The following is a 57,253-nucleotide window of genomic DNA, read 5'->3' on the forward strand; positions in this document are numbered from 1 at the left end:
TCTTCGGGCCGTAGAACGCGGCTTCGCCGTCCACCGCGTCGTAACGCAGGCCGCGCTCGTCCAAGGCGGCGGTGAGCACGGCAATCGACCGCTCCCACAAACCCGGAGCGGCAACGTATTTCCCGCCGCGACCGGGCAGCGACAACCGGTAGCGGGCGGCGCGGATGTCCAGTGCGGCATAGGCGTCGGCGATCATCGCCAGCGCTGCGGCGACCTCGTCGGCGGCTTGATCGAGGGTGCAGAAGATATGCGCGTCGTTGAGCTGGATCCCGCGCACCCGGGTCAATCCGCCCAGCACGCCAGAGAGCTCGGAGCGATACATGCCACCCAATTCCGCTATGCGCAGGGGTAATTCGCCATAGCTGTGCGCACGGGAGCGGAACAGCAGCGCGTGATGGGGACACAGGCTCGGGCGCAGCACCACCTGCTCACCGCCGAGATCCATCGGCGGGAACATCTCGTCGCGGTAATGCTCCCAGTGTCCGGACAATTCGTAGAGTTCACGTTTGCCGAGCACCGGCGAATACACGTGGTGGTAGCCCGCGCGGCGTTCGGCGGCGCGGATGTAATCCTCGAGGGCGTGGCGCACGGCCGCGCCGTCCGGCAGCCAGAACGGCAGTCCCGCGCCGATGAGCGGGTCGGTATCGAATAGATGCAGCGCACGGCCGAGGCCGCGGTGGTCGGGCATGATGGTCTCCTCGTCGATACAGGGCGAGTGACCACGAGACGAAACCCCGGGGCACTCGCCCCGGAGCTGGAATGAACGTGGATCAGCGCGCCGGGACGAATTCCGGCGTCGTCGTCACAGCCGCGCGCTCCATGCCGGTGACGCTAGCAGAGGCGTCCGCGCCCGCGCACGAGAGTTTTCAAAGCGGCCACCGGCGCGACGGCTCTGACGCATAATCGAGTTCGACTGGCACGCAATGACATCGGGGGTCGATGGGGACGCGCAGAGCGGTGCTGCAAGCGGGAATGGTCCTCCCGCTGGCTGCCGCGTGCGCGCCGGAGGTGCTGCTGGGCGGCTCGGACGCGGTGCGCGTCGGCGTGTCCTGGAGCGGCCAGGAACTCGCCGCCTTCCACGCCGTCCTGGACGGGCTGGACCTCGGCTTCGAGGTCGAGGTCATCCCCCTCGGCGACAACACCGACACCGCGTTCACCGCAGGCGGCCGCTCCGCGCCGGACGTGGTGCTGCTTCCGCAAGCCGGGCGGGTGCGCGAACTCGCCGACGCGGGCAAACTGCGGCCCCTCGCCGAGACGGTGTGGGCCGATGAACTCGGCACCCGCTACGCCCAACCCTGGCAACTGTTGCTGCGCTACCAGAGTCGGCTCTACGGTGTGCCGTTCAAAGCCGCGGACAAATCGCTGGTGTGGTTCGACCGCCAACAGTTCGACACCCACGGCTTGGGTGAGCCGGCGGCATGGACGCTCGACGGCTGGGTCGACCGGATGGAGGTGCTCGCGCAGACGCCGACCCGCCTGCTGGCGCTGGCCGCCGCCGACGGCTGGGTGCTCACCGATTTCTTCGAGAACGTCCTGCTCGCCGAATCACCCCGCATCTACGACGAATTGGCCTCCAAGAACCACCGGGAACGGGAATGGGACAACCCGGCGGTGCGGGCCGCCTTCGGTCATCTGGGGATTCTGTGGGGACAGCGGCACGCGTTCCCCGGTGGCGTCGGCGTCGCGCTGACCAGGCAGTTCTCCGACGCCATCCGAGAGGTGTTCCAGCATCGCCGGGCCGCGGCGGTCGTGGCGCCGGACTTCGCCGAACCGATCGTGCGCAGCGCGGTCCGCGCGTCCGGGCGCGAGATCGACGACGCCGTCGGGGTGGTGGCCTTCCCGCCGGTGGACACCGCGCCGGGGCGGCCGAAGATCGTCGGCGGTGACGTGATCGTGGTGACGCGGCAGGCGACCCCGCGCGCGGACGAACTGGTCGAGAAACTGGCCGCCGCTCGCGCCCCCCTGCCGTGGATCGAGCGCTACGGCGGCTTTCTCGCCCCGAACTTGCGCACCGAGGCGGACTACTCGCCGCTGCTGGCGCCCTCGGCAGGTGAGCTCGCCGCGCGCAGCACCTTCGATCTGTCCGACCGGATCGGGCCGGTGGGCGGACGGGAAGGATTGTGGCGGGTGCTGACGGAGTTCCTCATCGCGATCGGCGATGGCGGGCAGGCACGAACGACCGAGGCCACCGACCGTGCCATCGCCGCGCTGGACGACGTCGATCGGCGGGGCCGATGACGATGCCTCCGGATTTCGACGTCAACGGTCTGCGCATCGAGCTGGCCACCCGCCGCATGCGCGGGCCGCTGGTCGCGGGCGGCAGGCCACGGCGCTGGCTGGGCTGGGTGGCCGGGCTGCCGGCGACGCTGCTGACGGTGGCGCTGCTGGTGCTACCGGCGGGATGGACCGTGCTGATCGCCGCCCGGGCCAGCCCGTTGTCGGTGCTCGCGTGCGCGGTCGCGGCGACCGGTGCGCTGCTGCCCGCCGCGCTGCGCAGGCGGCGGGGTGTGCCGTGGATCCGAATTCTGCTGTGGCCGTTGTCGATCGGTGCCACGATCGCCGGACTGTGGCTGCTGGGCGGCACGATGAACGCCGACGGTCGCGGCGCGTACCTGCGCACACTGTTGTGGGTGGCGTTCGGGATCGGGCTGCTGCTCGTGGCGCTGGCGATCGCCTGGTGGGGCCGGGCGGCGCGCTGGTTGTGGCTGCCGCTGATCGTGCCGTTCGGGGTGTCGGCGTTCGTGTCCGGGGTGGCGTTCCGGGTGATCTTCGGCAACGGCGCGCGGTGGCTGGACATCGAGGACGTCGGGCTCTACCGGTGGTGGCTGGCGGCGATGCTCGGGTCGGCGTTCCTGTGGACCTGGCTGGGTTTCCTCACCGCGCTGTTCCGCGCGGGAATCCATGCGATCGAAGCCGATCCGGCGCGCGCCGGGTACCTCTACCGCGACGACGGCAGACCGCTGGCGGTCCGGCTGTACGAGTTGCTGCGGCCGGTGCTGCTGATCGCCGGACTGGCCGTCGGCGTCGCGGCCGCGCGGGTGTTCGACGTGGTGCTGATCGGGGTACCGGGGGCGCTCGAATACCAGGTCGACAGCGCGACCGTGCACTGGTGGCGGCTGGCCGCCGACGCCGAACCCGGCGCGGCGGCGGCCTACGCGCTGCCGCTGGCTGTACTCGTGGGCGCGGTCGCCTGGCTGCTGCAAGTGGACGTACGCCATCACCGCGCGAGTTGGTCGGCGGTGCGCGCGATCTCGGTGGCGGGACGGCGGCGCATCGGTCCGGTGCGGGCGGCGGGCATCGTGCTGGTGTCGGTGCTGGTGCTGTACCCGATCGGCGTGCTCGCCTATACCGGGTTGCGTACGCACGACGGCTTCGGCTTCTCGGCCATAGCTCTGGTGTCGGGCGACGACGGACTGTGGCGTTCGCTGCAGACCACCGCCTGGGTCGCGGGGATCGTCACGGTGGTCGTGGTCACCGCCGCCGCGCCGGTGGCCTACCGGCTGGCCGCGCTGCGACCCAACGGCACCGCCGCACGACTGGCCGTCGTAGCGCTGGTGGTGCTGGCGGTGACGCCCGCGCAGACCTACCTCGGGCCGATCGACGGTCTCGTCGACACGTACGAACTGTCCGGAACCCGCATCCCGCTGATCCTCGTGCACGCCGCCGCCGGACTGCCGATCGCCATCCTCGTGCTGCGCGGCGCGATGCTGTCCCCGCCGGGCAGCACCGCCGCGGACGCACTGCACGGACTGGCCAGTCCGGGGACCATCGCCCAGCGCGTGCTGGCCTCCTCCGGACCCGCGCTGGGAGCGGTGGCGGTACTGGAGTTCGTGCAGGTGTGGAACGACTTCTTCATCGGCCTCGTGGTCAGCGGAGCGGGCGCGAGCCCGTGGTCGCTGCTGCTGTGGGGCGAAGCACGGCAATTCGGCGAGAACAGCGCGCAACTGGCCGCGGGATCGCTGGCGTCGGCCGTGCTGCCGGTGGCGCTGCTGCTGGTGACCTGGCGGCGCTGGGTGGTGCCGGGCCTGACCGGTGGAGTGCTGCGATGACGCGAGCCGCCGGCGGCGAGGGAGGAATCGGGTGAGCACCTCGACCGAGCACACCGAACCGGTCGGGCAGACCGCCACACCCAGATCCTCGATCTGGATCGGGTTCCTTGGCACCGCGTCGCTGGTCGCCTACACGGTGTTGTTCGAACTGGTGCGCACCCTGGTGGTGAATTCGTTCGGCGAGAACGCCGTCGTGCAGTTCTTCAACGGGCCGCTGCGCTGGTTGTCGGTGCTGTTCATCGCCGCGGCGGCGACCTACGCGCTGTACCGGTTCGCACGCGGGTATCGCACCAAGATGCGCACCGCCCGCGACATGGACCTCATCGCCGGTCTCATCGAGCCGGGCCCCGCGCTCGCCGACCGGAGGCCCCGGGAAGCCGCGCCGCCGCGACGGACGGTCGCGGCGCTCGACGGGCATCTCATCGCCGCGGTCCTGCGGGACCTGCCGGTGCACGACTATGAAACCGTCGCGCTGCTGGCGGTGCTCAACGCCATTCGGGACACGCCGGGACGGTTGCCGCTGGCACGGGAACCCTCGGCCCGCACCGCGGCGAGACTGCTGGACGGTCTGCACCGCCGCGGAATTCTCGCCGGGCACGGTGCCCAGCGGTGGTGCGTGCGACAAGTGCCCAGGCTGCCGGATCGAGCGACGGTCACCGCCGGACCGCAGTGGGCCGCGGCGCTCACCGCGCTGCTGCACCACTACGCCGACCGCGCGGGGCGCTGGGCCATCGCGCTGGAGTCACGGCGTTTCGCGGTGGGCGCTCGGCGCTGGTTCGAAACCGAGGAACCGTACCTGCGCGCCCTGGTGGACGCGTGCGCGGCTCGAGTGAATCCACCGGATTCTCCGCATCCACCGGCTCGAGGCGTGGATTATCCCCCGGCGGCCGTCGCGCACCTGGTCGACATCGGCAACGCGTTGGACGTGTGGTACGCGCGTATCGGCCTGGGGGAGAACGGGCGCGGAGTGGCCGACGATCTGTGCTCGCTTCCCGAAACCGACGAGCTGAACCGCGATCTGCTGTTGTTGCGGGCGGGACGGCTCACCGAGCGGCCGCGCGGCTACCGGCCGCGGCGATTGTCGACGAGCTTGGCCGCCCGCTGGGAGCATCAGGCGGCGCTGCGGGAGCTGGACGCCGGCTCGCCGGTGCTGGACAAGGTGGCCGAGCAGCTGGAGACCGCGTGGTGGCTGCTGCCGCGTGACGACGTCGCCGGTGAGGTGTGCGCCCTGATCAATCTCGCCGTCGTGCACATCCGGCAAGGACGCCTCGACGCCGCGCAGGATCGTCTCGAACTCGCCGAGTCCCTCACCCGCGCCGGCCTCGATCCCGACGGACGCGCGCAGACCCACGAGACCATGGGCACGATGTGGTGGGCCCGCGGCGAACCCCGCCGAGCCCTGCGCTGCTGGCAGCTCGCCCTGACCGCCTACCGCGCCCTCGACGACGACCTCGGCATCGGCCGCTGCCTGCAACACCTCGGCTCCGCGATCGTCGTCGACCCCGACCACGCCACCCTGTTGCTCCCCACCGACCCACCCCTTACCCGCACCGAAGCCCTCCGCCAAGCCACCGGATGGCTCGCCGAAGCCCGGCGCAGGCATCCCACCGCCCGCCACGTCGAACACTATGCGGCACGCGCACATTCGCAACTGCGCGCCGATCGCGGCTTCCGCGACCTCCTGCGATCCCGCCGCCGCACCCCGCAGGCTCGGATCGATCAGTGGCCCGCATCCGTCGAAGATCACGCCCACCGGCCGCAAGACCTTCGCTGACCTGCCTGTGGCCCGGCCGTTCGAGTTCGCGACCCGCAGCAGAGAAGCGAACCCGGCCGCTTCGCCCTCCGCGACGCCCAGCGTCGATCACACCGACCATGGCGAGTTCGCTGTGCCAGACTACGAAGCCGTGCCGGAACTTCGCGTCGCGGTGATCGCCTCCCACAACGGATCCAATCTGCGTGCGCTGCACCGAGCTTCCCTTGTGGCGGACGCACGGTTCCGGATCGTGCTCGTCATCAGCAACAACAGCGACTCCGGTGCGCTGCGCTACGCCCGCGACAACGCGATTCCCGCCCGCCACCTGTCCGGACGCACCCACGACGACCCCGACGAAGCCATCCGCGCCGCGCTCGTCGAGTACTCGGCCGACTGGGTGGTCACCGCCGGATACCTGAAGAAGATCGGGCCGCGCACCAGAGCGGAGTTCTCCGGACGGATCATCAACGTCCACCCCGCACTGCTGCCCCGACACGGCGGCCCCGGTATGTACGGCGGGCAAGTGCATCAAGCCGTCCTCGACGCCGGAGATCCCGTCAGCGGCGTATCCGTCCACCTCGTCTCGGACGAATACGACACCGGACAGATCATCGCCCAGGTAGAGGTACCGGTCCAGCCGGGTGACACCGTCGAGACACTCGGCGCGCGGGTGCTGCACGCCGAACACACGTTGCTTCCCGATGTGGTGCGACGAATCGCTACCCGGCACACTGCCCGCTCCACTCTCGTCCTGGTCCGTCACGCTGAGCCGTTCACCCCTCGCGCGGGAGGGCCGGGCGACTACGAGCGGTCACTGACCGCGGCAGGCGAACAACAAGCCGAGCTGCTGGTCACCGACCTGGCAGCCCTGTCGCCCACCGTGATCTTCTCCAGCCCCTACCTCCGCGCAGTCCGAACCATCCAACCGCTCGCACGTCGCACCGGCTTGCCCATCGAAACCGACCACGATCTGCGCGAGTGGGAGTCCGGGATCGGCCCGACACCCGACTATGCGCGCTACTACTGTGAAAGCTGGGCCGAGCCGTCGCTCGCCAGGCCCGGTGGCGAGAGCCTGCGACAGTTGTCCGACCGGGCCGCGGCGATCCTGACGACGCTGGCGCACCGGCACCGCGGCCGGACCGTCGTCGTGGGCAGCCACGGGACGTTCATCTCCCGGGCGCTGATCGCGTTCGGTCGCGGCGAGGTCGACTGGGCATTCAGCCGCGCCATGCCGATGCCCGCGGTCTACCGGCTGGACTTCGAGGACGAACGCGTTCAGTCCACCGGTCCTGGCCTGCGACCGTGACTCGACCGAACAATATTGTGCCGGCGGCACTGTGCATGTCGAAGCCGGATACGCCCCCGAGCGTTGTGCTGAAGGATGAGCTGCTTGTCGGCGAGTGCGAGTTCCCGGTCGCGGCCGGCACGTGCGCGACGCCTCCGAGCAAGCTGGTTGGGGACCGCTACCGCTGGACACGACCGGTGCGCATGGCCGACCATGACCGACATGTTGCTCACGCGCGAGGCCGATCTGTTCGAACGCTCCAGGGGTCGCCTGGAAGCGATCGCCTACCGCTTGCTGGGCTCGGCCGGCGACGCCGAGGACGCGGTGCAGGAGACGTATCTGCGCTGGCAGGCCGCCGACCGCGAATACGTGGAGACGCCCGAGGCGTGGCTGACCAAGGTGCTCACCAATCTCTGCCTCAACCAGCTCACCTCCGCCCGTGCGCGCCGGGAAACCTATGTGGGGCAATGGCTTCCGGAGCCGCTGCTGGCCGGCGCCCCGATGCTGGGCCCGGCCGACACCGTCGAACAACGCGAATCGGTGTCGATCGCCATGCTCACGCTCATGGAACGGCTCACCGCCAAGGAACGCGTGGTGTATGTACTGCGCGAGGCCTTCGGCTACTCGCACCACGAGATCGCCGACCTGCTCGACATCACAGAATCGAATTGCCAGCAGGTCTATCGCCGCGCCAAACAGCACTTGGCCGTGGAACGGGCGCGTATCGAGGTGGACGAGACCGCCGCCCGCCGGATCGTGGAGGAATTCCTGGCCGCGGCGGTCAGCGGACGAACCGACGAGCTGGTGCGGTTACTCACCGATGACGCCGCCATCATCGGTGACGGCGGCGCCTTCTTCGCCACCTTGAACAGGCCGCTCGTCGGCGCCGAGCGCATCGCGATGTTCGTGCGGCTTGCCATCAAACCTACGGGTGCCAAGTGGGACAAGCTCGGCGGCAAGCCCACACCCTTCGCCGCGATCGTCAATGGCAGGCCCGCGCTGATCCTGGTGGCCGAGGATCGCATCGTCGGCGTCGTGGTGCTGGAGGTGACCGCCGACGGCATCGCCGCCATGCACGCCCACGTCAACCCCGACAAGCTGGCATTCGCCAATCGCCAGTGGGCCACCTACGCACCGGGAGAACCCCTGCCCGATTTATGGTGACCCACATCACACCCTGCTCCTGTCAGCATTCGTGCGGCTGTCCGGTTCAAGCTCCGAACCCACCGAGACAGGAGCAACACCATGAAGCACCGCATCGTCGTCCTCGGAGCCGGGTACGCCGGAGCCACCGCAGCCGGCCGCCTGGCCAAGCGACTGCACCGCGACGACGTCGAGATCACCCTGGTCAACGCCGATCCCGACTTCGTCGAACGGGTGCGCCTGCACCAGCTCGCCGCCGGGCAGGACCTGCCGGTTCGTCCACTGCGGAAGATGTTCGCGGGCACCGGCGTCCAGGTGCGCATCGCCTGGGTCGATTCGGTCGACGCCGACCGCAAGACCGTCGAACTGATCGGCGATCAGGGGGCCGAGACCCTCGCCTACGACACACTCGTCTACGCCCTTGGCAGCACCGTCGCCGATTTCGGCGTGCCCGGCGTTGTCGAACACGCCCACCAGGTGGCGAGCAAGCAGGCGGCGCTGCGGCTGCGGGAACGTCTGAGCCGGCTGCGGGCGGGCGAGACCGTGCTGATCGTAGGTGGTGGCCTGACCAGTATCGAGGTCGCCACCGAGATCGCCGAGGCGCGCCCGGATCTGAAGGTCGCGATGGCCGCGCGCGGCGGCGTCGGCGACTGGCTCGACGAGAAGGCACAGAGCCACCTGCGCGGCGCGTTCGAACGCTTCGGTATCACCGTCCACGAGCACGCCGACGTCATAAGGGTCACCGAAGATGGCGTGGTCACCCGATCGGGAGCGCAGATCCCTTCGCAAATGACCGTCTGGACAGCGGGATTCGCCGTGCACCCGATCGCGGCCGCCAGCACTCTGACCGTCTCCGAGACCGGGCGGATCGTCGTCGACGCTACCCAGCGCTCGGTCTCGCACCCGGATGTATACGCCGTCGGCGATGCCGCGCACGCCGCGGGAGTGGGTGGCAGGACGTTGCGCATGGGCTGCGCCACCGCCTCCCCGATGGCCTGGCTGGGCGCCGATGCCATTGCCGCTCGGCTGACCGGACGTGAGATTCCCGATGCCCCCATCGGCTACAACAGCCAGTGCATCAGCCTCGGCCGCCGCGATGCCATCGTGCAGAAGGTGACCAAGGAGGATCAGCCGACCTCCAAGGTCGACGTGGGCCGCAAGGCCGCCCGCGTGAAGGAGTTGATCTGCTCGCTCGCGGCCTGGTCCGTGAAGCACCCGACCCTACTGGCGCCGAGGCGGCGTCGCCGGGTCGTCGCGACCGGCGCAGGGGCTCCGGTCGCGACCGTCTGAGCGCGCGGGCGCGGAACCGGTGCAGGTCCGCCCCGGCCGGACAGGCTGGGGCGGACCTGTATGTTATAGCGGCCATTTCGCCTCACGCGGAGACTTGTCGGGGCGCAGCCCGCGCCAGCTGGGGTGGCGCAGGCCCTCGGAGGTGGCTTCGCGATATTCGATATCGCCGACGAGGACCGGCTCGACCCAGTGGGCGGATGCCGCCACCGCGCGCGGCGGAGGGACGTCGAAGGGCGTGTCGGAGCGGGACAGCTCGTTCAGGCGAACTTGCAGCGAACGGCGGTCGCGCATGGTCCAGCCGGTGCCGACATTGCCGACGTGCACCAGCTGATCGTTGTCGTCGTAGGCACCCAGCGCCAATGAGCCGAACGTCGCGGAGAAACGGCCCGTACCGGGCAGCCAGCCCGCTACGACGACCTCGGTCGTCTTGCGCAGCGGCGTCTTGATCCACAACGGAGACCGCCGCCCGGGGTAGTAGGCCGAATCGAGACGCTTGGCGACTATTCCCTCCAAGCCGTGTTCGCGAGCGACGTCGAGCAGCGTGTCGGCGTCGATATCGCGGTAGTACGGCGGGGTCCGGACCAGAGGCCGGTCCAGCGCCAGTTCCGCCAAACGCTCGCGACGCTCGGTGTAGGGCAGGTTCATGATGGACGCACCCTCGACAGCCAGGAGATCGAACGCCAGATACTGCGCCGGGAATCCTCGCAGCAATTCCGCGCTGGGGGAGACGACATGCATCCGCCGTTGCAGGCGAGCGAACGACGGCGCCCCCGTCTTCGGATCCGGCGCCACGATCTCCCCGTCGAGGATCAGCTCACCCCCCTCGCCCAGTTCGGCGAGAACCGCCGTGAGCTCAGGAAATGACCCACTGAGATCCCGATTGTTGCGACTGTAGAACCGGCATTCCCCCGCCCGGCACCGCGCGAGGGCGCGAATGCCGTCCCATTTCATCTCCAACGCCCACCGGCCGTGCTCCCGCGGTGGCCGTCCGGAGACGGCCAGCATCGGCGCCTGGACTGACAGCACTCAGTCAGCATATCGCCAGCAAATATCAGGTACGGGCTTCTCTCCACGGCACTTACACAAGGCCACTGGCACCCCACCCAGTGGGGGTTCGGCCAATCCCGCGCTGGTCAGCTGCCCGTCGGGGCCTCGCCGCAGAGCAGGGGTTGCAGGAGTGGGACGTACAGGTCGGCGACTTCGTCGGGGTCCAGTTGGGTGAGCTGGTCGGCTTGGACGGTCGCGTAGAGGGCGCCGAGGCCGAGCAGCACACCGATGGCCATCTCCGCTCGCAGCGGGGCGCCCGGGCCAGGGAGGCGGGCGGCGAGGGCGTCGATGACCTGCGTGCGGAAGTTGGCTCGTGCCTGCCCGCCGAGTTCCAAGTGGTGGCGGGAGAAGGCGATGCGCAGGATCGGGTCGCGGGTCTTTCCGCGTTGGGTGGCGATCAGATGCAAGACCATGTGCCGGGCGAGGCGGTCCAAGGGGGCGTCGAAGAGGGCGGTGGCGTCGGCGTCGAAAGTGAAGACCTGGGTGAACAGGTGTTCCTTGGTGCCGTAGTACTTCATCACGAGCGCCGGGCTCACGCCTGCGTCGTCGGCGATGGCGGCGATGGTGGTGTCGGCGTAGGCGTGGCGTGCGAAGGCGCGCCGGGCTGCGGCGAGGATGTCCGCACGGCGGGCGTCGGCATCACGCGGTCGTGCCGACCGGTCCTGGGCCGGGTCGGGCTTCGGCGGATCTATGGACCTCGATCGCAGGCGGGCACTGCGCGGAGAGGGGGAGTTCGGGTCGGACATCTTGTTCAGGCTCCTGGAGGAGGGACGGCGCGGATCGCGGCTGGCGCGGGACGAGACAGGCGGCCGCGCAGGCCAGCAGAGCGACCGCGCCTGCGACGGCGAAGGCCACCCGGTACCCGTTCAGGGTCGGCGCCGCCACGGCCACGCCCGCCGTGTCGGCGAACGGGCGGGTGTGCTGGGCCAGCACGGTGGCGACCACCGCGCTGCACAAGGCTTGCCCGATGGTGCGCATGAGAACATTGAGGCCGTTCGCTGCGGCGGTCTGCTCCAGCGGCACCGCCCGCATGATCAGCAGGGGCAGGGCGGAGTAGGCGAGTGCCGTGCCGACCGAGACCACGGCCGCGCCCACGATGACCGCCCACAATTGCCGACTGTCGGCGATGCGTAGGCCATAGCCGCCCGCGATGATCATCGTGCCCAGGGTGAGGGTGGCCTTGGCCCCGCGGGCGGCGGACAGGCGGGCGGACAAGGAAGCACACAACACCATGATCACACCGCTGGGCAGTAGGCATACACCCGCCGCCACCACCGAGAGCCCTAGACCGTACCCGGTGACCCGGGGCGCCTGGACCAGTTGCGCGGTGACGAGGGAGTTGGCGTAGAAGGCGAACCCGGCCAGCGACGCGGCCAGGTGGGGCAGCAGAACCGCCGGACGCATCGCGAGGCGCACGTCCACCAGTGGCCGCGACACGCGGCGCTGGTGGACAGTCCAGCCCGTCAGGATCAGCAGCGCCGTCCCCGACAGGCCCAGAACCCGCCAACTGCCCCAGCCCCACTCACCTGCCTTCGACAAAGCCAGCAGCAAGAACACTAGCCCCGCACTCAGCCCGCACGCCCCGAGTAGGTCGAAACGCCCCGGCGACCGGACCAGCTCTTTCCGCAGCAGCCGCCACGCCAGGGCGAGCACACCCGTCGAGAGCATGGTCATGGCCCAAAACATCGCGTGCCAGTCCGCGTACTGCACCAACAGCGCGGCCAGCGGCAGACCAAGAGCCGCGCCGATGCCCACCGTCGAACTCATCAGCGCCACCGAGGAACCCGTCCGCTGCGGCGGCAGCACACCCCGCAGGAAACTGATCGACAGCGGCACCACCGCCGCGCCCACACCCTGCAGCGCCCGCCCCACCAACAGCCACGGGAGGGTGGAGGCGAATGCGCACACCAGCGACCCGGCGGCGAGTGCCCCGAGCGCGAGCAGAAGCATCGGCCGCTTGCCGTACATGTCCCCGGCACGCCCAAGCAGCGGGGTGGCGACCGCGCCGGTCAGCAGCGTAAGTGTGACCACCCACCCGACATCGACCGGTGCCGCGCCGGTCAGCCGGGGCAGTTGCGGCAGCAGCGGCACGACTGCGGTCTGCACCAGCGTGGTGACGATGCCACCAGCCGCCAGAACGGCCATGACGCCACGGTCGGCAGTCGGAGACGTCGACGGATGCGAATCAATGGGCACAGCGAAACCCTCTCGGAGGTGAATGGCGTTCACCACCATAGGTGAACGCCATTCACCTCACAAGGGCCGGCCGCCGCCGCTTGCCACGCCGGCCACCGGCGTTCGACCCGCTATCTACCGGCACGCAACATGCTCGCCGCGGTATCAACCGGCTCGAACAACCCCGCACCGTCGCCGGCCGCTACGAAAGAACGCCGGCCGCCGCCTTGCCGTCCCGCTCGATATGAGCGATCGCTTCGTCGGTCAGTTCCGCCGCGGTTACGTCACCGGCACGCAATGCGGCCGCGCACTCTTCGGCCGACCGAAAATTCCACTCCGTGAATTCGACGGTGTCGGCCTGTCGCAGCGGACATAAAATGCCGCTTCGCAGCGGTGGATGGTGGAGCGGCCGACGCTGTATTCCTCGGCGAGGTCTGCCAGGCTCGCGTCATCGGCGGGGTCGTGGTAGCGGCGGTGGATCGTTTTCCGCTCGGCGAGAGATGGTTTCGGCTGCTTGCCCTCGAGGCGGCCTTTCGCGCGGGCCTTGGCCATGCCCTCGCGGGTCCGCAGGTGATCGGGTTGGCCTCGAATTCGGCAACCATGGTAAGGGTTTGCAGGAACAGCTTGCCGAACGGGTCGGCCCAGTCGTAGACCTGGCTGCCGAGCCCGCTGTTCCGGTGGCGGATCGGCATACGGAACACCACGACATCGTCCGGCCTTACCGGCTGATCCTGCGCGGGACCGTCACCGTGGCGAGTTTGTCCGGGTTGCGGATGGCGTAGAGGTTGGTGATCTGCCCGTCGGAGATCTCGATCAGGAAGACACCTTCGAGCAGCTCGCCGCGGTAGGCGACCATCGCGGGCGTGTTGTTGCAGGTGACCATCTCTATCCGCATGTCCGACGTCGGCTGCCTGGCGTGGAACAGTTTGATGAGGACTGCGGCCACCTTCTCCGCGCCCACCACCGGTCGCCGCGCCGCGGTGGCCTTGCCGCCGCTGTCGGCGGTCCAGGTGACCTCGGGAGCGAGGAGCGAGAGCAGCCCGGCCGTGTCACCAGTGGTCGCCGCTGTCATGAACTGTTCGGTGATGTGCGCGATCTCGGCTGCGTCGACGGGCTCGAAGCGTTTACGCCGCGCGTGTACGTGGGAGCGCGCACGGTGGGCCACCTGGCGCACCGTCATCACGGATTTGCCCACCGCTGCGGCGATCTCGTCATAGTCGAAGCCGAACACCTCGCGCAGCACGAATACCGCACGTTCGTGTGGAGTGAGTGTTTCCAGCAAAACGAGCATCGCCATCGATACCGACTCGGCGAGCACCATATCCGCCGATGCGTCGTGCTCGTCGACCAGCAGTGGTTCAGGCAGCCACGGGCCGATGTAGTCCTCACGACGGCGCGTGCCGGCGCGCACAGAGTTGAGCGCTTGACGGGTCACCAGCCGGGCCAGATACGACTTGGTGTCGCGCACCGTCGCAAGGTCCACCTCGGCCCATCGCAGATAGCTGTCCTGCAGCACGTCGTCGGATTCGGTCGCCGAGCCCAGGATTTCGTAGACGATCGTGAACAGCAACGGCCGCAGCAAGGTGAAACGCTCGGTGTGCTCGTCGGTCGTCATGCGGACCCGACCACCTGTCCGGTGGAGAACGACTGCTCAGGACGCGGGCCGCCCTTGAGCCAGGCCAGCGAACCCGGCTTGCGGGCCTCCCGGCGGATTTTGCTTACCCCGATCTTGCAGGTCATCTCCTTGATTCTCGCGCCCGCACGACCGCCGATGTAGAGGTTGATCGCGATGTCGTCTTTGCGCGCGAGCTGCCGGATACCGACATGGCGGCCGAGGCTGACGCAGGTTCCCAACAGGGCCAGGTCGATCGCCGCGGGTTCGGTGCCCGCGACGCGGCTCAGCACGGTATCGGCGGCCTGCGCCCCGAGCGGGCCCGCGCCCTGGCCACTCATCCGCAGCGGCTGCCCTGAAGGTGCGGCGGCGTCGCCGGTCGCCACGATGCGCTCGTCGTCGATGCTCGTCAGTGTCTCGTCGGTGAGCAACCGGCCGAGGGCATCGGTGCGAAGCCCGCTGTCTGCCGCCAGCTTCGGCACGCCGAATCCGGTCGTCCAGATGGTGAGCGTGCTCGGACGCATCCCCCCGTCGGCGAAAACGACCGCATCCGGCCGGACTTCGGTCACCTTGCTGGCCTCGAGCACGACGACATTGTGCCGCGACATCCACTTGGCGACGTAACGGCGACCCGGCGCACTCAGTGACGGCATCAGGCATCCACCACACACCAGAGTGACCATGCGTCCTTGTTCGGCGAGTTCAGCGGCCGTTTCGATACCCGTTGCCCCGCCGCCGACCACGGTGACCGGAGCATCGAGGGGCAACTCGTCCAGCCTGGCGCGCAGCCGCTGCGCAGCCTCGAATTCAGCGATGGGGAAAGCGAACTCGGCCGCACCAGGCACCGACGGTATGGCCGCCGTGCTGCCGACCGCGTAGATGACATGGTCGTAGTCCAGCGCGCCCCCCGACGCCAGTCGCACCGTGCGGGCGGCGGTGTCGATGCGCGTGGCGCTGTCGACCACCAGCTCGATGCCTTCACCGAGCAGCGTGCCGTAATCGACCGTCGCATCGCCGGTACCGGCAACCAACTGGTGCAGCCGGACTCGATCGACAAACCTCGGGCGGGGATTCACAAGCGCGATATCGACGTCGGTGCGCAGCCGCAGATGATTGGCCGCGACTGTGCCGGCATAACCGCCGCCGATAACGACGACCTTGTGGTGTGTGTTGTGTTCGGTCATGCCCTCAAGACACCGCGGATCACCGAGACATGACACGATGCGATGTGATGTGCGCCACTCACACTCGATGGAGTGAGTCGGAGTCATCCGCCGAGAGCAAGGCGGGTAGTCATGTTGAGTTCGACCTCGCCGTACGGCAGTACATGCGACCAGAACAGCGGGGTCAGGCCGCGCTCGTCCTCGGCGGTAAGTACGCCGTCCCAGTCCGGATCGGCGAGAACGTCTTGGACATTCACGTAGACCAGGGCGGCCTGGCAGATGAGCAGGCGCAGCACACTCATCTCCTGCTCGTCGCGCCGGTTGGACGCGATCTCGGAGGTCTTGCCGTAGTAGATGACCGAGTTGGCACTGTTCCAGGACTCGACCACGTTCAGGCCGCTGTTGATCTCCCGCTGCAATTCACGACTTCGGTAGCGCGGCTCCAGCGCCTTGGGTAGCCCTAGCAGCTTGATGGCGCCCTGCCGGCGCTCCTTGATCTCCAACCAGGGACAGTGCGGCAGTGCGGTGTGCAGGGCGTCGAGTTCGGCGCGCATCTCCTCGCGCAGGTCATTGATGAATTTCGTCGGATCCAGGGCTTTGCCCAGCTTCTCGTAGTGCGAAATGCGGCGTTCCTCGAAGTCGGCCGGCAGATCCTCGGCGGGGCTTTTACGACAGCTTCATGTACCAGGTGACACGATCCTTACCGGCACGCCGAGGCAGGTGGACCCGTGCACGGCCGGAAAATGTAGTCAAGGGCGCGATTTTCGCGGTGACCCGCGAGGGTGGCAATTGCTCTCGATGTGCGTCGCAGCCTTCATCGCGAGAATGCGGTGTTGCATTCAATGCGATTCATCCTGATTCCGGGCTCACAATCCGAGCTTGGTCACCGCGTTGTCTTCCAGGGGGTTGGCGGTGCGGATGTAGCCGTGAACGGTGCGCGGGTTGGTCCAGCGTCCCTGACGCATGATCTCGCGGTCGCTGGCGCCGCCGAGCGCGGCCTGTGTGGCGAAGCCGGCGCGCAGCGAATGCCCGGAGAACAGATCGGGGTCCAGCCCGGCCCTGGCGGCATAACGCTTGACAAGTTCGGCGACCGCCCGCCCGGACATGGCGCGGTCGCCGATCGCGCCGTGCCGGTTGACGGTGGGGAAGAGAGGTAGATCCGCGTCGGTGAGCGTGGTGCCGGTGAAGCCGTGGCAACGGTGGATGTCGGCCGATCTCGCGGGAAGGTCGGCGAGCCAGGACCGGACACCGATAGTCCCCGCAGCGGCGTGTGTTTCGCGTAGGCGTAGCCAGTCGGCGAGGGCGCAGACCGGGCAGGTCGCGGGACGGCGGCCACGGGGGAGCGCCACGCGCTGTTCGGCCGCGCCGGTAGGGTCGGTCTTCGTCGCGGGCAGCCGGATCAACAGAATCGGTTCGCCGGTCGTGTGGTCGAGACCGACTTCGACGTCCCCGATGCGCAGACCGGCCAGTTCACTGCGGCGAAGGGCGCCGGCGAAACCGACGAGCAGCACGAGCGAATCCCGGCGCCGGGCGGGTTCGGCGGGCCAGCCCGGTTCGGGTAGTCCGCCCAGCAGTTGATCGAGAGTGTGCAGCAGGACAGGGCGTTTGCGTCGGGGTTGCGCCCGCCGGGTGCGGCGGATGCCGCGCAGCGTCAGGCGCACCACATCGGATCGAGTCGGTGACGGCAGGCCGTTGGCCGCGTGCACCGCGGCGATCGCGGCCGACTTGCGTTCCAAAGTCGCGGGACTGAAGGCCCATTCGCCGCCGGCGCGGCGGGCGTCGGCCGCCGCCGCGAGATAGACGGCCACGTCGAGCGCGTCGGCAGGCAATGCCTGACGCCCCTCGGTGGCACACCACGCCGACCACGCCACCCAGTCGGCCCGATAAGCGCGCAGCGTGTTCGCCGACTGCGACGCTTCGAGATACCGTCGCAGCGATCCGGCTTGATCGTCATCGAAACGGTCACGCACCAGCCGCAGTGCCGCCGCATCGACCAGCACGCTGCGCACCCCACGGCGCAACTCGGTGCGCACCGACTCCGGAACCGCGACCACACTGGATCGATCGTCCATGGTTCGGCTCCCGCGTTCCTAACGATGACGGACTCGTTCGCGCCACGACTTTCGGCGCAGGAATGCCAGCCTACGGCACCGAAGCGGCGGCACTTGCGGAGTCTGTCGAGTGACAATTCGCCTGCGCTAGTGCCGTCCGGTGCGCGCTGACGCACGGAAACACCATGCGTCACAGTGACGTTATAGGTCCGTTCGATCAGGTGTTGTCACCGGCCGCGCCGACGCGGCCCACCGATCCGGTCATGCCGTGAAGAGTCGGGGCGTGCGAACTTTCGGCTGCGGAATCGGCCGGGCTTGCGATCCGCGATCGGTATGCAGGATGCCGCCGGACACCGGCTCGGTTCCCTCCTCGACGTCGGCCTGGCGCATCCATTTCGCCAGCGTCACCGGGTGGATCCCGAAATCGGCGGCGATCTGCTCCAGGGTCACCTCGGCGTTGCGAGCGACACGGCCGACGTCCTCACGAAGCTCGCGGGGGATACGGCTTTGGGCAGAGGGCATCCTTCGGCCCGTCCCGACAGGCAAGCCACTTCGGTTATCACCTATCCCGGCAGATCAGATGAGAACTGACATTTGAAGTCAGCAGAGGGGGTACCCAGTTTTTCGCTCTTTTCGTGGCGGTTTAGTTACGTCACTACTAACGCTACGAAACGTAATTATCACAACGGTAGCCGGACATGAAGCGTCGTCCTGACCGCCGATAAGGTTCACTTATCGGAGGTCAGAACTGGAGGGCTGATTTCGGAGACGACTGGACCTGGAGTGTCCCGTCTCAATGAAACTGGCCAAGTATCAGTGAATCTGACGACCGTAAATGTGTATCTGGCCAATGTCTCGAAATTCTCGGCCACTGTGGCATGATCACCCGCGATCTGGCGTCGACGAACGGCATGGACGGGGTGGGCGTGACTGGCGGGGGTTCTGATGTGCGCGTTGAAGGTTGGGGGAGTTTCGAACCAGAGATCCGAACGACTGCGGGGATTGTGCGCGGCAGGTGGGAGAACGCAGTCGCGATCTTCCGGGGCATCCCCTTCGCCGAGTCACCATTCGGCGCGCGTCGGTTCGCGGCTCCCGTTGCAGTACAGCGGTGGGATGGTGTCCGCGACGCGCTGGAGTTCGGTCCACCGGTTCCCCAGACGAGCCATCGAGGTTCGGTGATGTCGTCGGTGTCCGGCAGTACCGATGATGATTCCGCGGACTGTTTGACGCTCAACGTCTGGTCACCCGAGCCTGGTACCGCCCGGCTGCCGGTGATGGTGTGGATTCACGGGGGCCGATACCTCGAGGGCGCCGCCAGCAACCCGCACCAGGACGGTGCGACTCTCGCCGCGTGCGGTGTGGTGATGGTCAGCATGAACTATCGAGTGGGCGTAGAAGGTTTCGCCCACATCGCCGGAGCCCCGGACAACCGCGGCATTCTCGACCAGATCGCAGCCTTGCGGTGGGTACAGGACAATATCGCCGCGTTCGGCGGCGATCCCGGCAACGTCACTGTGTTCGGCCAGTCCGCAGGGGCTGGTTCTGTCGCGGCGCTGCTCGCTATGCCCATGGCAGCGGGGCTGTTTCGTCGTGCGATATCGCAGAGCCTGCCGGGCACGTACTTCTCCCCACGGCTCGCCGGCGCGATCTCCGCGACGATCGCCGCGGAACTCGGTGTGCGCGCCACCGTCGATGAGCTCGCCGGTATCCCGCCGCGTGCGCTGATCGAGGCGACCGACGCGGTGATTCGGAAGATGCCCGAATTCGTCGAATCGTGGGGACCCACGGCGCTGACGCCTACGCCGTTCTCACCGGTTGTCGATGGCGTCGTACTGCCTGCTGCGCCGTGGCATTCGCTCGCCAACGGTGCCGCGCGGGGTATCGATCTGCTCATTGGACACACCCGTGACGAGTACTCGCTGTTCAACGCCCGGCGCGGCACAGAGATGACCGATGAGCAGGCGACCGCCGCACTCGAACGTCTCGCGCCCGTCTCGGACAGCAGCGGCGGATACCGCGCCGCCTACCCGGAGGCCGCCCCTGAACAGCTGTATGAGCTCGTCAACTCCGACTGGCTGCTTCGGATGCCGAGCCTGCATCTCGCCGATGCCCAATACGCCGGGCATGGACCCGTGTGGCTCTATGAACTGTGCTGGAGCTTCCGCCGGGATCAGGGTGCCTCGCACAGCCTCGACATGCTGCTTGTGTTCGGCACGCTCAGCGCCGACGAGGTGCGTGGCCACCCCTTGGCCTACCCGAACGCCGCGAATGAGGTCCTGGAGGTCTCCTATCAAATGCGCAGCGACTGGGTGCATTTCGCGACCACCGGAAACCCTGGCTGGGCGTCCTACGATCCGGGAAGCCGATCCACTCGTGTCTACAGCGCCCAGCCGACTACCCAGCCTTATCCCGAGGAACGCTCACGCCTTATCTGGCATACACACCGGTTCGACTCCCTGGACCTATGCCAAAGCGTCGGAGCGGGAGGTGGTCGGTGACCAGCCAGGGGCATGGTCTGCCCCTGGTGCCAAGCGGGGTAGCGGCGGAGCCAGTTCGAGGGTTCGAAGTCGGCTTCGTCGATCCAGAGGCTGGAGAGGTCCGTCGCTTCTGCCGGACGCCACGGCGGTGGCGTCCGAGCGGGTGGCGCCGATCCGGTCGATCCCGTCGTTTCAGGGGCAGCGCAACCGTCCAGCAGAGCTGCATCGAACCGCAGCCGTGGGTCACCCCGACGCTGTCGTGCGTGAAGCCCTGTATCCAGCGGTGGACTACACCTGCTTGTCACGGGCCGAGGAACAATCGTTCGTACGGCAGGCGGGGCAGCGGTAGATGTCCGCCCGGCTCGGCGGCGCGTGGGCCATCCACTTAGGGTCGGACGCCGGTGCGGAGGGGTCACAGCAGGGCGGCGACCTTCTTCGCCGTCTCCTTGGCTGATCCGGGGTTCTGGCCGGTCACGAGGTTGCCGTCGACCACGGCGTAGGAGAGGAACGGCAGCTTGCCTTTCTCGTAGCGGGCGCCGCGCTTTTTCATCTCGTCCTCGGCGTTGTAGGGCACGAGCTTGTCTACGCGGATAAGGACTTCCTCCTGCCAGGCAAACCCGGTCACCCTGCGACCGGCGACAAGGTGGGACCCGTCGGAGAGCTTGGTGTTGAGCAGGCCGCAGTAGCCGTGGCAGACCGAGGAGACGATGCCGCCGCGCTCGTAGATCTCCCGGGTGATGCGCTGCAGGCCCTCGCTGTCGGGGAAGTCGTACATCACCGCATGCCCGCCGGTGAAATAGATGGCGTCGTAGTCGGCCGAGTCGATCCGGTCGGGGCTGACGGTGTTCTCCAGCAGCGCCATCCGTGCCGGATCGGCACGCCAGGCTTTCGCGGTCTTGTCGTAGTTGGGGAACTTCAGTGACCGCGGTTCGAGGGGAGCGGGGCCGCCCGCCGGGCTGATGATGGTCTGCTCGAATCCGTGCTCTTCGAAGACCTGCCAGGCGTGGGTGAGCTCGGACAACCACAAACCGGTCGGGTGGGACGGGTCGTCGTAGTGGCCGACGTTGGTGACGACGTTCAAGATGCGTTTGCTCATGGTTGGTCATCCTCCTGAATGTTTACATTGCGCACATTAGCGAGGCTAGGGCGGGATGTAAGCACTGTCAACACCTGTGTCGGTGTGAGTGGGCACACTCTGGGCGGCGCCGGCCTACTGTGTGCGCGCGGAAAGGATCGCGGCGAACGCGGCGCGCACTCGATCGGCCACTTCGTGGCTCGACTCCGCCGGGAGCTTGCCGTCCAGGTGTAGGTATGCCATGCCATGGGCCAGCGCCCACCATGCCGAGGCCAGCGCCTGGGGGTCGCCGTCCGGGAAGACCTGCTTCATCGCGAGTTGTACGAGATCGTGGATTTCCGCTGCCGCCTGGACCCGCTCCTCGTTGCCCTCGTCGCAGGCGTTGCCGAACATCAGGCGAAACAACGCCGGCCGGCGCAGGGCGAACTCGACATAGGCGACCGCCAGCTCGCCGAGCCCCGCCGCCGATGCCGGGAGCTCGCGTCCGTCGCTCAGGTCCGCCTTCAGGTCACGTAAGCCCTGCACGGCCAGCGCGGACTCCAGGGCGTCGCGGTCGGCGAAGTGTCGATAGGGCGCGGTCGGCGACACGCCTGCCTCGCGAGCGATGGCACGCAGCGAGAACGGTTCGCCGACTTCGAGTAGGTGCATCGCCGCCGTCAGTAGCGACGCCCTGAGGTTGCCGTGATGGTAGCCACTCCTTTTCGCCGAAGTTGACATCGCTTACATCCCTTTCTAGGCTCATGTTAGCAATGTAAACTTACCGCATTCAGGAGCGGCGATGCCATCAACAGCCCCCATCCCTGCGAGGTCAGGCGGCGCGGAGCGGACTTCACCGGTCTTCGCGCCGTTCACCCTCCCGAACGGCTCCGTGGTCGCCAACCGGCTGGCCAAGGCCGCTATGGAGGAGAACATGGCCGCATCCGGTCAACTCCCCGACGAGTCCCTGTTCCGGCTCTATCGACGTTGGAGTCGAGGCGGGGTCGGACTGATCATCACCGGCAATGTCATGGTCCACGCCGAGGCGCTCACCGGGCCGGGCGGAGTCGTCCTGGACGCGGAGTCGCCGCTGGAACCGTTCCGACGGTGGGCCGTCGCCGCGAAGAGCGGCGGCGCGCGGGTGTGGATGCAGATCAACCATCCCGGCCGGCAGGTGCGCGCGGACATGCCCGGCGTCGCGTGGGCGCCGTCGGCGATCCGTGTCGATGTCGGCAAGAACAGCAAGCGATTCGCCGACCCGGTCGAGATGACCCCGCGGCAGATCGAGGAAACCGTGCAGCGCTTCGCCGAGACGGCGCGTCGGGCCGAGGAGGCTGGGTTCGACGGTGTGGAGATCCATGCCGCCCACGGCTATCTGCTGTCGCAGTTTCTCTCGCCGCTGACCAACCGGCGCACCGACCAGTGGGGCGGCAGCCTGGAGAATCGGGCCCGGCTGCTGCTCGATATCGTGCGTGCGGTGCGGGCCGCGGTCGCTTCCGGCTTCGCTGTCGCGGTCAAACTCAACTCCGCCGACTTCCAGCGCGGCGGCTTCGATGCTGACGACGCCGCGACCGTGCTCGCGATGCTGGCCCCGCTCGGCGTCGACCTCGTCGAGCTCTCCGGGGGCAGCTACGAGGCCCCTGCCATGACCGGCCAAGCCAGTGACCAGCGGACCCGAGCCCGCGAGGCCTACTTCCTCTCTCTCGCCGAAGAACTCGCGACAACCAGCCCGCTGCCACTGATGCTGACCGGAGGTGTCCTCCGGCGGCCGGTGGCCGAGGAGGTCCTGGCCGGCGGCATCGATCTCGTCGGCATGGGCAGCGCGCTGGCCGTCGACCCTGACCTGCCGAACCGGTGGCGCCGCGACGCTGACGCCAAGGTCGAACTCACACCCGTGGAGATCAAGGACAAGGCTGTCGCGTCCGCCGCGAGCATGGCCCGAGTGCGACAACAGCTTCGCCGCCTCGGCGCCGGACGGCGCGCGCGTCCCGGGATCAACCCCAAGGTCGCTCTCCTCCACGAGACCGTGCTCCAGCGTCGCGCACTGCGCCGCTACCGCACCTGGCTGAACAACCGTGCCGCGTAAGGCCATCGGCCCCTTTCCCGGCAAATCGATCGCATCCCCATGCCTTCGGCAATCTCCTGTTCCACCCGCCGATCCGCCCCGTGTTGATCTTGCGCATCAGCTCGAACAGATCCACCAACGCGTCAGTGGCCACTGGCGAACATGAAATCGACTGTCGGACAGCCGCTTACCACGATTCGATCAGCGGGGCGGCATGCTCCTGCCGCTGCCATTCTTCGGTGAGGCGACCGAGTCGGTCCGGCGCGGCGATGGCGCGAACGCCTGCGATCTTGTCGTCACGCATCTCCAGGATCACCACGCCCACGACGCGGTCGTCGAGCGTGGCGAGCATGGCCGGGCAGCCGTTGACCACGGCGGCATGGATCGAGGGCGAGCCGCCGGCGAGTCTCCGCTTGGCCGGAGACGGTTTGAAGCCGGCCCGCACCACGCCGGCGATCCGCTGCGGGGTCGAGTACCGGATCAGCTTCTCGGCCAGCCCCAGCCCGGCGCCGTCGGAGATGCCGGTCGCGTCGTCGGTCAGCAGCGCCAGCAGCCGTTCGGTCCGGCCCGAGGAGGCGGCGTCGACGAACGCCTCGACGATTCGGCGCGCCGCGGCTCGGTCGACGTCGGTGCCGTTGCCCGCGGCGGCGATTCGGCGCCGGGCTCGGTGGGTGTGTTGCTGACTGCCGGCCTCGGTGATGCCGAGAATCTCGGCGATCTCGGCGTGGCTGTAGGCGAAGGCCTCGCGTAGCACGTAGACGGCCCGTTCGATCGGCGACAGACGCTCCATGAGCGTGAGCACCGCCAGGGTCACCGATTCGCGCTGCTCGACGGTGTCGGCCGGACCCAGCATCGGGTCACCGTCGAGGAGCGGTTCGGGCATCCAGGCGCCGACCGCGCGTTCGCGGCGCACCTTCGCCGAACGGAGCCGGTCGAGCGCCAGATTGGTGACGATCTTGGTCAGCCATGCCTCGGGCACATCGACGTACTCCTGGTCGGCGGCCTGCCACCGCAGGAACGCGTCCTGCACCGTGTCCTCGGCATCGGCGGCCGAGCCGAGCAGACGGTAGGCGAGGGAGGCCAGCCGATTGCGGCTGGCCTCGAAACGCGCCACGGTGGCAGTGTCCATGAGCACGACCCTATGCGGCGACCACGTGGGGCGAGTGCTCTGCGGTGGTGGCCGAGCGATAGTGGCGACTCGGCTTTCCGAAGGTCGGGTGGCTCACGCTCCAGGCGGCAGTCCGAAGGATCGCCGACTTGACGCGCGCGGCCGTCCCGCCGCACAGGGCCCACGACTTCGCACGTGCGTCACCGTCGACCAGCTGGAAGATCCCGTCCTTGCGGCCCAGACTGATGTGGTTGCCGACATACGCCAGCGAGGTCGTCGAGACCTTGCGCCCGGTCCGGTCCCCGATGATCGCGGCGGTCGCCTGCATGCTGGTGAATCCCGCGGAAGCGCAGGACATCGGCAACGGCCGACCGTTGTCACCGATGACGAAGACGCTGTCACCGGCGACGTAGACGTCCGGGTGGGAGACCGACCGCATCTGACGGTCGACCGTGACCTGGCCGTTGGCCACCACCTCGAGGCCGCTGGCGGCGGCGATCGGATGGACGGCGAAGCCTGCGGCCCACACGGTCGCGTCGGAGGCGAAAGCGGTGCCGTCGGCGGCGACCGCTGCCGCCTCCTCGACGCGCTCGATGGTGGTGTGCTGGTGGACCGTGATATCGAACCTGTCGAAGGCGCGCAGCAGGTGACGGCGAGCCTTCGTGCCCAGCCAGCCGCCCAGTTCGCCGCTGGTGGCCAGGCCGACCCGAAGGCCTGGGCGTGATTCGGCGATCTCGGTGGCGGTCTCGATCGCGGTCAGATTGCCGCCGACTACCAGCACCTTCCCGTCCCCGCCCAGCTCGTCCAGGCGTGCACGCAGGCGCAGCGCGGACGGCCGCGCGGCCACGGGGAAGGCGTGCTCGTGGACGCCCGGAACGCCGTGGTCGGCGGCAGCGCTGCCGAGCGCGTAGAGGAGGGTGTCGTATCCGAGCGGCTCGACGCCCTCGGCGTCGGCGACTGTGACACTCCGGTGCTCGACGTCGACGTCGGTTACCCGCACCAGTCGCAGCTGGATGCCGGTACCCGCGAACATCTCCGCCAGCGGCCGGTAGCGGAGATCCTGCCCGGCCGCGAGCTGATGCAGGCGCAGCCGCTCGACGAAATCGGGTTCGGCGTTGACGACGGTGATCTCGAAGTCGTCGGAATGGAGTTGGCGCGCCAGGTATCCGGCGGAGAAGGCTCCGGCGTATCCGGCCCCGAGGACGACGATGCGGTGCTTCATGGTTCGCTCCTGTCTGGTTCGCGTGCTCCCTGAACGAGACAGCTCCCCAATCCCTGACAGCATCGACCAGTGACGTGGCTCACTCCCGAAACTCGCATGACCTCACGGCTGTCAGGCGGAGAAGGCGATCCATTCGCCGAAGGAAGCTGCTGATGCTGTCCGCGTCCCCGGCGGCCCCACCGGGGACGGACTGCGCCCGTCCGGCACTCCGGCCTCACCGATCACGGTTCCAGTCCGGCGGCAGTCAGGGTGAGGTGCCGGGCCAATGCGTCGGCTGCGGCGTCGGCGTCACGGGCCAGTGCCGCCTCTTCCAGTCGGCGGTGTTCTTCGACGCCGTCGCGGTCGGGGTTGCGGCGGGTCGACCAGCGGCGGGTCAGCTCGCTGGCGGTCCACAGCCGGTCGAAGGTCTCCAGTAGGACTGGGTTACCGCAGCCCTCGACCAGGGCGCGATGAAAGAGCCGGTGTGATTCGGACCATGCCTCGCTGTAGTGTTCGCCATCTCCCGGTAGGTACACCGGAGTGCCGGCCAAGCGGTGGTGGGCGGCTCGCACGCGAGCCTCCCAGTCCAGGTCGCCGCGCTCGATGGACATACGCAAGAGGACTGGCTCGATAGTCCGGCGGGCCTCCGCGATCTCCTGCCATCGGCGGTCGGAGAAGGCGGGAACGGCGAAGCCGCGGTTGGGTAGCCGGTCGGCGAGGCCCTCGCCGACCACCCGCACCAGCGCCTCGCGGACGACGGCAAGGCTCACGTCCATCTTCTTTGCCAGATCCTGCGGCTTGAGGGCCTGACCGGGAGCGTATTCTCCGCGCATGATCGCGCCCCGTAGGTGCGCGTAGACCTGCTCGGAGAGCATCTTCTTTCCGGGTGAGTCCGGAGTGCGCGATGTCCGATGCATACTCAGATGATAGATCATCTAGAGAATAATCGATTATTTTTGTACCGTGGATGTCGGTAGATGAACGGAAAGAAGACACCGATGAGCGCCAACGACCCCTTCGCCCGCCTCCCCGAGGCGGCCTCCTTCACCGTCACCAGCACCACGGTCACCAACGGCGGCGCTTGGTCGCCCGCGCAGTTCTCCTCCGGCGTTCCCGGCGGGAAGGACGTCTCCCCGCAGCTGTCCTGGAGCGGCGCGCCGGAAGGCACGGCGAGCTACGCCGTCACCGTCTACGACCCCGACGCTCCGACCGGGTCGGGATTCTGGCACTGGGCGGTCGCCGACATCCCGGCCACCGTGACCGAGTTGCCCGAGGGTGCCGGCGACGACACGGGGGCGGGTCTGCCGACCGGCTCCTTCCAACTGCCCAACGACGCCCGCGCGGCCAGGTTCAGCGGCGTGGCCCCTCCGCCGGGGCACGGACCACACCGATATTTGGTCGTGGTGCATGCCCTCGACGTCGAATCCATCGGCGTGCCGGTCGATTCCACCCCGGCCCTGCTCGGCTTCGCCATGACCTCGCACATCCTCGGCAGGGCGGTTCTCATCGCCACTGCGGAAACGCCGCCTGCCGAAGGGAAACCGGCAGACGCCGAACGGGTCGAGGTCTCCCGGCTCATCCCCGCATCCCCCGATGCCGTCTTCGCGGTGCTGACCGACCCGAAAGGGCACGTGGACATCGACGCATCGGGAATGCTGATCGACGCCGAAGGGAAGCCGGTCGAGCGTCCCGGCGACCGATTCCTGGTCCACATGGATCGCGAGGCCCTCGGGGACGTTCCCCTGGGCAGGTACGACGTCGAGGTCGTCATCACCAGGCTCGTTCCGGACGAGGAGATCGCCTGGACAGTCGAAACCGGTGGCCGCCGATTCGGCCACATCTACGGCTACCGGTTGGCACCGGCCGAGGGCGGCACCCTCGTCACGTCGTATTGCGACTGGTCACAGATCGATGAGAAATGGAAGCAGCGGCTCAGCTTCCCGGTGGTTCCCCGGTCCTCCCTCAAAGCCACCCTCGGGATCCTCGAGCGCACCGTCCGCCGCCGAGCCGGCCTCTGACCACCGGGACCGCCGGACCCGGCCGGTGTGGGGCACCGTCCTCGACCGCGGCAGGGCAAACATCCGGCGCAGAACTGGAAGTCGTTGTCCGCGAAAGCATGCTCTCCGGCGTGCTCGATTTCGGCGAGCTGGGCGCTGGCGATCCGGCTACGGATCTGGCTGCTGCATGGCTGATTCTGCCGGTGGGCAAGTCCACGCGGTTCTTCGATGCCTACTCCGCTACTGCGGCCAGCCGGTGCCGAAACGTGACGTGAGCGCGTGAGCGCCTCCAATCCTTTCGGCCGCGCGGCGGATAGGGTCGCTGGTCAGCTCACGCTGGTCGTTGACCTCGTATTTACTGAGCCAGGACGGCCGCCGCACTGCCTGAAGTGCGTGGTACGTCCTCGGTGGGGAAGCGAGGTTGCGCAGAATCGAACGCTACGATCTGGCCGTGTCGAAGGTGTGCAACTATCCGGGCTGTACGCGCCCGATTCCGAGCGGAGCAGGACCCGGTCGTCCCTCGGAGTACTGCGACCGGCCCGATCACACGCGCTGGCGTGCGTGGCGCGAGCGGCAACGGCAACAGCAGGAGGCCGAGACTGCGGCCACTGCCGTCACTGTGACGCAGCCGGGGCCGGTGACCGTTGCGCGATTGCGGGCCGATGAACTGCTCACCCAATTCCGGGGACTCGCCGAGCAGTTGAACACCACGCTGAACGCCGCGGTCGCGGAGTTGTCCACGCTGGCCGACCCGGCGGTCGCGGAAGCCCAGGTGCAGGCGGTTCAGGTGGACGCGGCGCGGCGGATCGCCGAGGCGGAAGGCGCGGCGGTAGTGGCCGAGCAGGCGCGGCGGGAGGCGCAGGAGGCGAGGGAACTCGCCGAATCCGCCGCCGACGACGCGGCCGGCGCCGCCGAACACGCCGAAGGGCTGGTCGCCGAGGCGAATTCGGCCCGCGACGACGCGCTGCGTGAGGTCGAACGCGTCACCAAGCAGGCGGCCGATGACGTGTTCGCCGCACGCAGCGCAGCGGAAGCCGAAGTCCGCACCGTGCGCCGCGAGTCCGCCGAACAGATCGAACGCATCGAAAAGCAAGCCGCCGAACAAGTCGAGCGCGGCGAGCGTCGCGCGGAGACCGACATCGCACACGCCCGGCGTGAGGCGGAAGCCCTGGTCGCGGCCGCCCATTCCGAGCGCGATCTCGCCGTGCAGCGCGCGGCGGACGCCGAACGAGCGGCCGAACGAGCCGAGCGCGCCGCCGCGGAGCGCGCCGAAGCCGCCGACGAAGCGCGAGCCGAATGGCGCCGAGTACGCGCCGAACTCGACACCACCCGCGCCGAACTCGCCGAAACCCGTCGCGCCGCGGCCGCCGAACTGGCCGCCGTCCGCGCAGAGGCCGCCGCGACTGTCGACAAGGCGCGCGCGGAAGCCGCTCAGCGGCTCGAAGCGCTGGACGAAGCTCGCGTGCAGACCCTCGCGCGCGCCGAACGCGCCGAAGCCCAGCTCGACGAACTCCTCGCCGAAGCTCGCCGCAAATCACCCGTTACCGAGTCCGACCGGCGCGACGACGCCTGAGCGGGCGTAGGGCTTCCGTACTAGGCTCTCGGTGCATCTCGGTGCATCTCGGTGCATCTCGGTGCATCTCGGTGCATCTCGGTGCATCTCGGTGCATCTCGGTGCATCTCGGTGCATCTCGGTGTGCGACGTGGAGGAGGAGTCGAGCATGGCCGTCATCCATCGGACCACCATGGTTCCCACGAAGATGGAACTGCTGACCTCGTGGCTGCCCGGCCGCGCGTGGTACCGCGGTGAAAAACCAGCGGATCTGCACAAAGCCGGTGGTTTCCGGCTCGATGACCCGGACGGGGAAGTCGGTATCGAATTCGTGGTGATCACCGATCACTCCGGTGCGCAGCCGCACACCTATCACGTGCCGCTGACCTACCGGGGCGCACCGCTGCCGGACGCCGCCGAGGCGCTTGTGGGCACTTCCGAACACGGTGTCCTCGGCACCCGGTGGGTGTACGACGCCACCCGTGACCCGGTCGCGGTGGCCCAGATCATCTCCGCGCTCATCGGGAACGCGCGGCCTCAGGCCCAAAGCGAGAGCGACACGCCGGACCCCTCGGTCACGGTACACGTCGCGGACACGCTCTCTCTCGCAGGAGGTTTCGGTCCAGCTCGGGATGGATTGTTCTACACCGACATCCCGGTGGGCGATCGGATCCTTCGTATCCATCGCCTTCTGCAAGTGCCGGTCTCGCCTGCGGAGTCGGCGGTTGCCGGTCGGGTCGACGCGTGGTGGCGGCTCGACGACACCACTGCCACCGGCGTATTCATCAGCCTGACTGCGTAATTCGAACGGAGCGGTGTGCCCGCGCGCACGACGAGGATCGGGATAGGGCAAACGAGCCGCTAACCGCGGCTCTGGTCATATCATGTAGCTATGCCCGAAAACGGAGTCGAAGGGCGTACGGAACCACTGGCCGGGGCAGCCCGGCAGACGGTACTGGTGGCCGGTGCCTGCTCGATGATCATGGGTGTGGCCCTAGCGGTGTGGCCGCACAAATCGCTGCCGACAGCGGAACTGCTGTCCGGCGGCTACCTATTGCTCAACAGCGCCCTACAACTGGTCGTGGCGCTCGGTGCCCGCTTCGTGACCCCGCTGCGGATGCTGGTGCTGGTCAGTGGGGCGCTGTCGGCCCTACTCGCGGTGCTCTGCTTCGCGGGCGGGAATTCGGCTCCGCTGCTGTCGTTCTGGATCGGATTGGCGTGGGCGATCCGCGGGATCTGTCACGCCACAGTGGCGGTCTGGGTCGATGATCTGCCCGGGCGCGGACGGCAGGAGTTGTTCGGGCTGATCACGCTGGCACTCGGTCTACTGGTCGGTTCGGTGTCGTTCGAGTCACCGGACACGCTCGGCTGGGTGGCCGGATCGTGCATGATCGCGATCGGGACGCTGGAGGCCTTGTTCTCCGTGGGCTCCCGGCGCGACACGGTCGCGCTGCCGGGGATGGTGCCGACCTTGCGCTTGGATGGCTGATCTCGAGGTGGCGAGCAGGATGCTATCCAGGTTGACTGGGCGCCATGGCATCCCAGCAATCCGAGCTCCGGTCGCCCGCGGAACTCATCGTGGTCACCCATGGCGCCGGTACCGCGATCACGCCGATCGCTCTGAGCGGCAGTCACAGCGCGCAAGCTCGTCTGACGGAACTACTTCCGGCCGGGAGCGAACTGGTGCGCATCTTCGGACCGGCCAACCGCTTGGAGCGCAGGCTCACCGGCACCTCACGCCTGGAGACCGGAGCGGAGTATCTCAACTACTTCTACGTCCGCGGTGTCACCGGCCGACTCGACGAACTGGCCGAGCGGTTGCGGACCGCGGACGACGTGGCGGCGGCATATGTGAAACCGCCCGCCGAGCCGCCGATAGCGCCGGAAGGCGCGCGAGCGATCACCGGCCGTTCCGCCGCCGAGGCCCCGCCGGTCACGCCGGATTTCGCGGTGCGGCAAGGATATCTGGATGCCGCCCCGCAGGGGATCGACGCTCGGTGGGCGTGGACGGTGCCGGGGGGCCGCGGGACCGGTGTGCGAGTGGTGGATGTCGAGGGCGCGTGGCGGTTCACCCATGAGGACTTGCAGGTCAACCAGGGTGGGGTGATCGGAGGCACCCCGTCACCGGAGCAGGGTTGGCGCGACCACGGCACGGCGGTCGCCGGAGTGATCAGCGGTGACGTGAATGCCTACGGCATCACCGGGATCGTGCCCGAAGCGTACATCCGCGCGGTGTCGATCTTCGGGTCCGGATCGGCGTCCGCGATCCGCTCGGCGGCGGACGCGCTCAACCCCGGCGATGTGATGCTGCTCGAACTGCACCGGCCTGGCCCGCGTTTCGCCTACGCCAACCGGCCGGATCAGCGCGGCTATATCGCGATCGAATGGTGGCCCGACGACTTCGCGGCGATCAGCTACGCGGTCGGTAAAGGCGTCGTCGTGGTGGAGGCGGGAGGCAATGGCGGCGAAGACCTCGACGCCGCGATCTACGACTCCCGCCCCGCGGAGTTCCCGAGCACGTGGCGCAATCCCTTTCGCGGCGGCGAAGCCGACTCCGGTGCGATCATCGTCGGAGCCGGCGCACCCCCACCCGGCTTCCATGGCCGCGACAACGGCACGGCCCGCTCCCGCTTGCCGTTCTCCAACTACGGAAAGCGGGTCGACGTGCAGGGCTGGGGCCTGGAAGTCACCACGACCGGGTACGGCGACCTGCAAGGCGGTCCGGACGAGGACCTCTGGTACACCGACGTGTTCAGCGGAACCTCGAGCGCGTCTCCGATCGTGGTCGGCGCGGTTACCAGCTATCAGGGCATGAGTGCGGCGGCGGCCGGACGTAAGACCCCTGCGGAAGTGCGCGCCCGGCTGCGGGAAACCGGATCACCGCAAACCGATGCCGCTGATCGGCCCGCATCCCAGCGCATCGGCAACCTGCCGGATCTGAAATCGATGATCCTGCCCCGGTAGGCCGCCGGGGTCGGGATACTCGACTCGATGTGTGCAGCCGACCGATTCCATAGGCCGCAATCCACTCATAAGATAGTTGATGGAAATGGAATCCGGCCCGAGTCGAGCGGCGACTCATCGCCTGCTGGTCTCCGCCGCCGAATCGGCAGGTCCGCGAGAAAGGTTCGAACCGCCGCGTTGACCGAACTGGCCGACGGGCGTGGCCGCCTCCGCCGTCACGCGGGTGACGTCCATCAGCACCAGCGGAAAGCCGAGCGGCGGCGAGGTGGACAGCCCGTCTTACCCGCTGCCGGTTCTCCGCGCATAGCCGCAATCGGTCGGTCGCACCGCGCTGATCAGTCCACGCGCGCGGTGAGCAGCAAGTCGAGCAGCAGATCGGCGAATTCGGCAGGTGCGTCGGTGAATCCGCTGTGCCCGCCCGGGAATTCGGTGAGCGGAATGTTCAGCTGCTGGGCGAGCGCTTCCGCGGGACGGTGGGGGAGCTTGCCCTTGCTCTCTCGTCCTGCCCCGAGCACAAGGCGGTCGCTGACCGGCGCCAAGGCCGCGACGTCGGGGAGATGGGAGGTGATCGTGCGCAACTCGTGCGCCATGTTGCGCGGCGCGTTGGCGTGCAGGCGTTCGATCATCGCCGCGGCGCGCGGGGAGAGTTCGGCGGGATCGGGCATCCGCACACCTCCGCCGATGCCTTCGAGGAAGCGGGCGCCCGCGGCGGCGAGGCCGTCGGTGACGAACAGTTCGTACACCTCGTCGACGAACGCTTTGTGCTCGGCGGCATCGGGCAGCACCCCGAAGGAGGGCGGCTCGTGCGCGATAACCAGACGCAACCGCTCGGGATGCCGGGCGAGCAGGTCGAGCGCGACCACCGCCCCGCCGCTGCCGCCGAACACGTAAGCGTCCTCGTCCTCGGGGGTGAGGTGCTCGAGGAGCAAGTGGGCGTCCTCGCTCTGCACCTCGACCTCGATGTCGGCCGGTGGGCCGGGGTCGAGCACACTGCGCGAGTAGCCGCGCGGGTCGATGGTGACCACGGTGAAGTGTTGTGCGAGTGGCTCGAGGATGGGATCGAACACCGCCGCGTCGCCTCCGCTGCCCGGCAGCAACAGCAGCACCGGCCCGGCGCCGCTGACCTCGTAGTACAGGGTGGCTCCCGGGACTCGTAGGGTGCCGGATCTCATGATTTCTCCTTGTCGGTCGGCCACTGCTCCAGGGCGACGTGCAGGGCGTCGATGATGCGTTCCCAGGACTCGGCGGTCGAGCGCGTGTGCCCGAAGCCGCCGGTCGCCTCCAGAACGCTGTATCCGTGGAATGTGCTGCGCAGCAAGCGGACCGCGTCGGTCCGGTCGGGTTCGGCCAGACCGTAGGCGCGCAGCATGCCGTAGGTCAGCTCGATGGCGTGCAGCGCGCCGGTCGCGGTGGGCGTCATTTCGGGATCGAACGGAAGCTGGGTCGCGGCGTAGCGGCCGGGGTGACGCAGGGCGTAGTCCCGCCAGGCGTGGGCGTAGGCGGCGAGCGCATCACGTCCGGCGCGACCGGCCACGGCGGACGCGATCAGTTCGGTCTTCTCCGTGGCCGCCAGAACGGACACCCGCGCGCGGAGGTCTCGCAGATTCTTCACGTGCGAGTACAGGCTGGCGTCCTGGACGCCGAACTTCTTGGCCACCGCCGACATGGTGACGTTCTCCAAGCCGATTTCGTCGGCGAGATCGGCCGCGGCCCGCGTGATCCGATCCGCGGTCAGTCCCGCTCGGGCCATCACGTGCACACCTCCTCGCTCTTGGATTCCTAGTTTCTATCCTAGAACCCTTAGGTTTTGCAATCGGCGTCGCGGGCTCGGCCCTTCTCGTTCGCGGCGGGCCACCTGGGTCACCTGTGAGCGGTTAATTGCTTAGCGCAAGTAAGCACGCTATAGTTGCGTAGCACAAGCAACTAATTCTCGCGCTGGGAGTGGGCATGGCGGTATCACCCGATGCGGCTCGGAGCCTGATAACTGAGCTCTATTTCATGGGCCGTGCGATGCGCGCTGTTCTGTCGCACCCGGAAGAAGGGCACCTGCTTCCGGGTGGCGTCGGCGTGCTGGGGTCCCTCGAGGCCAGGGGGCGATGCCGGCAAGTGGATCTGGCCGTGGACTTGTGCATCAGCCCATCGACACTGAGCAGGCATGTCGCCGAGTTGGTGAGTTCCGGCGACATCGCCCGCCATGCCGATCCCAGCGACGGCCGGGCCACCCTCATCGAAATCACGGACCAAGGACGCGATCTGCTGCGACGCATCCGAGTGTCGCGGGCGCGGGGATTGCAGGCCGCTCTCGCCGATTGGAGTGAGGACGAGGCCGAGCAGGCCGTCGTGGTTGTTCAGAAGCTCAGGAATTCACTGGCCGCAGTCGCGCATCACACCGCGGTGGGCGGGAGCGAGCCGGTTTCGAAAGAAAGTCAGGAAGTGGATGTCTAATTCAGTCGATGCGGGGACGCGGCGCGACCCCGCCGCGATGACCCACCGCGAGGTCCTGGAAGCGATGACCGGGCTGCTGGCGGCGTTGTTCACGGCGCTGCTCAGCACGACGATCGTCGCCACCGCGCTGCCGACGATCATCGGTGACCTGGAGGGTTCGCAGACCGCCTACGCCTGGGTCATCACCACAGCGCTGCTGGCCAACGCCGCCTCCACCCCGATCTGGGGCAAATTCGCCGACCTGTTCAACAAGAAACTGCTGGTCCAATCGGCCATCGTCATCTTCGTCACCGGCTCGATCATCGCCGGACTCGCCCACACCGTGCCGATACTGCTGGCCGCACGCGTCGTCCAAGGCATCGGCATGGGCGGGCTGACCGCGCTCGTCGTCGCGATCATCGGCTCCATCGTCGCCCCACGCGAACGCGGACGCTACTCCGGCTACATGGGCGCGGTGATGGCGGTCTCGATGTCCGGCGGCCCCATCCTCGGCGGCGTCATCGTCGACAGCCCCCTGGGCTGGCGCTGGTGCTTCTTCGTGTGCGTGCCGCTGGCGGTGATCGCACTGGCGCTGTTGCAACGCACCCTGCGACTGCCCACCGAACGCAAGGACGGAGTGTCCATCGACTGGCTCGGCGCCGCACTGCTGACCGCCGGCGTCTCGGTGCTGCTGATCTGGGTGTCGTTCGCAGGCAAAGCCGGGTACTACGCGTGGATGTCGCGGGAATCGGCGATCTACGTCGCCGCCGGCGTACTGCTGCTGCTCGCGACCGTGTGGGTCGAGTCCCGCGCCAAGTCACCGATCATCCCGCTGCCGATCGTCACCGAACCCACCACAGGCCTGGCGATCATCGCCTCCATCGCCGTCGGCGTCGGCATGTTCGGCGCGACCACCTTCCTGGGCCAATACTTCCAAACCGCACGCGGCTACTCCCCGACCATCGCCGGTGTTCTGACCATCCCGCTCGTCGCGGGCATGCTGACCGCCTCGGTCGGCTCCGGCCAGCTCATCACCCGACGCGGCAAATGGAAAAGCTTCGTCGTCGCCGGCGCCGCGCTGCTGGTAACCGGATTCACGCTGCTGTCCACCATCGACCACGCCACCAACCTGTGGCAGGTCGGCATCTACATCACCATCGTCGGCCTCGGCGTCGGCATGATGATGCAGAACCTGGTCCTGGCCGTACAGAACACCGTCAGCGTGCACAACATCGGCGCCGCCTCCAGCAGCGTCGCCTTCTTCCGCACCTTCGGCGGCGCCATCGGCGTCTCGGTGCTCGGCTCGGTACTGGCCACCCGCGTCAGCGAGCTGTCCGCGCAGGGATTCGCCAAACTGGGAATCCACCCCAAATCCTCCGGAGGCAGCAACCTCAACCTGGACGCGCTACCCACACCTATCGCGACCATCGTGCGCGCCTCCTACGGTGACGCGACCGGGCGGATCTTCCTCATCGCCGCCGCCGCGACGGTCGTCGCGCTCATCGCGGCGGCCTTGCTGCCGAACCGTCCGCTGCGCCGCACGATCGACATCGATCCCGCGCTCGATCCGACCACGAAAAAGTCTGCGGTGCAGGACGATCCGACTGCCACGGACGACATGGCCGCACTGGATGCGGAACTGGACGCATTCGCCGAGTCGAGCTGGGAGGAAAACCAACTCTGGGAAGGCGCCGAGCGGGTTTTGCCCGAGCCGGTCCCAGCCGCGTCGATCGGGCGGCATGCGGTGGTAGAGCAGAACGGTCGTGTATACCGGATGGCCGCGTCGTCACAGAACGGTCAGTCGACTGGCGGCTTGTCGGGGTCGGACTTCGATGGTGGGGCGTTGGGTGGTCGTGTCCATCGTGAAGACGGTCGTCCGGTGCCGGGTGCGGTGTTGACGTTGGTTGATCACGGTGGCCGTCAGGTCGCGCGGGCGAACAGCGCTGCTGATGGTGGTTATGCGATCACCGCGCCGGAGACGGGTGACTATGTGTTGATCGTGTCGGCGATGGGGCACCAGCCGACCGCGGTGAACGTGCCGGTCGGCCAGCGGCCCCATCGCCTGGATCTGACCTTGGTGGGCTCCGGCGAGTTGTCGGGTGTCGTTCGTACCGCCGGCCCCGGTGTGCCGCTGCCGGGTGCGACCGTCACGTTGACCGATTTGCGTGGCGAGGTGGTCGGGTCGGCTGTCACAGGCGGCGACGGCACCTACGTATGTCGCGGTGTGGTCTCAGGTGTCTATACCCTGGTCGCGGTCGCTGAGCATATGCGTCCCAGTGCCACCACATTGACGGTGCCGGACAGCGGTGTCTTGCGTCATGACATCGAGTTGGCCACGATGGCGGTGCTTGCCGGCTCCGCGTGGGCCGAGGGCAGCCGAGCGGTGCCGGATGTCCTGGTCAGTGTGCTCGACGCCGCGGGGCAGGTGACCGCCACGGCACGCACCGACGAGAACGGCCGGTATGTCGTGACCGATCTGCCCGAAGGGCAGTACACCGTCGTTGCGCGCGGTTATCCGCCGGTGACCGGGCAGGTCACCGTGTCCGGTGGCGAGGTCGCCCACGATGTGCGGCTCGGTTACGAGATCGAGGATCGTTGATGAGCGGATTGACCGGTCGTGTTCGCACCGCACAAGGGTGGCCGGTGCCGAACGCGGTGCTGACAGTGACGGATATGACGGGGCGCCAGATCGCCCGTGCGGTCGTCGACGAGACCGGGGCGGTGGGCACTGAGCTGTTGCCCGCGGGTGTACATACCGCGGTGCTCACCGCTGTCGGGTTCGAGCCCGTAGCCCGGACCGTGCGGATCTCTCCAGCAGGGACGGGTGTGCTCGGGGAGATGGTGTTGGCGCCGATCGCCGGGACGGTGGCGGCACCGCCACCGGGGCCGTGGACGATCGATCCGGTGCATTCGACGGTGATCGCAACGGTGCGTCATCTGGGTATAGCGAGCATCAAGGCCCGATTCGCCGAGGTGAGCGGGCGGCTCGATATCGGTGAGCCGTTCGAGCGGTCCACCGGACACGCGGAGATCAAAGCGGCGAGTATCGATACCGGTATCTCCGCGCGTGACAATCACCTCCGTTCGCCGGAGTTCTTGGATGTCGACACCTATCCGCTGATCGCATTCACCGGCAGCGGGTTGCGTCGTACCGGTGGTGACACCTGGGTGATGCCGGGTGAGCTCACCCTGCACGGGCAGCGCCGTCCGGTCGATCTCGAGGTCACCTACGGTGGCTTCGGAGCGGATCCATGGGGCGGCGTGCGTGCTGCTTTCCACGCCGAAACAGTGTTGCATCGCAACGATTTCGCGATCGATTACAACGCGGTCGTGCGCGCGGGAGTGGCCGCCGTCGGCACCACCGTCAAAATCGACCTCGACATCGAAGTCGTACAAGGCGAGCAGCTACCCGCGATCTAGCCGGCTGCGGAGAAATCATCTGCGCTGGGTCGATGAATTTCGTTCGTGCACATCGTCTGCATTCCGAAGAGGGAACCGACTGCACGAGGAGAACCCATGACCCATCTGCCGTCCGCGGTCACCGCGCGGACCCTCGACGTCCCGGGTGCGCACCTGTACTACGAACTGCGTGGCGCGGGCCCGCTGGTCGTACTGGCGGGCGCGCCGATGGACGCCGCCGCGTTCGCGCCGTTGGCCGACCTGCTGGCCGTGGACCACACCGTGCTCACCACCGACCCGCGTGGGCACCAAGGTTCCACGCTGGAGGACGCCGAAGCGGACTCGACGCCGGAACTGCGCGCCGACGACCTCGTCCGGCTGATCGCGCACGTCGACGCCGGGCCCGCCGTGGTCTTCGGTTCCAGTGGCGGTGCGGTGACCGCGCTCGCACTCGCCCGGTCTCGTCCTGATCTCGTCACTACGGCGATCGCGCACGAACCACCGATCAACGCGCTGATCGCCGACCGGGACGCGCATCGAGCCGCGACCGACGACCTCGTCGCCACCTATGCCCGAGGCGACGTGCTCGGGGCTTGGCGGAAGTTCTTCGCGGCCGCGAACATTGCGATGCCCGAGCCGGTGCTCGAGCAGATGTTCGGCCCGGAGCGCGACCCGCGGCAGCTGGCCAGTGAACGTTACTGGTTCGCCCACGAGATCCGCGGCACCACCACCTGGGAACCCGATATCCGCGCCCTGCGCCACGCGTCCACTCGTCTCGTCATCGGTATCGGCGCGGAATCCGCCGGGCAATTCTGTGATCGCACCTCGCGCGCGCTCGCCGCGGCGCTCGACCTGACGCCAGCGCTGTTCCCCGGTGGACACACCGGATTCGTCGACGATCCCGGCGCCTTCGCCGACCGGCTGCGCGAAATCCTCGACAAGTCCTGAATCGGCTGGAGTCGCCTGCGAAGTCGCCTGCGAAGTCTCGGGATCCGGCTCACAACGTGAATCTGCGGCCCTTCGCGGCCCACTCGCCGCGGCCGCGCGGCGTGATGGCCCAGCGGCCGCGGTGCTGGCAGTCCATGATCAAACCGCGCGACTGCAGGCGCAGCAATGCGCTGCGCACCGACCAGGCGGTCAGCCGCGCCTGCTGCGCCAGCTGCTCCACAGTGAGCAACCCGCCCGGCGCCAGCACACCCAGCACCGCGAAATCGGCGGCAGTCCTGGGGCGTCTCATCATGTCGCGGCCCTTTCCATCGAGGAGAAGGCAGCCCGGGACCGACATCGGCGCGGTGGCCCGGGTTGCCGAATCGACGGTAGAAGCCACACCGATACCGCCGCCCACATTTTGCGCGACTTTGCGAAGTGCGTTGACCGGCATCGGGTCCGGTGGGGACGATTGCACGACATCGTCCGCCAGCTCTCGCAAAGGATCAGCTATGAACCTGCGACTTCTCGGATCCGGATCCGACCATGGAGCTTGCCCCGCCGTGTATGCGACCGACACCGGCGTGCTCGTGGTGCAGGGCGATGCCACCGACCGCACGGGCACGGTGCGTGTACCGCACCAATTGCTGGACTGGCTGGAACCAGGCATGTGGCTACGGGTGGAGCCGAGTGGAACCTGCGGATCGGTGCTGGTGGCCGGCGAACCGGTCACCGACCCCGAACTGCTCGCCCAGTTGACCCTCGACTGTCACGAAACCGCCGTGGTGGTGCGCTGATGCTGCACGTCGCCGGTGACCGCTGTTTCGAGCCGCTCTTTCGGGCGGCTCGATTCCGCGCTTTCCACTTGGAGGTGAGAGATCAGTACCTGATGGAGGACGAGCAGGAAGCGTTGCGCCGCTTCGATGCCGGAGTAGCGTACGAGCGAGAGGAACAGCCCGAGTCGTGGAAAGCCTGGGATGCTCTGATGGTCGAATCGGCCACCCGCGGAGTCACGCTGGAGCGACTACGTGTCGTGACGGTCCCGCATACCGGCTACACCCGGTGGTTGTTGTCGGCGACCGACGACAACATCGCCACCGGCGAGGCGGTGCGCTGGCTACCGCGGCATCTGGTCGACGCGGCGGATCTGCCGCACGACGACTACTGGCTGTTCGACTCGGACACGGTGGCCTTCAACACCTTCGCCGAGAACGGGGCGTTCACCGGGCTGTCGATCAGTACTGATCCGGCGCTGGTCGCCCGGTACCTGCGGGTGCGGGAACGGCTGTGGCCCATGGGCATCGATCATCAACGATATTGCGAGAGTGAGCACGTACCCGAGTGAACGGTGTGTCGGACGCACGCGAGGTGCTGGGCGCGCGCCTGCGTGAACTTCGTCGCGCTGCCCACCTCACCGGCCTGGAGCTGGCCGCGAGGTGCGGCTGGCATTCGAGCAAGGTCTCCCGGATCGAGGGCGGCAAGCAGACGCCGTCGGAAGCGGACCTCGCCGCGTGGTGTGAAGCGTGCGGTAACACCGCCGTGCTGGACGATCTGGTCGCCAATGCGCGCAATCTGCAGTCGATGTACCTGGAATGGCAGCGCACCGTTGCCTCCGGGCACGCGCGCAGGCAACGGCAATCGATCCATTTGGAATCGCAGACCACGCAGATCCGCTGGTACGCGCCGGACACGTTGCCGGGGCTGCTGCAAACCGAGGGCTACGCGCGCGCGATCCTGACCGCCTGCATCGCGGTGACCGGTGGGCGCGACGACCTGGAAGAAGCGGTGGCCGCGCGCATGACCCGTAAGCAGGTGCTCTTCCGGGCGAAACACCGGTTCCACTTCGTGGTCAACCAGGCCGCGCTCTGGCGCACGGTCGGCGACGCGACCGTCATGGCCGAGCAGCTCGCCCACCTGCTCGCGGTGATGGCCAACCCGACTGTGCGGTTGGGCATCATCCCGATCTGTGCCGAGTACCGCGCCCCCGCGACGAACTTCGTCATCTACGACCGCTCACAGGTGCTGACCGAGACGGTTTCGGCGGAGCTGACCATCACGCGCCCGTCCGAGATCGCGCTGCACGAGAAGACCTTCGCGATCCTTGCCGACCAAGCCGAGTACGGCGATCGCGCCCGGGCGCTGATCGCGAAAGCGCTGCAAGGCCGGCGCGGCGCCTGAGTGCATCGAGCCGTGAGACGACGATGCCGCCGCGGTCGTGCGGCGGCATCGGGGCGAGCGGGCCCGGTCAGCGAACGAACGTCGCCGCCTGATCGGCGAGGTCGAGCAACGGCTGCGGAAAGACACCGAGCGCGAACGTGATCGCCGCGGTGACCGCCACGATCGTCGTCGTCAGCGGCGGGCTGACCAGCACCGGCGCGTCGGCGGGCGGGTCGGTGAAGAACATGAGCACGATGACCCGCAGGTAGAAGAACGCCGCGACGGCGCTGCAGATCACGCCGATGACGACCAGTGGCGCCGCGCCGCCCGAAGCGGCGGCTTCGAAGACGGTGAACTTGCTGACGAAGCCGCTGGTGAGCGGCAACCCCGCGAAGGAAAGCAGGAACAGCGCGAATACCGTTGCCAGCCAGGGGGATCTGCGGCCCAGCCCCGCCCACCGTGGCAGGCCGGTGGCCTCGTCACCGTCCGGCTCACGGACCGAGCTGACCACCGCGAACGCGCCGAGTGTGCCGATTCCGTAGGCCAGCAGATAGAACAGCACGGCCGCGACACCGCGGTCGTTGGCCGCCACCGGGCCGGTGAGCAGGAACCCGGCATGCGCCACCGAGGAATACGCGAGCATTCGTTTGACGTCGGTCTGCGTGATCGCCATGACCGCGCCGACGGCCATGGTGGCGATCGCGACGGCCGCGAGGATGGGCCGCCAGTCGTCGCGCAGACCGGGCACCGCGACCTGCAGCACACGCACCAACGCGCCGACCGCCGCGATTTTGGTAGCGGCGGCCATGAACCCGGTGATCGCGGTGGGAGCGCCCTGGTAGACGTCGGGCACCCAGGACTGGAACGGCACCGCGCCGATCTTGAACAGCAGGCCGACCGCGAGCATCGCGATCCCGAGGACCGCCAGCGTCGCGTTGTCCGGATGCTGGGCGATCGCGTCGGCGATGCCGCCGAGTCGCACCGTAGCCGCCTGGCCGTACAGCAGCGCGACGCCGTAGAGGAAGAACGCCGAGGAGAACGCGCCGAGCAGGAAGTACTTCAGCGCCGCCTCTTGGGAGAGCAACCGCTTGCGCCGGGCCAGACCGCACAGCAGATACAGCGGCAGCGACAGCACTTCGAGGGCGACGAACATGGTCAGCAGGTCATTGGACGCCGGGAACAGCAGCAATCCGCCGACGGCCAACAGCGTCAGGGGGAAGACCTCGGTGGTCGCGACACCCGCGCGCAGCGCCGCGGCTTCGGTCGCGCTGCCGGGCACCGCCGAGGCCTGGGGCGTGAACGCGTCCACGCCGCGTTCGAGGGTGGCGGCGGCTCGGCTCCAGGTTCCGGGGCCCGACCGCGCCCGCAGACGCGGCTCGGCTCCGCGCTCGGCGATGAACAGGATCCCGAGCAGCGACACCACCAGGATCGTGCCCTGCAGGAACAGCGTCACGCCGTCGATCGCGACCGCACCGGCGACAGCGGTGGATTCGGTGCCCGCCAGCAGCACCACCGCGATCAGCGCGGCGACCAAGCCGCCCACGCTCAGTACCAGATGGGTGGCATAGCGGTAGTGCCGGGCGACGAACGCTTCGGCCAGTACACCGAGGACGGCGGCGCCGAACACGATGAGCATGGGGGACAGGGCGCCGTATTCGATGCTCGGCGCGGGAACGCTCGCGGCGAGCGTCGCGGTGGAGGCGAGGTCGGTCATTTGTGGACACCTCCGGGATGGTGGGTCGATCCCGCTTCCGCCGGTGGTGTCGACGGTGCGGGGTCGGTCCGGCCGATGGTGGTGAGGGTCTGGCTCACCGCGGGATTGATGAAGTCGGTCAAGACTTTCGGGTAGATGCCGAGGAACAGTAGCGCGGCGATCAGCGGTATCACGACGGCGAGTTCGCGCGGGGCGAGATCCCAGATCCGCTCGTTGCCTTTCTTCACCGGTCCGGTCATCATCCGCTGGTAGAGCCACAGGACGTAGAGGGCAGCGAGCACCAGCGCGCTCGCGGCGATCACGGCGGCGAACTGGTAGCGGGTGAAGGTACCGATCAGCACGAGGAATTCGCTGACGAAGGGTGCGAGCCCGGGTAGCGAGAGCGTCGCGAGACCGGCGATGAAGAACGTGCCCGCCAGCACCGGGGCCACCTTCTGCACGCCGCCGTACTCGGCGATGAGCCGGGTTCCGCGCCGGGACACCAGGAACCCGGCCACCAGGAACAGTGCGGCGGTGGAGATGCCGTGATTGACCATGTACAGCGTCGCGCCGGTCTGCCCCTGGCTGGTCATGGCGAAGACGCCGAGGATGATGAAACCGAAGTGGGAGATCGAGGTGTAGGCGATCAGGCGCATCACGTCGGTCTGCCCGATGGCCAGCAGCGCGCCGTAGACGATGCCGATCACCGCGAGCGTGATCACCAGCGGCGCATAGGTGCTCGACGCGTCGGGGAACAGGGGCAGGCAGTAGCGCAGCATGCCGAAGGTGCCCACTTTGTCGACCACCGCCATCATCAGCACCGCGCTGGAAGGCGTGGCGGCGACGGCGGCGTCGGGCAGCCAGGTGTGCAGCGGCCACAAGGGCGCCTTCACCGCGAAAGCGAACATGAACCCGAGGAACAGGGCATTGAGCACCGCGGGACCCGCGCCGAGCTGCCCGGCGTTGGCGGCGGCGACGACGGTGCGGAAATCGAACGTGCCCGAGGACCCTTCGCCCAAACCTTCGCGGGCGGTGAGTACGTACAACCCGATGACCGCGGCCAGCATGATCAGCCCGCCGAACAGGTTGTACAGCAAGAACTTCACCGCCGCGCGCGAGCGCTGCCTGCGCACCAGCGCGTCGCCGGTGCGCGGCCCGAACCCGCCGATGAGGAAGTACATCGGGATGAGCATCGCCTCGAAGAAGACGTAGAACAGCAGGATGTCCAAGGCGACGAAGGAGACCAGCACCATCGCCTCGACGAGCATGATGAGCGCGACGTAGGTGTGGGCCACCCGCTTGCCGCTGCCGACTTCGCGTTCGTCGTGCCAGCCCGCCAGGATCAGCAGGGGCACCAGTGCCGCGGTCAGCAGCACCAGCACCAGTGCGATGCCGTCCAGTCCGAGGGTGTAGCCGGCGCCGAACGCCGGAATCCACTGATGGGATTCGACGAACTGGTATTGCGCGCCGCCGGGATCGAAGCGCACCGCCAGCGCGATGCCGATACCGAGCGTGAGCACCGAGAAGGCCAGTGCCACCGCGCGCGCGAGCGTGCGTCGCGCGGCGGGCAGCACGAGCACGATCGCCGCACCGACGACCGGCGCCAGCCACAGCGTCGTCAACCAGGGGAACTCGCTCACCACAACCTCACCGCCAGCAGGGCTGCGGCCACCAGGGCCGCGCCGGTGAACATGGACAGGGCATAGGAGCGCACGAAGCCGGACTGCACACGCCGGGCTCGTGCGGACAACCCGCCGATCAGCGCCGCGGTGCCGTTCACGACGCCGTCGATGCCGCGATTGTCTAGGAAGACCAGCGCCCGGGTGAGGTACTGTCCCGGCCGCATGAACGCCGTTTCGTTGACCGCGTCGCCGTAGAGGTCGCGGCGCGCCGCGACGGTGAGCGCGGAGACGGCTTCGGGTGCGGTCTCGGGGATGTCGCGCTGCGCGTATTGCGAGTAGGCCACCCAGACTCCGACGGCGACCACGCCCAGCGCCAGGATGGTGACCAGCGCCGCGGGAACGGTTTCGGTGCCGTGGTGGGCGCCCACGACCGGTTCGAGCCAGTTCTGCAGCGAGGAGCCGAAGACGAACACCGCGCCCGCCCCGATCGAGCCGAGGGCGAGCAGGATCATCGGCCCGGTCATCACCGCGGGGGCTTCGTGCGGGTGGGTGTCCGGTTTCCAGCGCCGTTCGCCGAAGAACGTCATCAGCATGACCCGCGTCATGTAGAACGCGGTCAGTCCCGCGCCCAGCAGCGTGACCAGTCCCAAGGCGACTCCACCGAGACCGCCTTGGTTGAACGCCGCCTCGATGATCCGGTCTTTGGAGAAGAATCCGGCGAACGGCGGAACACCGATGATGGCGAGGTAGCCGAGGCCGAAGGTGACGTAGGTGATCGGCAGCAGGGTGCGCAGTCCGCCGTAGCGGCGCATGTCGGTTTCGTCGTTCATCGCGTGCATCACCGAACCGGCGCCGAGGAACAGCCCGGCCTTGAAGAACCCGTGGGTGAGCAGATGCATGATGGCGAAGGCGTATCCGGCGGGGCCGAGTCCGGCGGCCAGCACCATGTAGCCGATCTGGCTCATGGTGGAGGCGGCGAGCGCCTTCTTGATGTCGTCCTTCGCGCAGCCGATGATCGCGCCGAACAGCAGGGTGACCGCGCCGACCAGCACCACGCCGAGGCGCGCGTTCGGTGCGAGGTCGAAGATCGCGTTGGAGCGCGCGATCAGGTACACGCCCGCGGTGACCATGGTTGCCGCGTGGATGAGCGCCGACACCGGGGTGGGCCCTTCCATCGCGTCACCGAGCCAGGATTGCAGCGGCACCTGCGCGGACTTGCCGCACGCGGCCAGCAGCAGCAACAGGCCGATCGCGGTGAGTGTGCCCTCGCCCGCGGCGGACGCGGCGCCGAACACGACGTCGAAGTCGATCGACCCGAACGTCGCGAACATGACCATCATCGCGATCGCCAAGCCCATGTCGCCGACCCGGTTGACGACGAAGGCCTTTTTGGCCGCCGTTGCCGCCGAGGGCTTTTCGTGCCAGAACCCGATCAGCAGGTAGGAGGCCAGGCCGACGCCCTCCCAGCCGAGGTAGAGCACGAGGTAGTTGTTCGCCAGGACCAGCAGCAGCATGGCCGCGAGGAAGAGGTTCAGGTAGGCGAAGAACCGCCGCCGAGCCGGATCGTGGCTCATGTAGCCGATCGAGTAGATGTGGATCAACGAGCCGACGCCGGTGATCAGCAGCGCGAAACAGATCGACAGCTGATCGAGTCGCAGCGAGAAGTCGACCTGCAGACCGGCTACCGGAACCCAGCTGAACAGGTCCTGGCGCACCGCGCGGTCGGCGGTGTCGCGCTCGAGCATGTCGGCGAACGCGAGCGCGGCGACCACGAACGAGGCCAGGGCCAGCGCGGTGCCGAGCAGATGGCCCCACTTGTCGGCGTAACGTCCGGTCAGCAGCAGGACGATCGCGCCCGCCAGGGGGAGGGCGGGCAGCAGCCACAGCGTTGCGGTGTCCACGTCAGAACTTCAGCAGGTTGGCGTCGTCGACCGAGGTCGAGCGGCGGGTGCGGAAGATGGTCATGATGATGGCCAGGCCGACCACCACCTCGGCCGCGGCGACCACCATCGTGAAGAACGCGAACACCTGTCCGTCGAGGTTGGCGTGCATCCGGGCGAAGGTGACGAACGCGAGGTTCACCGCGTTGAGCATCAACTCGATGCACATGAACACGACGATGGCGTTGCGCCGCAGCAGCACTCCGGCCGCGCCGATCGTGAACAACAGGGCGGACAGGAACAGGTAGTTCTCGGGATTCACCGGTTGCCTTCCTCGTCGCTGGGTGTGTCGGCCGCGTCCGCCGCGGGCGTGGTGCCGACCGAGATGACGGCCGCTTCGGTGAGCGCCCTGGTGCGGCGGTGCCGCAGGATGGTGCTGACCGACAGTTCCTCGAACGACCCGTCGGGCAGCCGCGCGGGAATGTCCACCGCGTTGTGCCTGGCGTAGACGCCGGGGGTGGGCAGTGGTGTGGCGCGGTGGCCCTTCTCGCGGAAGCGGCGGCGCGACAGTTCACGCTGATCGGTGCGGGGGCCGAAGTGCTCGCGATGCGCGAGCACCATGGCGCCGATGGTGGCGGTGATCAGCAGGGCGCCGGTGAGTTCGAATGCCCACACGTAGCGCAGGAAGATCAGTTCGGCCAATTCGGCGATCACGTTGCGGCCGGGGAAACCGTTGGCGGGGAAGGTGGTTCCGGATTCGCGTACGCCGTGGGCGATGCCGCCGCTGAGCAGCAGCCCGAAGCCGATGCCGACCGCGGCGGCGGCGAGTCGCTGGCCGCGGATGGTCTCCTTCAGCGATTCGGCGGAGTCGACGCCGACGAGCATCAGCACGAACAGGAAAAGCATCATGACCGCGCCGGTGTAGACCACGATCTGCACGATGCCGAGGAACAGTGCGTCCTGGGCGATGTAGAACGCGGCCAGCGCGATCATCGTCGCGGCCAGGCACAGTGCGGAGTGCACGGCCTTGGGGGCGAACACCATGCCGAGCGCGCCGAGCACGGCGATAGGGGCGAGGATCCAGAATTGGACGGTCTCGCCGGTGGATGCGCGGGTCAGTGGCTCCGCGGCCAGGATGAGTTCGGTCATCGTGTCACTCCTTCCGCGCCGGCGGCGGCGGGTTTGCGGAGTGCGTCGGTCGCCGTGGCACCGCTGGTGGCAGGCGCGCCGGGCACCCGGCCCAGGTAGTAGTCGGCCTCGTCGGCGCCGGGGTGCATGGCGTGCGGCGGTGGGGTCATTCCGGGCTGCAACGGGGCGAGCAATCGGTCCTTCTCGTAGATCAGGTCGGCCCGGTTGTCATCGGTCATCTCGTAGTCGTTGGTCATCGTCAGCGCCCGGGTGGGGCAGGCTTCGATGCACAGGCCGCAGCCGATGCAGCGCAGGTAGTTGATCTGATAGACCCGGCCGTATCGTTCACCGGGCGAGAACCGTTCGGTCTCGGTGTTGTCGGCGCCCTCGACGTAGATCGCGTCGGCGGGGCAGGCCCACGCGCACAGCTCACAGCCGATGCACTTCTCCAAGCCGTCGGGATGCCGGTTGAGCTGGTGTCTGCCGTGGTAACGCGGCGCGGTCGGCGTCTTCTGCTCGGGATAGAACTCGGTGTTCGGCTTCTTGAACATGGTGCCCGCGGTGACCGCGAACCCGCCCAGTGGATCGAACAGCCCGGCTTTGGTGCGGGTGGCGTCGCGTGTGTGCGCGTCGGCGGGCAGCGGCGGAACCGGGAAGCCGAGGAAGACCGTCGACTCGGGGGAATCCGCGGTCACGGGTTGCTCGACCGGTGGCGGCGCCGCCTGCGCCCGGCCCGCCCGCAGGAATTGCAGCACCAGCAGACCGGTGACCACCAAGCCGCCGATCACCAGGATGGGGGTTTGCACCCGATAGCCCTCGGCCTGCAGCACCCGTGCGGTGGCCACCACCATGACCCAAGCCAGCGAGGTCGGGATCAGCAGTTTCCAACCGAGGTTCATGAACTGGTCGTAGCGCAGCCGGGGCAGTGTGCCGCGCAGCCAGATGAACACGAACAGGAACGTCCAGACCTTCGCGGTGAACCACAGCACCGGCCACCAACCGGAATTGGCGCCGTCCCACATGTTCAGCGGCCACGGGGCGTGCCAGCCACCCAGGAACAAGGTGGTGGCCAGCGCGGACACCGTGCCCATGTTGACGTACTCGGCCAGCATGAACATGGCGAACTTGAGCGAGGAGTACTCGGTGTGGAAGCCGCCGACCAGCTCGCCCTCGGCCTCCGGCAGGTCGAACGGCGCCCGGTTGGTCTCGCCGACCATCGAGACGCAGTAGATCAGGAACGACGGCAGCAGCAGGAAGACATACCAGGTGCCTTCCTGCGCGGACACGATGCCGGAGGTGGCCATCGTGCCCGCGAGCAGGAACACCGTCGCGAAGCACAGCGCCATCGCGATCTCATAGGAGATGACCTGCGCGGTCGAGCGCAACCCGCCCAGCAGCGGATAGGTCGAGCCCGACGACCATCCGGCCAGCACGATGCCGTAGACGCCGATGGAGGTGATCGCGAGGATGTACAGCACCGCCACCGGCAGATCGGTGAGCTGCAGTGGCGTGATGACACCGAAGAACGACACCTCGGGCCCGAAGGGGATCACCGCGAACGCCATGAAGGCGGGCACCACCGAGATGACCGGCGCCAGGATGTAGATCGGCTTGTCCACGATCGCCGGGACGATGTCCTCCTTGAGGGCCATCTTCACGCCGTCGGCGATGCTCTGCAACGAGCCGAACGGCCCGGTCCGGTTGGGGCCGATCCGCATTTGCATGCGTGCCACGATCTTTCGTTCCGCGAGCACGGCGATCAGCGGAATCAGCATCAGGTAGACGAAGACGGCCAGCGCCTTGACGATCACCAGCCACAAAGGGTCGTGCCCGAAGCCGGCGGGCGCGTAGGGATCGGAGGCGGCGTGGGTAACCGTGGAGGTCAAGGCGAGCGCGGCGAGATCACTCATGACGGTGCTCCTTCATCCTCTCGTCGGCGTGCCGCAGATGCACGATCGCGCCGGGCTGCACGGCGAGTTGCTCGGCGATGGAGCAGCCGGGCGAGTGCTGCGGCAGCCAGACCACCCGGTCGGGCAGGTCGCTGATCATCAGGGGGAGCGTGACCGTGCCGCGGCTGGTGGCGACCGTGACCGGGTCGTCGGGTTGTACGCCGATCTCGGCGGCGGTGGCCGCCGACAGGCGCACCACCGGGGGCCGGGCGATGCCGGCCAGATTCGGTTCGCCGTCCTGCATCCGGCCTTCGTCCAGCAGCATGCGCCAACTGGCGAGCACCGCCGTTCCCGGCTCGAGCCGCGGCAACGGGTTCGGCCCGTGCGTGGGGGCGGTGACGGGTGCGCCGTCCCACGCGCCGAGTTCGGCGAGCTCGGCGCGGGCGGATTCGATGTCGGGCAGGCCGAGGCGCACCGACATCTCCTCGGCGATGGCGTGCAGCACGCGCTGATCCGACAGCGGCGCGGTCTGGCGGCGCACCATGTCGTCACCGAGCGCGGCGGCGAACGGGCGCGGCCTGCCCTCCCAGGTGCGGAAGGTGCCGGATTTCTCCATGGCCGCGGCTACCGGGAAGACCACGTCGGCGCGTTCGGTGACCGGGCTGCGGCGCAGTTCCAGACTCACCACGAACCTGGCCGCGTCGATCGCGGCCAGCGCTGCGGCCGGGTCGGGCAGGTCGGCGACATCGACTCCGCCGATGACCAGCGCGCCGAGGCCGGAGGCGGCCTCCAGGATCGCCGTGGTGTCCCGGCCCGCGCCGACGGGCAGCTCCGGCACGTTCCAGACAGCCCGGACCTGTTGGCGGGCACGGGGATCGGCGACGGGCCTGCCGCCGGGAAGCAGGCCGGGCATGGCGCCCGCTTCGACCGCGCCACGTTCGCCTGCCCGGCGCGGCACCCAGGCGAGGGCGGCCGCGGTTTCGTCGGCGAGGCGCACCGCGGCCGACAGCGCGCCCGCGACGCCCGCCATCCGCTCGCCGACCATGATCACCGCACCGGGTTCGCGCAGCAGCCGGGCCAGATCGGCCAGCTGGGCGGGATCCGCGCCGGGCGTGGTGATCTCGCCGGTGCGGATGGCGTCGAGCAGATGCGGTTCGGCGCCCGGCACGGCGCGCATCAGCCGTCCGGACATGCGCTCGAGCCCGCGCGAGGAGTACGGCGCGAGCGAGTAGATCGGCAGGCCGCGCTTGCGGGCCGCCTTGCGCAGCCGCAGGTAGACGATCGGCGACTCTTCCTCGGGTTCGAATCCGACGAGCAGGACGACCGGTGCGGCTTCCATGCTGTCGTAGGTGACCGCGCCGTCCTGGCCCGCGACGCGGGCGGCGAGGAAATCGGCCTCCTCGGCAGAATGCGCGCGGGAGCGGAAGTCGACATCGTTGGTGCCGAGGGCGACTCGCGCGAACTTCGCGTAGGCGTAGGCGTCCTCCTCGGTGACCCGGCCGCCGACCAGCACGCCGGCGTTGCCGAAGGACGCGGCCAGCCCCTCCGCGGCCGCGGCCAGCGCTTGCGACCACGAGGCGGGGGCGAGTTCGCCGTCCCAGCCGCGCACCAGGGGGGTGGTGAGCCGGTCGGGTCCGGTGGCGTAGGCGAAAGCCCACCGGCCCTTGTCGCAGTTCCACTCCTCGTTGACCTGCGGGTCGTCTCCGGCCAGCCTGCGCAACACCTTGCCGCGCCGGTGGTCGGTGCGCTGGGCGCAGCCGGAGGCACAGTGCTCGCAGACGTTCGGGCTGGACACCAGGTCGAACGGGCGCGCGCGGAATCGGTAGGCGGTGCCGGTGAGCGCGCCGACGGGGCAGATCTGCACGGTGTTGCCGGAGAAATAAGAGTCCAGCGGTTCGGCCTGCGCGGTGCCGACCTGTTGCAGCGCGCCGCGATCCATCAGTTCGATGAACGGGTCGCCCGCGATCTGCTGGGAGAAACGGGTGCAGCGGGCGCAGAGTACACAGCGTTCCCGGTCCAGCAGCACGGCCGTGGACAGCGGAATCGGTTTGGGATAGGTGCGTTTGCGGCCGTCGAACCGGCTTTCGGCGCGGCCGGTGGACATCGCCTGGTTCTGCAACGGGCACTCGCCGCCCTTGTCGCACACCGGACAGTCCAGCGGGTGGTTGATCAGCAGCAGCTCCATCACGCCCTCCTGCGCCTTGTCGGCGGCGGGGGAGGTGAGCTGGGTGCGCACCACCATGCCGTCGGCGACGGCCATGGTGCAGGAGGCGACCGGCTTGCGCTGCCCTTCGACTTCGACCAGGCATTGACGGCATGCGCCGACCGGGTCGAGCAGTGGATGGTCGCAGAAGCGGGGGATCTGGATGCCGATGAGCTCGGCGGCCCGGATCAGCAGTGTGCCGGGCGGCACGCTGACGGCGGTGTCGTCGATGGTCACGGTCACCAGGTCGGCGGGCGCGGGCCCGCCGTTGTTGTCACGCACGGCGGCAGGCCCGTTCGCCGCCCGGCCGCCACCCCTGATCGAATCGCTCCGCGATACCGGTTTCATCGGACCTCTTCTCCTGACTCGGCCCATGCCGTGCTGCGCGCCGGGTCGAACGGGCAGCGGCCCAGCCGCAGGTGTTCGACGTACTCCTCGCGGAAGTACTTCAGCGAGGAGATGATCGGGCTGGCCGCGCCGTCGCCGAGGGCGCAGAACGACTTGCCGTTGATGGTGTCGCTGATGTCGAGCAGCTTGTCCAGGTCGGATGCGACGCCGGTGCCCGCCTCGATACGGTGCAGCAGCTGCACCAGCCAGTAGGTGCCCTCCCGGCACGGGGTGCACTTGCCGCAGGACTCGTGGGCGTAGAACTCCGTCCAGCGCAGCACGGCGCGCACCACGCAGGTGGTGTCGTCGAAGATCTGCAAGGCTTTGGTGCCGAGCATGGATCCCGCACCCGCGACGCCTTCGTAGTCGAGCGGCACGTCGAGGTGTTCCTCGGTGAACAGCGGCGTGGACGAGCCGCCCGGAGTCCAGAACTTCACCCGATGCCCGGCGCGAACGCCACCGGCGTAGCCGAGTAGTTCGCGCAGCGTCACGCCCAGCGGGGCCTCGTACTGCCCGGGCCGGGTGACGTGACCCGACAGCGAATAGAGCGTGAAGCCGGGCGAGCGCTCGCTGCCCATGGAGCGGAACCACGCGATGCCGTTGCGGATGATGGGCGGCACGCTGGCGATGGACTCGACGTTGTTCACCACGGTCGGGCAGGCGTACAGACCCGCGACGGCGGGGAACGGCGGGCGCAGCCGAGGCTGGCCGCGGCGCCCTTCCAGCGAGTCCAGCAGTGCGGTCTCCTCACCGCAGATGTAGGCGCCCGCGCCCGCGTGCACGATCAGCTCGAGGTCGTAGCCGGAGCCGAGGATGTCATGACCGAGGAAGCCCGCCTCGTAGGCCTGGGCCACCGCGGCCTGTAGCCGCCGCAGCACTGGAACCACCTCGCCGCGCACGTAGATGAACGCGTGCGCCGCGCGGATGGCGTAGGCGGCGATGACGACGCCTTCGATCAGCGCGTGCGGGGCGGCCAGCATGAGCGGAATGTCTTTGCAGGTGCCTGGTTCCGATTCGTCGGCGTTCACCACCAAGTAGTGCGGTTTGGTGACGCCGTCGGGACCCGGCCCCTGCGGGATGAAACTCCATTTCATGCCGGTGGGGAAGCCCGCGCCGCCGCGCCCGCGCAGGCCCGCGTCCTTGACGGTCTGGATGATCTGATCCGGGTCCGTCCGCAGGGCGGTGCGCAGCGCCTGGTAGCCGTCGTGGCGCAGGTAGGTGTCCATCGTCCAGGACTGCGGATCGTCCCAGTAGGTGCTCAGCACCGGGGTGAGCGTCATCGCCTGCCCTCCGTGTCCTCTTCCGGCGCGGGGGCGCGCATGCCCTGTTCGCGGGCCACCCGCAGGCCGGCGAGTGTCGCGTCACCGGCCGCGCCGTCGAGCACACCGGGGCGCTCGTCGGGGAAACCGGCGAGGATGCGGGCGGTCTGCTTGAACGTGCACAGCGGCGCGCCCCTGGTCGGGGTGACCTGCTGTCCGGCTCGCAGCGCGTCCACCAGCGCCCGCGCGGACTCGGGGGTCTGGTTGTCGAAGAACTCCCAGTTGACCATGACGACCGGCGCGAAGTCGCAGGCCGCGTTGCACTCGACGTGCTCCAGCGTGATCGATCCGTCCGCGGTGGTCTCGCCGTGCCCGATGCCGAGGTGGCGCTCGAGTGCGGCGAGGATGGCGTCGCCGCCCATGACCGCGCAGAGCGTATTGGTGCAGACGCCGACGTGGTAGTCGCCGGTCGGTGTGCGCCGGAACATCGAGTAGAAGGTGGCGACCGCGGTGACTTCGGCGCCGGTCAAGCCCAATTGCTCGGCGCAGAACTCGATTCCGGTGCCGGTGACGCAACCCTCCTCGGACTGCACCAGGTGCAGCAGGGGCAGTAGCGCCGAGCGCGGATGCGGATAGCGCGCGATGATCTCCTTGGCGTCGGTTTCGAGCCGTTCGCGCACGAAGGGCTGGTACGGCTCGGGCCGGGCGCTGAGCTTCAGCAGGACCCGCGTGCCACCGGTCCCGTAGCCGCCGTTCGGGGTATCGCCGTCTGTTGCCGGGTTCATCGGTCCACTCCGCCCATGACGGGGTCGATGCTGGCGACCGAGGCGATGACGTCGGCGACCATGCCGCCCTCGCACATCGCCGCGACCGCTTGCAGATTGGTGAACGAGGGGTCGCGATAGTGCACGCGGTAGGGCCGGGTGCCGCCGTCGCTGACCATGTGCACGCCCAGCTCGCCGCGCGGTGACTCGACGGCCGCGTACACCTGGCCGGCCGGAACGCGGATGCCTTCGGTGACCAGCTTGAAATGGTGGATCAGGCCCTCCATGGACCTGCCCATGATCTTGCCGATGTGCTCGGGAGAGTTGCCGAGTCCGTCGGCGCCGAGTTGCAGGTCGGCGGGCCAGGCGATCTTCTTGTCGTCGATCATGACCGGGCCGGGCCGCAACCGGTCCAGGCACTGCTCGACGATCTTGAGCGATTCCTTCATCTCTTCCACCCGGATGACGTAGCGGCCGTAGCAGTCGCATCCGGTGGTGATGGGGACGTCGAATTCGTAATTCTCGTAGCCGCAGTAGGGCTGGGCTTTGCGCAGGTCGTGCGGCAGGCCGGTGGCGCGCAGCACCGGGCCGGTGATGCCGAGGGCCATGCAGCCCTGCAGGTCGAGATAGCCGATGTTCTGGGTGCGGGCCTTCCAGATCGGGTTGGCGGTGAGCAGGCGCTCCATATCGCGCAGCCGTTCGGGCAGCAGCGCGAGCAGTTCGCGCACCTTGGTGACGCCGTTGTCGGGGAGATCCTGAGCCAGGCCGCCGGGGCGGATGAACGCGTGATTCATCCGCAGGCCGGTGATCGTCTCGAACACGTCGAGGATCAGCTCGCGTTCGCGGAAGCCGAACAGCATCGGCGTCAACGCCCCGAGCTCCATGCCGCCGGTGGCCAGGGCGACCAGGTGCGAGGAGATGCGGTTGAGTTCCATCAGCAGCACGCGGACGATGGTGGCGCGCTCGGGGATCTGCTCGGTGATGTCGAGCAGTTTCTCCACGCCAAGGCAGTACGCCGTCTCGTTGAAGAACGGCGACAGGTAGTCCATCCGGGTGACGAACGTGACGCCCTGGGTCCAGTTGCGGAATTCGAGATTCTTCTCGATCCCGGTGTGCAGGTATCCGATTCCGCAGCGGGCCTCGGTGACCGTCTCGCCTTCGATCTCGAGGATCAGGCGCAGCACACCATGGGTGGACGGATGCTGCGGACCCATGTTGACGACGATGCGTTCTTCGCCCGCGCCGGACAACGTCTCGGCCACCTGGTCCCAGTCCTGGCCTCCGACGGTGACCGTGGCGGGCTCGGGCGCGGTGACCTCGGGTTCGGTGTCGGTGTCGCTCATCAGCTGTATGCCCTCCGCTCGTCGGGCGGCGGGATGCGCGCGCCCTTGTATTCGACCGGGATCCCGCCGAGCGGGTAGTCCTTGCGCTGGGGGTGACCGCGCCAGTCGTCCGGCATGGTGATCCGGGTCAGCGAGGGGTGCCCGTCGAACCGGATGCCGAAGAAGTCGTAGGTCTCGCGCTCATGCCAGTCGGTGGTCGGATACACCTCGTAGAGCGAGGGGATGTGCGGGTCCGCGTCCGGTGCGGAGACCTCCACCCGTAGACGGCGGTTGTGCGTGATCGACATGAGGTGGTAGACGGCGTGCAGTTCACGGCCGGAGTCCTCCGGGTAGTGCACGCCGTCGACGCCGAGGCAGAGCTCGAATCGCAGTGCGGGATCGTCGCGCAACGCGCGGGCCACCGTGGGCAGATGTTCCCGGCGCACGTGCAGCGTGAGTTCGCCACGGAAGACGATCACCTTCTCGAGCGCGGCGTCGGAGCGGGCGCCGGTGGCGGCGAGCGCGGCGTGGAGCGCGGCGACCAACTCGTCGAAGTACCCGCCGTAGGGGGCGGGTGTGCCGCCGGGCAGGGTGACGGGGCGGACCAGGCGGCCGTAGCCGGAAGTGTCGCCGGTGCCGGTGACGCCGAACATGCCGCGGCGCACGCCGATCACGTCGGCCTCCGCCGGCCTGGAATCCTCCTCGGGCAGTGTGCCTTCGGGGCCCGCGGTGGCGGCGGCATCGATCGCGTCGTGCGCGGGCGGTGTTTCGGTGTCGTCGGGGGTGTCGAAGGTCATCGCAGCAGACCCTCCATCCGGATTGTCGGCGTCGAGGCGAGCGCGGCCTGTTCGGCGGCGCGAATGGCTTCCTCGCGGTTGACGCCGAGCGGCATCTGTTGAATCTTGGCGTGCAATGCCAGGATCGCGTTCAGCAGCATCTCCGGCCGGGGCGGGCAGCCGGGCAGGTAGATGTCCACCGGCACCACGTGATCGACGCCCTGCACGATGGCGTAGTTGTTGAACATCCCGCCGGAGGAGGCGCAGACGCCCATCGCCAGCACCCATTTGGGTTCGGTCATCTGGTCGTAGACCTGGCGCAGCACCGGAGCCATCTTCTGACTCACCCGGCCCGCGACGATCATCAGATCGGCCTGCCGCGGCGAGGCGCGGAAGGCCTCCATGCCGAAGCGGGCGATGTCGAAACGGCCCCCGCCGGTGGCCATCATCTCGATGGCGCAGCAGGCGAGCCCGAAGGTGGCCGGCCACAGGGAGCCCTTGCGCAGGTATCCGGCGAAATCCTCGACGGTGCTCAGCAGGAAGCCGCTGGGCAGTTTTTCCTCGAGACCCATGTTCTACTGACTCGCTTCCACTCGTCGGCTACGAATTCGGCTGCGCGGTGGTCAGTCCCAGCTGAGCCCACCCCGTCGCCATTCGTAGGCGTAGGCCACCGAGACGTTGACGATGAACAACGCCATCGCGGCCAGACCGAAGAGACCGAGCGCATCGAAGTGGACTGCCCACGGGTAGAGGAACACGATCTCGATGTCGAAGATGATGAACAACATGGCGGTGAGGTAGTACTTCACCGGAAAGCGTTGCCCGGTAACGTTTCCCGGTCCGCCCGCCACGGCATGCGACGTGGGTTCGATACCGCATTCGTAGGGTTCCAGCTTTGCCCGGTTTCGTCGTTTCGGGCCGACCAGGGCGGACAGGACGATGGAGAACAGCGCGAACGCCGCCGCGATCGCGCCGAGTACGAGTGTCGGCACCTCGATGTTCACGACTGCACTTCCCCTCCTTGCGAGCGGCAGCTGACAACAGCGTCCGAGGCGGGCTGACGTCGTTGTCCGCCTCGGCCAGACTCGCCCCTCGGCTCCACCCGGGGACGGTCATGACCGGATCCGTCTCCGTGTGAGGTAGGGCACAGCCTACAACTGAACCGGCGGCCCGCACCGCGTTTGGCGACGTCGTTTGATCGAATTCAGTACAAGCATTTATGACCGAAACGGTGGTAATCCGCGCGAGGGTTCCGCACCGTTGGGTGAACGGTCAGTTGGAAACGTTGAGGTGTCGGGTACGGCGACGTCAAATGTGGTCCCGAGCGGGTTCGCAGTCGGAAAAAGGCGGCAAACTGCGCGGCGAACAACGGCGCCGAGGGCGGCGCGGTCGAGGGTCGCTTACCGGCGGCCCGGGCGCGGCGGCGCGCCCGGGTGAATT

Annotated in this window: 51 protein-coding genes and 1 pseudogene (1 of these 52 cut by a window edge); 21 read left to right on the forward strand and 31 right to left on the reverse strand. The window is 68.3% G+C overall.

Annotation, left to right across the window (positions count from 1 at the left end):
* Positions 1–688: the 5' portion of a threonine--tRNA ligase gene (gene thrS, locus ACL03I_RS07560; RefSeq protein WP_412805491.1), read on the reverse strand. The gene continues 533 nt to the left of window position 1, outside the view; 688 of the gene's 1,221 nt are visible here — the first part of the coding sequence; the start codon lies at positions 686–688; the stop codon falls past the left edge of the window.
* A 251-nt stretch (positions 689–939) separates the two neighbouring features.
* Between thrS and ACL03I_RS07565 the strand changes: the two genes are divergently transcribed.
* From ACL03I_RS07565 to ACL03I_RS07590, 6 genes are all read left to right on the forward strand, one after another.
* Positions 940–2,238 (forward strand): ABC transporter substrate-binding protein, encoded by a 1,299-nt coding sequence (locus tag ACL03I_RS07565; protein WP_412805492.1) that lies wholly within the window; start codon positions 940–942, stop codon positions 2,236–2,238.
* A complete protein-coding gene (locus ACL03I_RS07570; RefSeq protein ID WP_412805493.1) occupies positions 2,235–4,049 on the forward strand; it encodes a hypothetical protein in 1,815 nt (604 codons plus the stop codon). The genes ACL03I_RS07565 and ACL03I_RS07570 overlap by 4 nt, the downstream gene beginning before the upstream one ends.
* A 31-nt stretch (positions 4,050–4,080) precedes the next feature.
* Positions 4,081–5,823, forward strand: a complete 1,743-nt coding sequence (locus tag ACL03I_RS07575) for a tetratricopeptide repeat protein (protein ID WP_412805494.1) — start codon at positions 4,081–4,083, stop codon at positions 5,821–5,823.
* 112 nt (positions 5,824–5,935) lie between these two features.
* Positions 5,936–7,108, forward strand: a complete 1,173-nt coding sequence (locus tag ACL03I_RS07580; protein WP_412805495.1) for a formyltransferase family protein — start codon at positions 5,936–5,938, stop codon at positions 7,106–7,108.
* Positions 7,109–7,309: 201 nt separating this feature from the next.
* The gene (gene sigJ / locus ACL03I_RS07585) at positions 7,310–8,251 is read left to right on the forward strand and encodes an RNA polymerase sigma factor SigJ (protein ID WP_397277951.1); all 942 of its coding nucleotides are present in this window, start codon (positions 7,310–7,312) and stop codon (positions 8,249–8,251) included.
* A gap of 81 nt (positions 8,252–8,332) precedes the next feature.
* Positions 8,333–9,520 carry an NAD(P)/FAD-dependent oxidoreductase gene (locus tag ACL03I_RS07590; RefSeq protein ID WP_412805496.1) on the forward strand — a complete coding sequence of 396 codons (1,188 nt, stop codon included), beginning with the start codon at positions 8,333–8,335 and terminating at the stop codon, positions 9,518–9,520.
* Between the two features lie 63 nt (positions 9,521–9,583).
* Here the strand turns inward: ACL03I_RS07590 and ligD are convergent, their stop codons facing one another.
* From ligD to ACL03I_RS07635, 9 genes are all read right to left on the reverse strand, one after another.
* Entirely contained in the window at positions 9,584–10,525 is a 942-nt protein-coding gene (gene ligD / locus ACL03I_RS07595) for a non-homologous end-joining DNA ligase (protein ID WP_412805598.1), read from the reverse strand.
* Positions 10,526–10,653: 128 nt separating this feature from the next.
* A complete protein-coding gene (locus ACL03I_RS07600; protein ID WP_355074052.1) occupies positions 10,654–11,313 on the reverse strand; it encodes a TetR/AcrR family transcriptional regulator in 660 nt (219 codons plus the stop codon).
* The gene (locus ACL03I_RS07605; protein ID WP_412805497.1) at positions 11,207–12,712 is read right to left on the reverse strand and encodes an MFS transporter; all 1,506 of its coding nucleotides are present in this window, start codon (positions 12,710–12,712) and stop codon (positions 11,207–11,209) included. Before ACL03I_RS07605 ends, ACL03I_RS07600 begins: the two co-directional genes overlap by 107 nt.
* Before the next feature lie 309 nt (positions 12,713–13,021).
* Positions 13,022–13,294, reverse strand: coding sequence for a hypothetical protein (locus tag ACL03I_RS07610; protein WP_412805498.1), 273 nt, complete (start codon positions 13,292–13,294; stop codon positions 13,022–13,024).
* Between the two features lie 166 nt (positions 13,295–13,460).
* On the reverse strand, positions 13,461–14,357 hold the full coding sequence (gene sigJ / locus ACL03I_RS07615) for an RNA polymerase sigma factor SigJ (protein WP_412805499.1): 897 nt from the start codon (positions 14,355–14,357) through the stop codon (positions 13,461–13,463).
* The gene (locus ACL03I_RS07620) at positions 14,354–15,538 is read right to left on the reverse strand and encodes an NAD(P)/FAD-dependent oxidoreductase (RefSeq protein WP_412805500.1); all 1,185 of its coding nucleotides are present in this window, start codon (positions 15,536–15,538) and stop codon (positions 14,354–14,356) included. Before ACL03I_RS07620 ends, sigJ (ACL03I_RS07615) begins: the two co-directional genes overlap by 4 nt.
* 83 nt (positions 15,539–15,621) lie before the next feature.
* On the reverse strand, positions 15,622–16,071 hold the full coding sequence (locus ACL03I_RS07625; protein WP_412805501.1) for a Tn3 family transposase: 450 nt from the start codon (positions 16,069–16,071) through the stop codon (positions 15,622–15,624).
* Between the two features lie 312 nt (positions 16,072–16,383).
* The gene (locus ACL03I_RS07630; protein WP_355074040.1) at positions 16,384–17,589 is read right to left on the reverse strand and encodes a site-specific integrase; all 1,206 of its coding nucleotides are present in this window, start codon (positions 17,587–17,589) and stop codon (positions 16,384–16,386) included.
* Between the two features lie 240 nt (positions 17,590–17,829).
* A complete protein-coding gene (locus tag ACL03I_RS07635) occupies positions 17,830–18,090 on the reverse strand; it encodes a hypothetical protein (RefSeq protein ID WP_412805502.1) in 261 nt (86 codons plus the stop codon).
* A 425-nt stretch (positions 18,091–18,515) separates the two neighbouring features.
* Between ACL03I_RS07635 and ACL03I_RS07640 the strand changes: the two genes are divergently transcribed.
* Positions 18,516–20,066, forward strand: coding sequence for a carboxylesterase/lipase family protein (locus tag ACL03I_RS07640; protein ID WP_412805503.1), 1,551 nt, complete (start codon positions 18,516–18,518; stop codon positions 20,064–20,066).
* A 391-nt stretch (positions 20,067–20,457) separates the two neighbouring features.
* Here the strand turns inward: ACL03I_RS07640 and ACL03I_RS07645 are convergent, their stop codons facing one another.
* Positions 20,458–21,141, reverse strand: a complete 684-nt coding sequence (locus tag ACL03I_RS07645) for a type 1 glutamine amidotransferase domain-containing protein (protein WP_412805504.1) — start codon at positions 21,139–21,141, stop codon at positions 20,458–20,460.
* 114 nt (positions 21,142–21,255) lie between these two features.
* Positions 21,256–21,837 (reverse strand): TetR/AcrR family transcriptional regulator, encoded by a 582-nt coding sequence (locus ACL03I_RS07650; RefSeq protein ID WP_412805505.1) that lies wholly within the window; start codon positions 21,835–21,837, stop codon positions 21,256–21,258.
* 61 nt (positions 21,838–21,898) lie between these two features.
* Between ACL03I_RS07650 and ACL03I_RS07655 the strand changes: the two genes are divergently transcribed.
* A complete protein-coding gene (locus ACL03I_RS07655; RefSeq protein WP_412805506.1) occupies positions 21,899–23,182 on the forward strand; it encodes an NADH:flavin oxidoreductase/NADH oxidase family protein in 1,284 nt (427 codons plus the stop codon).
* Positions 23,183–23,348: 166 nt separating this feature from the next.
* Here ACL03I_RS07655 and ACL03I_RS07660 read toward each other — a convergent pair whose 3' ends face one another.
* The 3 genes from ACL03I_RS07660 to ACL03I_RS07670 form a co-directional block, all read right to left on the reverse strand.
* Positions 23,349–24,290: a sigma-70 family RNA polymerase sigma factor gene (locus ACL03I_RS07660; protein WP_364426475.1), complete on the reverse strand. Its 942-nt coding sequence runs from the start codon at positions 24,288–24,290 to the stop codon at positions 23,349–23,351.
* Between the two features lie 10 nt (positions 24,291–24,300).
* On the reverse strand, positions 24,301–25,491 hold the full coding sequence (locus ACL03I_RS07665; RefSeq protein WP_412805507.1) for an NAD(P)/FAD-dependent oxidoreductase: 1,191 nt from the start codon (positions 25,489–25,491) through the stop codon (positions 24,301–24,303).
* Between the two features lie 221 nt (positions 25,492–25,712).
* Positions 25,713–26,387, reverse strand: coding sequence for a GntR family transcriptional regulator (locus tag ACL03I_RS07670; protein WP_412805508.1), 675 nt, complete (start codon positions 26,385–26,387; stop codon positions 25,713–25,715).
* 81 nt (positions 26,388–26,468) lie between these two features.
* On the opposite strand from ACL03I_RS07670, the pseudogene ACL03I_RS07675 reads away from it, so the two are divergent.
* From ACL03I_RS07675 to ACL03I_RS07700, 6 genes and pseudogenes are all read left to right on the forward strand, one after another.
* A pseudogene (locus tag ACL03I_RS07675) lies at positions 26,469–26,996 on the forward strand (YbhB/YbcL family Raf kinase inhibitor-like protein); the annotation flags it as partial.
* Positions 26,997–27,586: 590 nt separating this feature from the next.
* Positions 27,587–27,742 (forward strand): phosphotransferase, encoded by a 156-nt coding sequence (locus ACL03I_RS07680; protein ID WP_412805509.1) that lies wholly within the window; start codon positions 27,587–27,589, stop codon positions 27,740–27,742.
* Positions 27,743–28,104: 362 nt separating this feature from the next.
* A complete protein-coding gene (locus ACL03I_RS07685; RefSeq protein ID WP_412805510.1) occupies positions 28,105–29,040 on the forward strand; it encodes a coiled-coil domain-containing protein in 936 nt (311 codons plus the stop codon).
* Positions 29,041–29,188: 148 nt separating this feature from the next.
* Complete coding sequence (locus ACL03I_RS07690) at positions 29,189–29,821, forward strand: maltokinase N-terminal cap-like domain-containing protein (protein WP_412805511.1); 633 nt, start codon at positions 29,189–29,191, stop codon at positions 29,819–29,821.
* Positions 29,822–29,911: 90 nt separating this feature from the next.
* The gene (locus ACL03I_RS07695) at positions 29,912–30,508 is read left to right on the forward strand and encodes a DUF308 domain-containing protein (RefSeq protein WP_355074023.1); all 597 of its coding nucleotides are present in this window, start codon (positions 29,912–29,914) and stop codon (positions 30,506–30,508) included.
* A gap of 44 nt (positions 30,509–30,552) precedes the next feature.
* Positions 30,553–31,983: a S8 family peptidase gene (locus ACL03I_RS07700; protein WP_355074022.1), complete on the forward strand. Its 1,431-nt coding sequence runs from the start codon at positions 30,553–30,555 to the stop codon at positions 31,981–31,983.
* A gap of 335 nt (positions 31,984–32,318) precedes the next feature.
* On the opposite strand, the gene ACL03I_RS07705 is transcribed toward ACL03I_RS07700, so the two are convergent.
* Positions 32,319–33,155, reverse strand: coding sequence for an alpha/beta fold hydrolase (locus ACL03I_RS07705; protein ID WP_355074020.1), 837 nt, complete (start codon positions 33,153–33,155; stop codon positions 32,319–32,321).
* Positions 33,152–33,733, reverse strand: coding sequence for a TetR/AcrR family transcriptional regulator (locus ACL03I_RS07710; RefSeq protein ID WP_355074019.1), 582 nt, complete (start codon positions 33,731–33,733; stop codon positions 33,152–33,154). The genes ACL03I_RS07705 and ACL03I_RS07710 overlap by 4 nt, the downstream gene beginning before the upstream one ends.
* Before the next feature lie 260 nt (positions 33,734–33,993).
* Here ACL03I_RS07710 and ACL03I_RS07715 point away from each other — a divergent pair, with 260 nt between their 5' ends.
* The 4 genes from ACL03I_RS07715 to ACL03I_RS07730 all read left to right on the forward strand — a co-directional run bounded on the left by ACL03I_RS07715 (position 33,994) and on the right by ACL03I_RS07730 (position 38,754).
* Positions 33,994–34,428, forward strand: a complete 435-nt coding sequence (locus ACL03I_RS07715; RefSeq protein ID WP_412805512.1) for a MarR family winged helix-turn-helix transcriptional regulator — start codon at positions 33,994–33,996, stop codon at positions 34,426–34,428.
* Entirely contained in the window at positions 34,421–37,006 is a 2,586-nt protein-coding gene (locus tag ACL03I_RS07720) for an MFS transporter (RefSeq protein ID WP_412805513.1), read from the forward strand. Before ACL03I_RS07715 ends, ACL03I_RS07720 begins: the two co-directional genes overlap by 8 nt.
* A complete protein-coding gene (locus ACL03I_RS07725) occupies positions 37,006–37,827 on the forward strand; it encodes a YceI family protein (protein WP_397277915.1) in 822 nt (273 codons plus the stop codon). The genes ACL03I_RS07720 and ACL03I_RS07725 overlap by 1 nt, the downstream gene beginning before the upstream one ends.
* Before the next feature lie 96 nt (positions 37,828–37,923).
* Positions 37,924–38,754 (forward strand): alpha/beta fold hydrolase, encoded by an 831-nt coding sequence (locus ACL03I_RS07730; protein ID WP_355074016.1) that lies wholly within the window; start codon positions 37,924–37,926, stop codon positions 38,752–38,754.
* A 49-nt stretch (positions 38,755–38,803) separates the two neighbouring features.
* On the opposite strand, the gene ACL03I_RS07735 is transcribed toward ACL03I_RS07730, so the two are convergent.
* A complete protein-coding gene (locus ACL03I_RS07735; RefSeq protein ID WP_159929549.1) occupies positions 38,804–39,046 on the reverse strand; it encodes a MarR family transcriptional regulator in 243 nt (80 codons plus the stop codon).
* Between the two features lie 199 nt (positions 39,047–39,245).
* On the opposite strand from ACL03I_RS07735, the gene ACL03I_RS07740 reads away from it, so the two are divergent.
* From ACL03I_RS07740 to ACL03I_RS07750, 3 genes are read left to right on the forward strand one after another with little or no spacing between them, the layout of a single operon-like run.
* Positions 39,246–39,530, forward strand: coding sequence for a hypothetical protein (locus ACL03I_RS07740; protein ID WP_364426436.1), 285 nt, complete (start codon positions 39,246–39,248; stop codon positions 39,528–39,530).
* Positions 39,530–40,078, forward strand: coding sequence for a DUF6879 family protein (locus tag ACL03I_RS07745; RefSeq protein ID WP_355074012.1), 549 nt, complete (start codon positions 39,530–39,532; stop codon positions 40,076–40,078). The genes ACL03I_RS07740 and ACL03I_RS07745 overlap by 1 nt, the downstream gene beginning before the upstream one ends.
* 5 nt (positions 40,079–40,083) lie before the next feature.
* Entirely contained in the window at positions 40,084–40,911 is an 828-nt protein-coding gene (locus tag ACL03I_RS07750; protein WP_355074010.1) for a helix-turn-helix domain-containing protein, read from the forward strand.
* 67 nt (positions 40,912–40,978) lie between these two features.
* Here ACL03I_RS07750 and nuoN read toward each other — a convergent pair whose 3' ends face one another.
* Genes nuoN through ACL03I_RS07815 form a run of 13 tightly spaced genes read right to left on the reverse strand, consistent with a single transcriptional unit; the run spans position 40,979 to position 56,817 of the window.
* Positions 40,979–42,604: an NADH-quinone oxidoreductase subunit NuoN gene (gene nuoN, locus ACL03I_RS07755; protein ID WP_355074008.1), complete on the reverse strand. Its 1,626-nt coding sequence runs from the start codon at positions 42,602–42,604 to the stop codon at positions 40,979–40,981.
* Positions 42,601–44,223: an NADH-quinone oxidoreductase subunit M gene (locus ACL03I_RS07760; RefSeq protein ID WP_397075817.1), complete on the reverse strand. Its 1,623-nt coding sequence runs from the start codon at positions 44,221–44,223 to the stop codon at positions 42,601–42,603. Before ACL03I_RS07760 ends, nuoN begins: the two co-directional genes overlap by 4 nt.
* Positions 44,220–46,106, reverse strand: coding sequence for an NADH-quinone oxidoreductase subunit L (gene nuoL, locus ACL03I_RS07765; RefSeq protein ID WP_412805514.1), 1,887 nt, complete (start codon positions 46,104–46,106; stop codon positions 44,220–44,222). Before nuoL ends, ACL03I_RS07760 begins: the two co-directional genes overlap by 4 nt.
* A gap of 1 nt (position 46,107) precedes the next feature.
* Entirely contained in the window at positions 46,108–46,407 is a 300-nt protein-coding gene (gene nuoK / locus ACL03I_RS07770) for an NADH-quinone oxidoreductase subunit NuoK (RefSeq protein ID WP_355074002.1), read from the reverse strand.
* Complete coding sequence (locus tag ACL03I_RS07775) at positions 46,404–47,234, reverse strand: NADH-quinone oxidoreductase subunit J (protein WP_355074000.1); 831 nt, start codon at positions 47,232–47,234, stop codon at positions 46,404–46,406. Before ACL03I_RS07775 ends, nuoK begins: the two co-directional genes overlap by 4 nt.
* Positions 47,231–49,123: an NADH-quinone oxidoreductase subunit NuoH gene (gene nuoH, locus ACL03I_RS07780; protein ID WP_412805515.1), complete on the reverse strand. Its 1,893-nt coding sequence runs from the start codon at positions 49,121–49,123 to the stop codon at positions 47,231–47,233. The genes ACL03I_RS07775 and nuoH overlap by 4 nt, the downstream gene beginning before the upstream one ends.
* Complete coding sequence (locus tag ACL03I_RS07785) at positions 49,116–51,653, reverse strand: NADH-quinone oxidoreductase subunit G (RefSeq protein WP_412805516.1); 2,538 nt, start codon at positions 51,651–51,653, stop codon at positions 49,116–49,118. Before ACL03I_RS07785 ends, nuoH begins: the two co-directional genes overlap by 8 nt.
* A complete protein-coding gene (nuoF, locus tag ACL03I_RS07790; protein WP_412805517.1) occupies positions 51,650–52,972 on the reverse strand; it encodes an NADH-quinone oxidoreductase subunit NuoF in 1,323 nt (440 codons plus the stop codon). The genes ACL03I_RS07785 and nuoF overlap by 4 nt, the downstream gene beginning before the upstream one ends.
* Positions 52,969–53,736, reverse strand: coding sequence for an NADH-quinone oxidoreductase subunit NuoE (gene nuoE, locus ACL03I_RS07795; RefSeq protein WP_355073996.1), 768 nt, complete (start codon positions 53,734–53,736; stop codon positions 52,969–52,971). The genes nuoF and nuoE overlap by 4 nt, the downstream gene beginning before the upstream one ends.
* Positions 53,733–55,058 carry an NADH dehydrogenase (quinone) subunit D gene (gene nuoD / locus ACL03I_RS07800; RefSeq protein WP_355073995.1) on the reverse strand — a complete coding sequence of 442 codons (1,326 nt, stop codon included), beginning with the start codon at positions 55,056–55,058 and terminating at the stop codon, positions 53,733–53,735. Before nuoD ends, nuoE begins: the two co-directional genes overlap by 4 nt.
* Positions 55,058–55,834, reverse strand: coding sequence for an NADH-quinone oxidoreductase subunit C (locus ACL03I_RS07805; RefSeq protein ID WP_355073993.1), 777 nt, complete (start codon positions 55,832–55,834; stop codon positions 55,058–55,060). Before ACL03I_RS07805 ends, nuoD begins: the two co-directional genes overlap by 1 nt.
* On the reverse strand, positions 55,831–56,385 hold the full coding sequence (locus ACL03I_RS07810; protein WP_040866749.1) for a NuoB/complex I 20 kDa subunit family protein: 555 nt from the start codon (positions 56,383–56,385) through the stop codon (positions 55,831–55,833). Before ACL03I_RS07810 ends, ACL03I_RS07805 begins: the two co-directional genes overlap by 4 nt.
* 51 nt (positions 56,386–56,436) lie before the next feature.
* On the reverse strand, positions 56,437–56,817 hold the full coding sequence (locus tag ACL03I_RS07815; RefSeq protein WP_412805518.1) for an NADH-quinone oxidoreductase subunit A: 381 nt from the start codon (positions 56,815–56,817) through the stop codon (positions 56,437–56,439).
* Positions 56,818–57,253: the final 436 nt, after the last annotated feature.

The organism is Nocardia sichangensis, assembly GCF_047200615.1.
Lineage (GTDB): Bacteria > Actinomycetota > Actinomycetes > Mycobacteriales > Mycobacteriaceae > Nocardia > Nocardia sichangensis.

Coding starts and splice junctions, on each gene's coding strand:
- ACL03I_RS07715 (WP_412805512.1), top strand. CDS start 33,994: ATGCGCGCTGTTCTGTCGCACCCGGAAGAAGGGCACCTGCTTCCGGGT.
- ACL03I_RS07610 (WP_412805498.1), bottom strand. CDS start 13,294: ATGGCCAAGGCCCGCGCGAAAGGCCGCCTCGAGGGCAAGCAGCCGAAA.
- sigJ (WP_412805499.1), bottom strand. CDS start 14,357: ATGACGACCGACGAGCACACCGAGCGTTTCACCTTGCTGCGGCCGTTG.
- ACL03I_RS07695 (WP_355074023.1), top strand. CDS start 29,912: ATGCCCGAAAACGGAGTCGAAGGGCGTACGGAACCACTGGCCGGGGCA.
- ACL03I_RS07605 (WP_412805497.1), bottom strand. CDS start 12,712: ATGGCCGTTCTGGCGGCTGGTGGCATCGTCACCACGCTGGTGCAGACC.
- nuoF (WP_412805517.1), bottom strand. CDS start 52,972: ATGACGCTCACCCCGGTGCTGAGCACCTACTGGGACGATCCGCAGTCC.
- ACL03I_RS07655 (WP_412805506.1), top strand. CDS start 21,899: ATGCCATCAACAGCCCCCATCCCTGCGAGGTCAGGCGGCGCGGAGCGG.
- ACL03I_RS07810 (WP_040866749.1), bottom strand. CDS start 56,385: ATGGGTCTCGAGGAAAAACTGCCCAGCGGCTTCCTGCTGAGCACCGTC.
- ACL03I_RS07625 (WP_412805501.1), bottom strand. CDS start 16,071: ATGCGCGCCGAACTCGACGCCCTGCACACCGCACTGCCGCACTGTCCC.
- ACL03I_RS07710 (WP_355074019.1), bottom strand. CDS start 33,733: ATGGCCCGAGCGGGACTGACCGCGGATCGGATCACGCGGGCCGCGGCC.
- ACL03I_RS07590 (WP_412805496.1), top strand. CDS start 8,333: ATGAAGCACCGCATCGTCGTCCTCGGAGCCGGGTACGCCGGAGCCACC.
- ACL03I_RS07775 (WP_355074000.1), bottom strand. CDS start 47,234: ATGACCGAACTCATCCTGGCCGCGGAGCCACTGACCCGCGCATCCACC.
- ACL03I_RS07730 (WP_355074016.1), top strand. CDS start 37,924: ATGACCCATCTGCCGTCCGCGGTCACCGCGCGGACCCTCGACGTCCCG.
- ACL03I_RS07700 (WP_355074022.1), top strand. CDS start 30,553: ATGGCATCCCAGCAATCCGAGCTCCGGTCGCCCGCGGAACTCATCGTG.
- ACL03I_RS07665 (WP_412805507.1), bottom strand. CDS start 25,491: ATGAAGCACCGCATCGTCGTCCTCGGGGCCGGATACGCCGGAGCCTTC.
- ACL03I_RS07620 (WP_412805500.1), bottom strand. CDS start 15,538: ATGACCGAACACAACACACACCACAAGGTCGTCGTTATCGGCGGCGGT.
- ACL03I_RS07805 (WP_355073993.1), bottom strand. CDS start 55,834: ATGACCTTCGACACCCCCGACGACACCGAAACACCGCCCGCGCACGAC.
- ACL03I_RS07600 (WP_355074052.1), bottom strand. CDS start 11,313: ATGTCCGACCCGAACTCCCCCTCTCCGCGCAGTGCCCGCCTGCGATCG.
- ACL03I_RS07570 (WP_412805493.1), top strand. CDS start 2,235: ATGACGATGCCTCCGGATTTCGACGTCAACGGTCTGCGCATCGAGCTG.
- nuoN (WP_355074008.1), bottom strand. CDS start 42,604: ATGACCGACCTCGCCTCCACCGCGACGCTCGCCGCGAGCGTTCCCGCG.
- ACL03I_RS07565 (WP_412805492.1), top strand. CDS start 940: ATGGGGACGCGCAGAGCGGTGCTGCAAGCGGGAATGGTCCTCCCGCTG.
- ACL03I_RS07660 (WP_364426475.1), bottom strand. CDS start 24,290: ATGGACACTGCCACCGTGGCGCGTTTCGAGGCCAGCCGCAATCGGCTG.
- ACL03I_RS07670 (WP_412805508.1), bottom strand. CDS start 26,387: ATGCATCGGACATCGCGCACTCCGGACTCACCCGGAAAGAAGATGCTC.
- nuoH (WP_412805515.1), bottom strand. CDS start 49,123: ATGAGTGATCTCGCCGCGCTCGCCTTGACCTCCACGGTTACCCACGCC.
- ACL03I_RS07650 (WP_412805505.1), bottom strand. CDS start 21,837: ATGTCAACTTCGGCGAAAAGGAGTGGCTACCATCACGGCAACCTCAGG.
- nuoE (WP_355073996.1), bottom strand. CDS start 53,736: ATGAACCCGGCAACAGACGGCGATACCCCGAACGGCGGCTACGGGACC.
- ACL03I_RS07720 (WP_412805513.1), top strand. CDS start 34,421: ATGTCTAATTCAGTCGATGCGGGGACGCGGCGCGACCCCGCCGCGATG.
- ACL03I_RS07705 (WP_355074020.1), bottom strand. CDS start 33,155: ATGAGATCCGGCACCCTACGAGTCCCGGGAGCCACCCTGTACTACGAG.
- ACL03I_RS07690 (WP_412805511.1), top strand. CDS start 29,189: ATGGCCGTCATCCATCGGACCACCATGGTTCCCACGAAGATGGAACTG.
- ACL03I_RS07785 (WP_412805516.1), bottom strand. CDS start 51,653: ATGAAACCGGTATCGCGGAGCGATTCGATCAGGGGTGGCGGCCGGGCG.
- nuoD (WP_355073995.1), bottom strand. CDS start 55,058: ATGAGCGACACCGACACCGAACCCGAGGTCACCGCGCCCGAGCCCGCC.
- ACL03I_RS07740 (WP_364426436.1), top strand. CDS start 39,246: ATGAACCTGCGACTTCTCGGATCCGGATCCGACCATGGAGCTTGCCCC.
- sigJ (WP_397277951.1), top strand. CDS start 7,310: ATGTTGCTCACGCGCGAGGCCGATCTGTTCGAACGCTCCAGGGGTCGC.
- ACL03I_RS07630 (WP_355074040.1), bottom strand. CDS start 17,589: ATGGACGATCGATCCAGTGTGGTCGCGGTTCCGGAGTCGGTGCGCACC.
- ACL03I_RS07680 (WP_412805509.1), top strand. CDS start 27,587: ATGCTCTCCGGCGTGCTCGATTTCGGCGAGCTGGGCGCTGGCGATCCG.
- ACL03I_RS07745 (WP_355074012.1), top strand. CDS start 39,530: ATGCTGCACGTCGCCGGTGACCGCTGTTTCGAGCCGCTCTTTCGGGCG.
- ACL03I_RS07645 (WP_412805504.1), bottom strand. CDS start 21,141: ATGAGCAAACGCATCTTGAACGTCGTCACCAACGTCGGCCACTACGAC.
- ACL03I_RS07725 (WP_397277915.1), top strand. CDS start 37,006: ATGAGCGGATTGACCGGTCGTGTTCGCACCGCACAAGGGTGGCCGGTG.
- ligD (WP_412805598.1), bottom strand. CDS start 10,525: ATGCTGGCCGTCTCCGGACGGCCACCGCGGGAGCACGGCCGGTGGGCG.
- ACL03I_RS07735 (WP_159929549.1), bottom strand. CDS start 39,046: ATGATGAGACGCCCCAGGACTGCCGCCGATTTCGCGGTGCTGGGTGTG.
- ACL03I_RS07635 (WP_412805502.1), bottom strand. CDS start 18,090: ATGCCCTCTGCCCAAAGCCGTATCCCCCGCGAGCTTCGTGAGGACGTC.